This is a genomic window from Sphingomonas sp., assembly GCF_036731925.1.
Taxonomy (GTDB): domain Bacteria; phylum Pseudomonadota; class Alphaproteobacteria; order Sphingomonadales; family Sphingomonadaceae; genus Sphingomonas.
Genome location: NZ_DAINDJ010000002.1, coordinates 200315 through 257985, shown reverse-complemented (window position 1 = coordinate 257985; position 57671 = coordinate 200315). Strand labels below are relative to the sequence as shown.

Here is a 57671-nt window from a genome sequence, read left to right as displayed (position 1 = left end):
ATGCCATCAACATCTCGCTCGCGCTGGCTGACGATCCCGCGATTACCGCCGCGGTGCACGATGCCGCCGCCGCCGGGATCGTTGTCGTGCTTGCGGCCGGCAACAACGGCCTCTCGCGCCCCGGCAATCTCGCGATGGCGCGACAGGGATTCCCCAACGCGGTGCTGGTCGGCGCGCTGGATCCGGCCGGCAAGCCCTGGACCGGGACCAACCGTCCCGAGCCCGAGATGCAGGGCTATCTCTATGTGTGGCAGCGCGGCGTGGACGTGCCGACGAGCCTGGCGGATGGGCGTGCCGTGACCGGCACCGGCACCTCCTTCGCGGCACCGATCGAGACTGCGCGCCGGATCGCGCATCGTCGCCGTACCGCCTGAAATTTTCCGAAACATACCCGCCATTGCGGAACTTTGAGGAATGGGTATGGTTCCAGCCCAGGAGAGGCTGGAGCGTAAATATACGCCGTGTCTGTCCTCGTTGCGGTTAATCCGCGGCGGGAACATGAGACAATGGAAAAACAAGTATGTGGATGAGTTTGCTTGTCGCGATGCTGGTAGCAGCACCGCAAGCCGGAGAGGGTGCCGTAGGCCGTTGGAAGACCCAAACGCGCAATGCGATCGTCGAGATCCAGCGCTGCGGTCCTTCGATCTGCGGTCGGATCCTGACCTCGGACGCGCTGCGCACCAACCCGGATCTGCGCGATACCAAGAATTCGAACGCCCAGCTGCGCAATCGCCCGTTGAAAGGCCTCCAGATCCTGAACGGCTTCACCGCCGACGGCGCCAACTGGAGCGGCGGCAAGATCTACAATGCCGAGGACGGCAAGACCTATAGTGCCGACATCACCCTGGCCGGCCCCGACCAGCTGAAGCTGCGCGGCTGCGTGTTCAAGCCATTCTGCCGTACCCAGACCTGGACCCGGGTTCGCTGACCGTCGCCCGCGCGACAGCCTCGAACCCCAGTAGCGTGAGAACCAACATGAACAAGATGAAGCTCCTCCTCGCTGCCGGCACCACGCTGGCGGCCAGCGCCGGCTTTGCGGGTGCTGCCCATGCCCAGGCCTTCTACCTCCAGGAACAGTCCGCCCGCGGCGCCGGGCGCGCCTTTTCGGGGGAAGCGGCCGATACGGGCGCTGCCTCGCTGTGGTGGAACCCGGCGGCGATTGCGGATGCCGATCGGATCGAGGTGAACCTCAATGCCGCGGCGATCCTGCCCCGCGGCCAGGTGGTCGACACCGGCACGCTGATCCGCCGCCCCGGCGGACAGCCTGCAACCGCCATTGGCGGCGAGACTACCAGCCGCAATCCGATCAACAATGGCGTGCTGCCCTCGGGAGCGATCGCGGTGCCGCTCGGCCACCGGATCGCGCTCGGCCTTGCAGTGACCTCGCCCTACAGCTTCACCACCGATTACTCGTCGACCAGCTGGGCGCGCTACAGCGCCGATCGCACGCGGCTGCGCACCGTCGACATCCAGCCCTCGATCGCCGTGTCGGTGACCGACTGGCTGCGCGTCGGTGCTGCCGCGAACGTCGAATATACCGATGCCAGCCTCAGCAACGCGCTGCCCAACGTGCTCGCCAGCCTGCCGGACGGGCGGCAGGAACTGAAGGGCGACGGCTGGGATGTAGGCTGGAGCGCCGGCTTCCAGATGCACAGCGACCGGGTGACCGCCGGCTTCAGCTACAAGTCCGCCATTCACCACAAGCTGAAGGGCGAGCTGACGGTGAGCGGTCTGGTGGGCCCGCTGCAACCGAATAACATGGCCCTGTCGAACGTGCAGGCGGACTTCTACACGCCTGCGCAGCAGATCGCCGGCATCCGCTGGCGCGCCACCGACAAGCTGACGCTCAACGGCCAGGTGGTCCATTATAACTGGGACAAGTTCGACGCGATCCGGCTCGGCGCGCCGCTCAACACCGCGCTTCCGGAAAACTATCGCGAGAGCTGGAGCTACGCCGGCGGCGTCGATTACATGGTCTCCCAGGCGCTGACGCTGCGTGCGGGCGTGCAACGGGCGACCACGCCGACCCAAAACGGCCAGCGGGACGCGCGCGTGCCCGATTCCAACCGCTGGAATTTCGGCGCGGGCGGCTCCTATGCAGTGACGCAGAACATCGTGCTCGACGCGGCGGCCAACTATGTCGACTTCGCCAACGCGCCGATCGACCGGGCGACGATCGCGGCGGGATCGACGATCCTGACTCAGGGGCAGCTGCGCAACGCGCGGGCGTTCGTGTTTTCGGTAGGCGGTCGCGTCCAGTTCTGACGATTGGTGCCAAGGTAGTGATCGCGACGCCGTCGGCCCCATGGGTCGGCGGCGTTTCGCTTTCTGGCCCCTCTTTTTCAGGCGCACCTAATGCGGGGTTGGGGCGGGGCCGCGTCTCAGCGAAACCTACGCATGTTCTGGATCTCCTCCTTCAAGGAAGAGGCGCTTCAAAGTGGCAAAGCCGGGGCTATCGCGCATCACGCCGAGCACCTATCCCGAGCAACCCGCACCCTAGCCAAATCTTAAGGATGTTCCCTTTGACCGACCTCGAGTCTCCCGACCGTCTGATCGACGCACGCGCCGCCCTTGCGGAGGCGATGGCGCTGCACGAGCAGGGGGATCTGGAGGCGGCCGAAATTCGCTATCGTGCCGCGCTGGCGCAGAACTATCGCGCGGCCGACGTCCTGCCGCTGCTGGCTGGGCTGCTCGGCCGGCTGTCCCGCCCGCAGGATGCGCTGCTTGCCTGGGACCAGCTGCTTGCGATCGAGCCGGACCATGCCGTGGCGCTCCACGAAAAGGGACTGACGCTCCACTGGCTGAACCGCACCGAGGAGGCGATCGTGGTGCTGGAGCGCGCCTGCGCGCTTGACCCGGACAATGCCACGGCGCTCGGCAATCTGGGTGTGGTGCTTGCCGACGCGCACCGGAACCTGGAGGCGCTCCGTACCTTCCGGCGCGCGCTGGCGCTGCAGCCGGACAATCTGCACCTGCGCCACCAGGTGCGGCGGCTCGGCGCGGGTGCGGTACCCTTCTGGCACATTCCGATGATGAACGACGCGCCGCGCAACGATGCGTTCGAGGCGGCGATCAAGGCAGCGATCGGCGTCGCCGGTCCCGATGCACGCGTCCTCGATATCGGTGCGGGCAGCGGACTGTTGTCGCTGATGGCGGCGCGGGCGGGGGGCCGCAAGGTCGTCGCCTGCGAAATGGAGCCGATGATCGCCGAAATGGCGCAGCAGATCGTCGCGCAGAACGGCTATGCGGACCGCATCACCGTCCACGCCAGGCCATCCACCGAACTCGCGGTGGGAGCGGAACTGGATGCTCCCGCCGACATCCTGGTCTCCGAGATCCTGTCGAGCGACCTGCTGACCGAAAAGGTGCTCGACACATTCGAGGACGCGCATCGCCGCCTGCTGGCGCCCGGCGCAATGGTGATCCCACGCGCGGCGAGTGCCATGGGCTGCCTGGTCGCCAGCGAGAACCTGGCAGCCTATGCCTTTGTCGACGACGTGTCGGGCTTCGACCTTTCCGCCTTTGCTGCCTTTGCGCCGCAGCGACTGCCGATTCACGGCACGATGACCGGATGGCAGCGGCTGTCGGGCGATGTGGAGCTGGTGCGGCTCGACCTGACGCAGAAGAAGCATGACGCGACGCTGGCGCGGCTCTCCATTCCGGTAACCGCCAGCGGTCGCGCGATCGGCATCGTCCAGTGGATGCAGATCGATCTGTGGGACGGCGTGACGTTCGACAATCATCCCGATGGGTATCACGACGGCGGCTGGCTGCAGGTGCTGCACAGCTTCCCCGAACCGATCGATGTGGTGGCAGGGGAGGTGCTGGACATTGCGGCCGGCCATGATCGGATCACCCTGATCCTGTGGCCGTTGCCGCGCGCGGAAAGCTAGCGCTCGGCGCTTACGCGCCGGGCAGGCTCGCCGCGTCCGGAGCGCGGCGCAGTCGTGCGGACTGCGAAGGAACGCCTGTCGCCGCTGCCTTATGGGGAATGGAAAAGCGGGCAGCGGGCGACCCGAAGGTCACCCGCTTTATCCCAAATGCAAGTAATGGTCGGGGAGAGAGGATTCGAACCTCCGGCCCCTGCCTCCCGAAGACAGTGCTCTACCAGGCTGAGCTACTCCCCGACGGAGTCCGGTCTACAATGCTTTCGGGAGCAGACCGGCTTGAGCTTGGAGGCGCGCCTATAAGGGTGGGTTGGCCGAGCCGTCAAGCGGTTCGTTGCAGCAAAATGGCAGGCAGGTGAATTTTTTCCGCGCCGCACCGATTGCGGCTCTCGACCGCCCCCCGGGCTCCCGATAAGCCCTGCCCCGTGTCGCCGATCGAAGCCGTTGCCACCCTGCTGGGGCTCGCCAATGTAACGCTGGTCGTCCGGCGGAGCCTGTGGAACTATCCCTTCGCGCTGGCGATGGTCTCGCTCTACGCGGTGATCTTCCTGCGCGAGCGGCTGTACAGCGATGCGCTGCTCCAGGGCTTCTATTTCGTCGTCACGGCTATGGCTGGTGGAACTGGCGTCGCGCCAGGGCGGGTGCCGGCGAGGTGCCGGTCGTGGCGCTCGGCAGGCGTGCGCGGCTCGCCTGGGCGGGCGGGGCGGCGATCGCCGCGCTCGGCTGGGGTGCGCTGATGCACCGGATGACCGATGCGGCATTCCCTTGGTGGGATGGAACCATCGCCGTCCTCAGCATCGTCGCCCAGATCCTCCAGTCGCGTCGGGCGTGGGAGTGCTGGCCGCTCTGGATCACGGTGGACCTGCTCGCGATACCCCTGTTCCTCGTGAAGGGCCTGTGGCTGACCGCCGGCCTCTATTGCCTTTTCCTCGCGCTTTCGGTGTGGGGAGCGATCGACTGGACCAGGGCCCGCGCATGATTCCCCGCACCATCTGCCTCCACGGGCCCGAGAGCACGGGCAAGACCACGGTTGCTGCGCGTCTCGCAGCGGGGCTCGGCGGTGTGGTGCTCGATGAATATGGCCGCGAATATGCGGAGACGCGCGGCACCGACTTCACGATGCGCGACCTGGTGGAGATCGCCAGGACGCACAACGCCGGCACGCGGATGATGCTGGAAACCGCGCCGTCGCCGCTGATCCTCGATACCGATCCACTGATGACGGCGGTGTGGGCTGACATGCTGTTCGGCACGCGCGATCCGTGGTTCGATGCCTGGCAGGGTACGGCGGACTTCTATCTTCTGTTCGACATCGACCTGCCCTGGGTGGCCGATGGAACCCGGCTGTTTGGCACGGCCGAATCGCGCCGGCGGTTCTTCGACCTCTCGCGCGCCGAGCTGGAGCGGCGGGGCGTGCCTTTCGCGTTGGTGTGCGGGGAAGGGGAGGCGCGCGCCGCCGCCGCGCTTGCCGCCATCCGCGCCTTCGCCGCGCGCGGCTGAGTTGCACGAGGCAATGCGCCTAAGCGCCTGATTTGCGTCACAGGAAGTTCACAATCCGGGCCTAGCGCCGCCGCGACGGCAAAGGGGATACGAAAAAGCCACGTCGATGCGACAGCCGGTTCCAACCCGGCTGCCTGTTGGCGCGCCGTTCAAACAGAAGATCAAACATTCTTTCGGGGAAGACCAATGCTAAATCTCGCGCGCGACAAGCGCAGCTTGCTGATCGGCGCCGCCCTTGGCGCGCTGTTCACCGCCGACATCGCCTTCGCGCAGGACACGCAGGCCGAGGACGGCCTGAGCGAAATCGTCGTAACCGCCGAGCGCCGCCCGGAAAACCAGCAGGACGTGCCGATCTCGGTCGCCGTGCTCCCGGCCGCGCAGGCGCGCGACTATACCGCTGGCGGCGATGACACGCTGCTCGCGCTCTCGGGCAAGGTGCCGGGCCTGTACGTCGAGTCCTCGACCGGCCGCATATTCCCGCGCTTCTACATCCGCGGTCTCGGCAATGTGGACTTCTACCTTGGCGCCTCGCAGCCGGTGTCGATCATTCAGGATGACGTCGTCCTCGAGCACGTCGTGATGAAGTCGAACCCGGTGTTCGACGTGAATCAGATCGAAGTGCTGCGCGGGCCGCAGGGTTCGCTGTTCGGCCGCAACACCACCGCCGGCATCATCAAGTTCGACTCGATCCGCCCCTCGCAGCAGTTCGAGGGCCGCGGCACGGCGAGCTATGGCAGCTACAACAGCGTGAATGTCGATGCCGGCATCGGTGGTCCGATCATCCAGGACAAGCTCGCCTTCCGTATCTCGGGCCTCTACCAGCACCGCGACGACTATATCGACAACAGCTACACCGGCCCGACGGCCGACGGCACCCGCGTTGGCCGCAAGAATGCCGCTGGCGGCTTCAATGAGCGCGATGTGCGGGCGCAGCTGCTCGCGACGCCGAACGAGAGCCTGTCGATCCTCGCCTCCGGCCATGCCCGCTGGTACGACGGCACCGCCACTGTGTTTCGTCGCGGTGCGCTGAACCTGGGCTCCAACCAGATCAACGGCGTGCAATTCACCCGCGCGCGCTGGGACGAAGGCGCCGACAACCCGCAGAACTACAAGACCGCCGGCGGCTCGGTGCACATCAACTGGGATCTGGGCCCGGTCACCCTCACGTCGATTACCGGCTACGAGACGCTGTCCGGCTATAGCCGCGGCGACACGGACGGCGGTGCGGCTGCCGATTTCGGCAATGCCGGCCTCGGAGAATCAATGGGCCGTGTGAAGGGGCTGGACCAGTGGACCGAGGAGTTCCGCGTCGCCAGCAACGGTGAAGGGCCGCTCAAGTGGCAGGTCGGCGCGATGTATTTCGACGCGCGCGACATCACCGAATTCTACCAGCGCGCCTATTTCCTGAGCGGCACTGCCAACAATCCGAATAACTGGGTGCGCCTGCACAACATGAACACCAGCTGGGCGGTGTTCGGCCAGATGAGCTACGAGATTGCGCCGAAGCTGACGATCACGGCTGGCGGCCGCGTGACCGAGGATACCAAGACCACCGACCTGCTCAAGACCGCGGACTCCGTGGCCGGCGCGGTGTCGTACACCGGCCGGCGCCACGTCCGTCTGTCGGATACGCAGCCGAGCTGGGATCTGAGCGCACGCTACGAGATCAATCCGGACGTCAGCGTCTATGCCCGCGTTGCCAAGGGCTTCCGCGGCCCGACCATCCAAGGTCGCTCGGCGGTGTTCAACTCGGACTTCACCACTGCGAACTCGGAGAAGATCCTCTCTTGGGAGGCGGGCGTGAAGACCCAGCTGGGCCGCACGCTGCGCTTCAACCTGTCGGGCTTCTACTACACGGTCGACGACATCCAGCTGAACGGCAACGACCTGAACGGCAACGGCGTGCTGCTCAATGCCAACAAGGCCAAAGCCTATGGCATGGAAGCCGATGTCGACTGGCGCCCGGTGCGCAACCTGTCGATCCAGGCCGGCCTGAGCCTGCTGCACAGCAAGATCGAGGACAAGAATCTCGAGGCGCAGGTCTGCGCGTTCGGTGGGGCGGTGACCTGCACTGTGCTCGACCCGCTTCGCAAGCAGGGCTCGCTGTTCCTGGCGAAGATCGACGGCAACCCGCTGCCGAACGCGCCGGAATATAATGTGAGCCTGAATGCCCGCTACGACATCCCCATGGACATTGGCGGCAAGCTGTTCCTCGCAACCGACTGGAACCTGCAGGGTTACACCAACTTCGTGCTCTACGAGACCAGGGAGTTCACCGCGAACGGCAACTTCGAAGGCGGCCTGAAGATCGGCTACACCGCGGCGAACGATGCCTGGGAAGTCGCGGGCTTCATCCGGAACATCACCGGCGAGAAGAACCTGAAGGGCGTGATCGAGAATTATCGCGCCGCCGTGCTCAACGAGCCGCGCGTGTTCGGCGTCTCGCTGAGCGGCAAGTTCAAGTAAGGTGACGGTCGCACCTCCCCCGCTGTGGGGAGGTGTGGCGGTCCAACGAAAAGGGCCGCCGCGGGTTCTCCGCGGCGGCCCTTCTTCTTGATTAGCGACCGATCAGTTCGACGGCGCGAGCTTGGTGTTCAGCACCCAGCCGACATTGTCGTTCTCGTCGGTGACTTCCCACCACAGGCCGTCCTTCTTGCCCGTGGGGTAGAGGATCGCGCCGACCGGCACGGTGCGGATGACCTTGCCGGCTGCGGCGGGCGTCGCGCGCATTGCCACGGGCGCCTGGGCGGTGAAGGTCTTGGTGGGCGCCGCCTGCGCGGTGCCCTCGTCGCCCGGCCGCACCAGACCGAGTTCGGTGACCATCTTGGAATAGGCGTCGATAAACGCCAGCGTCACGATCCGGCCGATGTCGGTGTTGTCATAGCCGCCGCCGACAGCACCCAGGCCGCCGCCGATGAAGCCGACGCCGCCGCCCGCGCCCCAGGAGACGCTGTTCTTCGAGGCATAGCCTTCCTGCGTGGCGATCGTCTCGGTGGTGCGGACGTTGGTGAGCGACAGGACGGTGTTGGCTTCCATCTTGCGCGACTTGATGCCGCCCAGCAGGCCGCCGATCGGACCGCCGATGATGCCGCCAGCCGCACCGGCGACGCCGCTGCCGCTCGCGTTGCGGTTCGATGCCTGAACTTCAGCGACGAGCACATAGTCCGCCGCCTTGATCTGGCCCTGGCCGACGTTCGCGCCGCGCTGGTGGCCGAGATCGCCACCGATGTTGCGCTCCAGCTGCGCCGCCTGCAGGCCCGAGCCGCGATCGACGAGGTTGAAGCAGCCCGAACGCTGCACCAGCACCTTCAGCAGCTTCTGCGGCGGTGCCAGCGAGTATTGCGTCCAGCCGCGGGGATCGTCGCCGTCGACGATCGAGAGCGTGCCCAGCTTCCGTGCGCAGTGCGGCACGTCCTGCATCGCCTGTTCCTGCGTGCGCTGCGTCTTGGTCGGCTTGCTCTGGGCAAGCGCGGGGACGGCGCCCACGCACAATGCCATCGCCCCGGCGGCGCCGAGCAACTGCTTCATCATCGTACTAAAACCTCCCTGTACAATCAGGCGGCCAGAACTGGGAAAAAGACCGCCCCCCGCCCGTGTCCGTAACAGAATGGATCGCCGCGGCCTAGCGACCATGCGATGCCGTACAATCGGGTACTTTGGCTTTTCTCACCAAGCTGCTAACGCGCGCGGAATCATGGCAACCGACATCACCAAGATCCGCAATTTCTCGATCATCGCGCATATCGACCATGGCAAGTCCACGCTTGCCGACCGGTTGATCCAGCGCACCGGCGGCCTGGCCGACCGTGAGATGTCCGAGCAGGTCCTCGACAACATGGACATCGAGAAGGAGCGCGGCATCACCATCAAGGCGCAGACCGTGCGCCTGGAATGGAAGGGCCACGTCCTCAACCTGATGGACACGCCCGGCCATGTCGACTTCGCCTATGAGGTGAGTCGCAGCCTCGCCGCGTGCGAAGGCGCGCTTCTCGTGGTCGACGCGGCGCAGGGCGTGGAAGCGCAGACGCTCGCCAACGTCTACCAGTCGATCGAACACGACCACGAGATCATCCCGGTGATCAACAAGATCGACCTTCCCTCGGCCGAGCCGGAGAAGGTGCGCGCCGAGATCGAGGACGTGATCGGCCTCGACGCATCGAACGCCGTGCTCGCCAGCGCCAAGAGCGGCATCGGCATCGACGAGATTCTCGACGCCATCGTCGAGCGCATCCCGTCGCCCAAGGGCGATCCGAACGCGCCCCTGAAGGCGATGCTGGTCGACAGCTGGTACGATCCGTATCTCGGCGTCGTCATCCTCGTCCGCGTGATCGACGGCTCGATCCGCAAGGGGCAGCAGGTCAAGTTCATGCAGACCGGCACGACCCATCTGGTCGACCGCGTCGGCGCGTTCCGCCCCAAGATCGAGCAGCTGCCGGACCTTGGCCCCGGCGAGATCGGCTTCATCACCGCGCAGATCAAGGAAGTCGCCCAGGCTCGCGTCGGCGACACGCTGACCGACGCCAAGAAGCCCGCCGCCGAGGCGCTGCCGGGCTTCAAGGAAGTCCAGCCGGTGGTGTTCTGCGGCCTGTTCCCGGTCGACGCCGCGGACTTCGAGAAGCTGCGCGAGAGCATCTCCAAGCTGCGCCTCAACGATGCCTCGTTCAGCTTCGAGATGGAAACCTCCGCCGCACTCGGCTTCGGCTTCCGCTGCGGCTTCCTCGGCCTGTTGCACCTGGAAATCATCCAGGAGCGGCTGATGCGCGAGTATGACCTCGACCTCATCACCACCGCGCCCAGCGTGGTCTACAAGATGCAGCTCACCAAGTCGGCCGGCGAGGCCGAGGGCAAGGAAATCGAGCTCCACAACCCCGCCGACATGCCCGATCCCAACCGGATCGAGGAGATCCAGGAGCCGTGGATCCAGGCGGTGATCTACATGCCCGACGAATATCTCGGGCCGATCCTGAAGCTGTGCCAGGATCGCCGCGGCATCCAGAAGAACCTCACCTATGTCGGCGGCCGCGCCCAGCTGACCTATGAGCTCCCGCTCAACGAAGTGGTGTTCGACTTCTACGATCGCCTCAAGTCGATCAGCCGCGGCTATGCCAGCTTCGACTATGAGCAGATCGGCTACCGCGCCGGCGACCTCGTCAAGATGGGCATCCTCGTCAACAACGAGCCGGTCGACGCGCTGAGCATGATCGTCCACCGCTCCACCGCCGAGAGCCGCGGCCGCGGCATGTGCGAGCGCCTCAAGGACCTGATCCCGCGCCACCTGTTCAAGATCCCGATCCAGGCGGCGATCGGCGGCAAGGTGATCGCCCGCGAGACCATCGCGGCGATGCGCAAGGACGTGACCGCGAAATGCTATGGCGGCGACGCCAGCCGCAAGCGCAAGCTGCTGGACAAGCAGAAGGAAGGCAAGAAGCGGATGCGCGAATATGGCAGCGTGCAGATCCCGCAGGAGGCCTTTATCGCAGCACTTCGGATGGGCGAGGAATAAGCGGCAACGTTATTCCGGCGAAGTGGCGGTGCCGCTTCGCCGACTTGCCAGCACGATCGCAGCGGAGCCGAGCAGCGCCACCGACACGATTGCCGCCACGCCGAGCAGGCCCGTGGTGCTGATTCGTGCTTCCAGCGCCACGCTGCTGCCCAGACGGAGGCTGGCGGCCGCGCCTGCATGCGGGGCGGGGAGGGCGTCGCTCGTGCGCTGATCGGTCATGGCATCAACCTAGCGCACGAACGCAGCCCACGGCTACCGCCGCTTGCCGACGATCGCGCCCGCGCCCGTCAGCACCGTGCCCGCACCCGGCGTGATCAGCCCGAAGGTCGCGCCCAGTTCCTGGGCGGTCGGGCCGTAGAAGCTGCCGTTCAGGGCGCCTGAGCTACCCGGCGTGCCCGCGATATCGGCGTTGAAGGCCAGCGAGAAGGGCGCGATCGTGCCGTTGTTGAACGCGAAGCTGCCAAGTTGCGAGGTCACGCCGGTCCGGAGGTTGGTGGCAGCGGTTGTCATCGCGCCGGTGAAGCTCGACGCTGCAAAGTCGAAGTCCATCGTTGCGGTGCCATCCATCGAGAAGCGATCCGCGGTCGATCCCGCACCCAAAGCGCTGCCATAGACCCGGCCGTCGAAGATGCCATGGCCGGTCCTGGGCACGTTCCCGCCCGCGGTTTGGAGCCCGAAGACGGTGAAGCTGTCCCAGCGGCGATCTTCGGCCACCGCGGCATTGGTCATCGAGAAGAAGCTCGCATAGTTCAGCGCGAGCTCGGTGTTGGTTCCGCCCGCATTGTAGAGCTTGATCGTGCGCAGCACCATGCCGCCCAGGCGGTAGGTGGTGAAGCGCGCGTCCGATTCCGCCGCGACCCGATCCGCCGGCCCGAACTTGTAGATGCGCAGGTCGATGCTGCTGCTGCCCGGGTCCAGGGTCAGCGATGAAGAGGTGCGAGCGTCGAGGGCCGCGTCGCGGAAGGTCGTTCCGCCGGGATTGGCGTTGTACAGTAGCTGCCGCGTACTTTCCTGCACCTGCGCCGGGCCGAACAGCCGGGTGAGCGTTTCCAACTCGGGTGCCGTATCGCCGCGGCGGCCGATCAGGCTGCCGCTGAGGCCCAGATTACCATAGGTGCCCGAGAAGGTGGCTCCGACTTCCGCCAGGCCGGGGCCGTAGAAGAAACCCTGCAGTGCACTGGTATAGGTGCCGGACCCATCGAGCTTGATGCCGCCGGTGAAGGCATTTGCGGAAACGGCGACCAGGCCGTCCCCGCTGAAGGTGCCGGGGACGAGATAGGCCGGGCCGGTCGAGCCCAGCTGGTTGAGCAGCCGCGTGGTCGTCGCGCCCTGCAACGTGAAGCTGTGGGCGCCGAAGTCTACCTGGAAGGTGCCGGTGCCATAGATGTCGACCACGGCGTCCTTGGTGGCGCCCATCGCGAGCAGGCCGATGCCGAAGCTGGCGGTGCCGCTTGCCGGCACGTCGGTGGCGGCGCTGCGGACGCCGTAGGTGAAGGATCCGAAGCGGTTCTGCTCCACGCCGCCTGCCGTGTCGACGGTGCGCCAGAATCCGGCACCGACATATTCCTGGTTCAGCGCACCTTCCTTCCCGGGCTTGGTGAGCCGGAGCGTTTCGGTGGTGGTGCCGTCCTGGCGCCGATAGGCGGCGAGCACGGCATTGCTGGCGGCCGCATCGCTCTGCGCGGGGCCGAATGGGGTGGTAAGGCCGGGGCGCACGATCGTGTAGCTGCCGGTGGGCGCATCATATTGAATGGTGAGCGTGGCGGCGCCGGGCGAGGACGCGCTGGTGCCGTTGCCGGGATAGTTGGCTGCGGCCGCGGTCGCCTGGGTCGTGAAGCTTTCGCTGACGCGCAGATCGAGCAGCGAACTGTTCTGTGGCGCCGGCGGCGGTGTCGGCGTAGGGCTGGGCGTCGGCGTCGGCGTCGGCGTCGGGCTGGGCGCGGGGGTAGGGCTCGGCGTCGGCGCGGGCGCGGCGGGCGGGGGCGGCGTGCCCACGGCGATACCACCGCCGCCGCCTCCGCAGGCGCTGAGCAGCGCGATGGCGGAAGCGCCGGCAACGAGATGAATAGTCTTCATGATTGTCCCCTCCGGCGTTTCTTAAATGGAAATGAAGATGCCGGGCAATCGCAATCTCGCGGTGCAGCGGGCAGGATCGACGGGGGGCAATGTTCGGTTGTGGCACGGTCGATTGCGCGCGGGTCTGGTTTGCCTGCGGTCGTATCGAGGCGCCGTGGTCGGGGCAGGCAATTCTATCTGGCGCTGCGCGGTGAATGGGACGCATTGGGTGCCCGTTCCGAACGCATCCTTGCGGACCCGCCAAAGTCGGTGACGGGCTGTTCTTCCTGAACGATCACCGCTTCTACGTCGCGCTGGCGCGTGGCGATGCCGACGGCATGCGAGCCGCGATCCTGTCGCTGTTCAACGAAAAGGGCCTGCCGCGCCTGGGGCGCGAAGTCGCTTTCACCGAGCATCTGCTCAGCACCTACGCGCTCTAAGCCAAGCTGGCGTGGCGCCACGGTTACGAACGCACCTTAGGCGACAGTCCCTATCTCCCCGAAGCGTGGCTTTCGATCGGCCCGCTCGACGCCTATGTCGATCCCTATCCCATCATGGCGCGCTACGATTTTCCGGACATATCGCCACCCGCGGCGGGATGCTGATGCCGGTCGACACGGCATGTGGGCCGCGCGCCGGCGGTCGCCAGAACTCGGTTCTTGCCGAATGCCTCGAACAGCAGGTGTGGCGCGGCGACGACTGATAGCAGCTGGAAGGCGAGCGCGGGGTCGATCCCGCGCGCCAGATCGACGAAGCCCGGACTGAGTGCTGTCCATCCGGCACAGGCGATGGCGGCAAGCAGCGCGGCGAGGAGGGCGGGCCGGTCATATCCAACGGCTCCGGTGCCGAACTCGTCGAGGATCGCGACGATGTGGCGGCGGGAATGGAGCAGCGCAAAATAGAGTGGGAAGGCCAGGGTCGGCGGTGCCACAGCGAGCAGCAAAAGCGCGGCCGCCTGCGCGGCGGCCCAGCGCCGTGATCCGGTCTGCCAGGCCATGGCGATCGCCACCGCCGCCACCAGCAGCGCGACCGGCGCGATCAGGGTCACCATCGCCAGGGCGAGCCGGGCGGTTGCCGGATCGGTCATCGCGGCGAACAGGGTGGATACCGCGCGCGGCTGGCCCAGCACCGCCGCGGCAATCGGGGCGAGGCCCGCGGCGCTGCGCAGCAGGCGGTCGCGCGGCGCGTCCCAGTCTTCGGAGAAGTGCCAGGCGGTGAGGCCGAGAAAGGCGAGCAGTGCCAGCAACGGGGCAATCCACCAGGCCAGCGCCATCGCACCCGCGATCGCGACATAGAAGGCGATGAACAGCGCCAGTGCGTTGCCTTTCATCTGCCAGCGCTTGCGGGCGACGAGCAGGTCATGGCCGCCATGCGGAAGGCCGCCGGCCAGCATCAGCAGCATGCCCGCCTGCGTCGCCACCGGCCCGCCCAGATTCACCCCCGCGATCAGCGCGATGCCGAGCAAGAAGGCGACGAGCCAGAACAGACGAGGCACCGCTCGATCCTGCGCAAGCGCGCGGGGCCGGGCGGTGCCGTCGATGGCCGGGGGAAGAACCGATGCGCCGGCGGACATCACAGGTCAGGCAGCGTGCGCTGCGCCATGACCTTCCACTTCGGACTTGCGCTGGGCGATCGCGAAGATCAGCAGGCCGACGCCCGCCTTCGCAACGAGGTCAGCAATGGTATAGCCGATCTGGATCACCGTCTGGGCATCCGGACCGGTGATGTTGGCATAGGGCGCCATGTAGACGATCGGGTAGAAGCCCCAGGAGGCGAAGGTCAGCAGTCGCGCCTGCTTCACCAGGCCGCGCACCGACTCAGGCTGACGATCGATCGACTTGCCGAGGCCGCTGAACAGCTCCCAGACGATGTAGACGAAGGGGATCGCCGAGAGCGTTCCCCACAGCGCGCGGGTGGGAATGTCGGCGGCGATCTCGCCCGGATAGCCCAGCACGATCATCAGCGCGGCGGCGAGGCCAAGCCGCCATCCTTTCTGCACGGTCTCCTCGCGGGAGAGGCGCATCACCAGCACCAGCTCGATCAGCAGCAAGGGCACGGTGAGCAGCCAGTCGACATAGCGATAGGCGTCGTTGAACGCGATCCCCGTCGCCGATACCGACCCATTCACATAGTGATACGCCGATTCCCAGCTCTCGAAGATCCGGAAATAGTGATAGGCCGCGATCGCCGTGACCAGACCGGAGATGGTCACCGCGTTCTTGTAGGCGGAGGACACCTGGGATCGGCCGAACCACAGGTAAATGGTCGCTGCCGCCATCGTCGCGAAGGTGAACGAAAAGGCATTGTAGATCAGCGAGTACTGAAATGGCGATACGATTGCGGTCTCCATCAGGTGCTCTCCTTTGGACGCGTATTTTCCTGCACGATCATCTGTCGAGAAAGTCGCGCGGAGCGTTGTTGCTTGCGTCGAGACGACGCTGGCTGTTGTGCATATCGACAGTTAATGTACCAGAATACCACGCAAGAAAGCGTGGCACGGTGGCACATTTACGACGATATATGAGGCCATACTAAATCGTTTCTAACGTAGATCGATATGTACATAGGGGACGGTGGGTTTCATCTTGCGGTGCAGCATGGGCTGGGTCCTGCACACGCGCTGTCCGATCCTGGCACGATCCCCGCGGGCTATCCGTAGAACCGTTTTGCATGTCGAACGTTGTGGAGCCGAACCTAAGGGACCGGATCGTGATCGCAACAACCTCGCCCTTCCGTATTGTGCCCTGTCCGGCCGTATCGCCCCGCGGTGCGATTCTGTGGGCGGCGGCGGTGCTGGGGGGTGGCGCCGCGGCGGCGCCGGCGATCGCGCAGGGGTACGCAACCAGGCAGCTTGGCGACTGGACCATCGCGGCCAGCAAGGACGGATCGGGCTGTTTCATCAGCCGCGCGTTCGACCAGCCGGGCGGTACCACGCTCCTGCTCGGCATGGACCGCGACGGCAGCAACCATTTCTCGGTGCTCAACGAGAACTGGTCGATCCGCCCGCAGGACCGGCTGAAGCTCACCTTCCGCCTCACGCAGGGCGGCTACCCCAATCATCAGGCGATCGGCATCGTTGCGGACGGCAAGCAGGGCTTCGTCGCGGCCTTCGATCCCAAGTTCCCGGTGTCCTTCGCCGGATCGAAGGCGCTGCACATCGATCGCGGCAACACACCGGTCGCGCGGCTGCCGCTCGACGGCAGCGGTGCGGCGGTGGCGGAGCTCAAGCGCTGCGTCGCGGGGCAGCACGGCCCGGCGACGGCCGCGACCGAGGACGACGGAATTCCCCGCGACCCCTTCGCCGAGCGGCCCAAAGGTCGGCGCAAGCGCTGATGCAGGAACACTTTGCCCCGTCGTCGGCTCGGTCCGACGGACAAGAAGCACAGCCGGACCGAATCGGGATTGTTGCGGCCCCGGCGCTCCGGCTTGGTGGCCAAGCCTTAGTTTTAGTTAACGAGTGAAAGGTGTGTATATGCGTACTGGTATGAAGTTTGCTCCCCTCGCGATGCTCATGATCGGCGCGGTGGGCCTGAGCGGTTGCGCCACCAAGAAGTTCGTCCGCGAACAGATCGCCCCGGTGAGCCAGCGCGTCGATGCGCTGGAGACCCGCCTTCAGGAAACCGACGGCACGGCCAAGCAGGCGCTGTCACAGGCCCAGGCCGCTGCCGGCCAGGCTCAGCAGAACGGCCAGCGCCTCGACCAGCTGAACGGCCGCGTCGACACGCTGGATCAGCAGCAGCAGCAGCTTTCCCAGCAGGTGCAGCAGCAGAACGCCAAGCCGCGCAAGCGCGCCCGCAACTAAGCGGCGCCTGCCGTAGCGGCCTTTCGGTCGCGTGATCCGGGTGGCCGCGCTTCGGGGCGGCCACCCTTTTTCTTGAGCGAAGACATCGATGATCCAAGGCTTACTCGCGCTGGCCGGGCTGGCGCTGCTCGTTCCTCCTGCCGCCGTTGTTCCCCTCCAAGATGCCAAGCCCAAGGCCGCCGCGCCCAAAAAGGCCGTGCCCAAGAAGGGCAAGCACGCGCCGCCCAAGCCCAAGGCCGCCGTTGCCAAGCCCGACGCGCCCAGGCTCCAGCCTTCGGCAGCGACGCTGCGGGTGCACGACTGGGTGTCTTCGGCCGGCGACAATCACGGGCTGCCCTATCTGATTGTCGACAAGCCCAACGCTGCGCTGTTCCTGTTCGATGCGCACGGCAAGCAGCTCGCTGCCGTGCCGGTGCTGATCGGGATCGCGCCGGGCGACGATGCGACGCCAGGGATCGGCGCCAAGCAGCTCTCCGAAATCGGGCCCGCCGAGAAGACGACGCCGGCCGGCCGCTTCCTTGCCAAGTTCGGCCTCGCGGTCGGGAAGGAGCGGGTGCTGTGGGTCGATTACTATACCTCGGTCGCGCTGCATCCGGTGCCCGAAGGCGCTGCCGCCCGCAAGGAGAAGCGCCGCGAGCGGCTGGCGTCGCCCACGCCCGATGATAACCGCATCACCTTCGGCTGCATCAACGTGCCGTCTGCCTTCTATGCCAAGCTGCTCAGCCCGATGTACCGGAAGAAGGGCGGCTATGTGTACGTGCTGCCCGACAGCAAGCCGATCGAGGACGTGTTCCCTGCGCTCCACGTGCAGACCGCGGCCCGTTCCGCCAGCTGATCTGCCGCACGAGAAAAGCCCGGCCGCTGGTGGGCGACCGGGCAAGGTTCTTCGGGGGGAGCGAAGCGATCAGAAGTTGAAGCGCACCGAGGCTGCCAGCGTGCGGCCCTGCACCGATCGTGCCCAGCCGATTCCGGTGTTGGGCATGCTGGCCTGGTTGATGTCCAGGAAGCCCTTGGCATTAAACAGGTTGGTCCCTGTCAGCGCCACGTCGATCGCCTTGGTCGGGTGCAGGATTACGAAGCCGCCGACGGTGGTGAAGCCAGGCATCTTCAGCTGGTTGATGTCCTGCGAATAGCTGCTGGTGATCGTCACCACGCTCGCGCCGACGGTCGCGTACCTGGTGTCGACCTGCGGCGTCGCCTGCAGCGTCCAGGCTGGCTGGTGGCGCGGTTCCTTGCCGGTCAGCGTCGGGTCGAAATAGTCCTTGGTGATCTTCGCCTTGGTATAGGTAGCGCCCGCCGTCATGCTGAACGGACCGCGGCGGATGCCGCCTTCCAGCTCCAGGCCATAGGTGCGGTACTTGCGATACGTCTGCGTCGCGAGGCCGTTGAGCTGGTTGTGGTCGTCGGCATAAGCGAGGAAGGCGGTGGCGTTGAAGGTGATGCCGTTCTGGCGGAACTTCATACCGCCTTCGAGTTGCTTCACCACGTCATAGGCCTGGCGCGCCTCCACCAGCTTGCCGGTGGCATTGTCGATCGCGCTGGTGAACAGGATCTTGTCCGCATTGACCCGGCCGCCGCGGCTGTAGCGGGCGAAGAAGGCGAGCGGCTCGGCGGCGCGATAGTTCACGCCCACCGAATAGCTCACATAGCGGAAGTCGTAGTTCACCGGCGCCGGCTGGCCGAGCGGCAGGGCCGAGACGCGCGTTTCCGGCGCGCTGATCCTGCCGTCGCCGTTCATGTCGTAGCTGACCGTGCCGCTCCGCCCGCCGCCCAGATCGGCGCCGACCATGCTGCCGCGGGCATGGCCGGTATCGTAGCGCAGGCTGCCGCCGATCGCGAGCTTGCCGACATGGTAGTTCACCGAGGCATAAGGCGCGAGGAAGCTGTAATCCATGTCAAACGCGCGGCGCAGCTTGGGCCCGTTGCGGCTATAGGCATAGACGCCGTCCTGCGTCTGCGCCACGCCGGCGGCGTTGGTGAGGGTTACCAGCGAACTGGCGCCGTCGCCGGCAACATCGGTAACCATCGAGATCTGCAGCGCGTCGACCGCCACGCTCTGCGCGGCGACATACAGCCCGGCGGTGGTGGTCAGGTCGCCGCCACCAACCTTCCACACGCGCGTCGCGCGGAAGTCGTTTGCGAAGTGATCGCCCGTCTTCAGCCGGTAAACATTGGCGAAGTAGTTGGCGAGCAAGCCATTGCCGTTCGCATTCGCCGGCACCGCTTTCCCGGCGTTCGGGCCGTTGAAATAGGTCGCCGTCGCGCCCGCCCCGGCGAGGGAGGCGGCCAGCGTCGCCACCGGCGCCACCGTGCTGGGGAAGGCCCGAAGGAAGTCGCCTGAATTCTTCGAGAAGCGAGCCCGATCGGTGAAGGTCCACCCGGCCAGGTCGAACTGCGCCTCGAAGCCGATCGACTTGGACTCGACGTTCTGCCCGCGCTTGATCGCGAAGGCTGCCGGCTGGTTCTGGCCGTCCAGCGTCAGCAGGGTAGGCACGTTCGGCGAATACATCGAATCCTTGAGGATGTTGAACCCCGGGACATTGCCGATCACCGGCTTGTCGTTGGTGCCCGTGAGGCTCACCGGATAGGTCGCGTAGCTCGGCGCGCGGTCTTGCAGCAGGCTGCCGTAGAGCCGGATATAGCCGTTCGCGAATTCCTTGGTGACGTTCAGCTTGATCTGACCGCCGTTGAACGAGGTCATGCCGGTTGCGCGCGGGCCTTCCCCGACGCGGTAGAAGCCGCCGACATGGAAGCGGACGGTCTTGCTCAGATGCGCACCGTAATCGAGATCGACCCGCTTGGAATCATAGTCGAGGCCGGTCGAGACCTGGATGGCCCCGCCGTCCACGTCGCCGGTCTTCGAGATCAGGTTGATCAGGCCGCCCGGCGAGTTGGACGCGAAGGTGGAGGCGGAGCCGCCGCGGATCGTTTCGATCTGGGCGATGTTGAGATCGGCGCGAAAGAAGCTGTCGCCGGCAATGTTGAACAGGTCGTTGAACTCGACGACCGGCAGGCCGTCTTCTTCCAGCAGCACATATTTGGACCCCCCCGAGCCGATCGGCAGACCGCGCACGGTGTAGTTGTTGTTGCCTTCGCTCACGCCGTTTTCGACGCGGATGCCCGGCATAGTGCGCAGGATATCGGCCAGGCCCACAGGCCCCAGCTTCTGCGCCTCACTGCCTTTCAGGGAACTGGTGGACGTCGCGCTGTCCAGCCGATCACGACCCTTGGCCACGCCGGTCGAGAAGACTTCCTTCTCCGGCGTGGCCTGTGCCGTACGCTCCTTGGTGTCCCGCGGTGTCGCGGCGTCACTTTGCGCCAGCGCTTGCGTGGAAATCGACGTGGAGGCGATCAGAGAGAGTATGAGACCGGTCAGTTTCACAACTTCACCTTATGTTTCTGGAATGCGGATCCTCTTTTGCTGTTGTATAGGCGGTTGCAGATGCGTGATGTGTTCAAACGTATGAACTTTAGTGATACTATATTATTACTTAAGTGGAATTACGTAAGCGTTCTGGCGCGAGCCCCGGCATGCGATCGCTGGTCTGCCGGCACGTGTCCGCGGACCCGGAGGGGCATCGAATGCGGAGGCGGGTCTCCGCATTTTACCGTTTTCTAAGGCCGCTCTGCCATGGTCCGTCGCCTTCGCTCCTTGCCGCGAGGACCATTCGGAGAGACGACCATGCAGCGCCTGCCGCTGATCGCGCCGCAGCCGCCGCGGCTGAGCATGATGACCGACGCGCTTCGCGCCATCGAGGCGCGGGGCACCTATTCGAACGGCGGACCCGTGGTGCGCGGGTTTGAATCCGCGGCTACCGCGCGGCTCTTCGGCGGCGAGGGCGCCTGTCTCGCCGTCAACAACGCGACCCTGGGCCTGATGCTTGCGATCCGGCATGCGGCAGGCCCGCGTGCCGGCAGCGGCGCGCTGGCGCTGGTGCCGGCCTTCACCTTCGCGGCGACGGCCCAGGCGGTGCAATGGGCCGGCCTGACGCCAGTGTTGTGCGACATCGATCCGGAGGACTGGGCGATGCAGGCGGACGCCGAGGCCGCGGCATTCGATCGCTACGGCGACCGTATCGCAGTGGTGGTGCCGTATGCGACGTTCGGCGCTGCCATCGATCTGGCGCGGTACCGAGAATATCATGCGCGCGGCATCGGCGTGGTGGTAGACGCCGCGGCGTCGCTCGGCACGATCGATGCCGAGGGCCGGGCCTTCGGCGCGGGGGAACCCTTCGCTGTCGTCTATTCGATGCACGCCACCAAGGTTTTCGCCACGGCAGAAGGCGGCCTGATCCACAGCGGGGACACGGCGCTTGTCGAGACGTTGCGCCGGATGAGCAATTTCGGGTTCGACGGGGCGCGGTCCGCCGAGAGCCCCGGCCTCAACGCCAAGCTGCCCGAAGTGCTCGGCGCCCTGGCCATGGCCAGGCTCGAGCAGCTGGAAGGCGTCGCCGCGCACCGCGCTGCGCTCGATCGCGCCTATCGCGCGCGGCTGGGCGGCTTCGCCGAGGCGCACGGCTTTGAGTTCCAGGCGCTGCACGGCGCGCGTCCGGCGCTGCAATTCCAGTCGCTGCTGCTGCCGCGGCCCTTTGCCGGCCACCGCGCCGCGATCATCGCCATGCTCGACGCGCAGGGCATCGGCGCCGGGCAGTATTTCAGCCCGCATCTGGGCGAGCAGCCCTGGTTCCGCAGCAGCTGTGTGATCGATCGCGCGCTGCCGGTGGCGGACGACGTCAGCGGCCGCATCCTGTCGCTGCCGGTGACCGACGGCATGACCGAGGCGGACGTCGACACCGTCTGTACCGCGCTGATCGACGCCTGCCGAACGGCCGGGCTCGACGGGCTGCGCGTGGAGCGGCGCGGCCGCACCGTTCACTCGGCGTTGATCGTCGGCGGCGGGCCGGCCGGCACCGCGCTGCTGACGGCGGCGACCAAGGGCGACCAGCTGGTGACGCTGGCGGAGACCGGGCTCGCGATCGTGGAGCGCGATGCGGTCCTTGGCCGCGGCGAGATCGGCAGCTACGCCATCACCTCCGACAGCACCGCCGAGACCTTCCTCACCGCGGTGAAGGACAATGTCCATGGCGAGATCGCGGCGCTGACCGAGCATCATGCCGGCCGCGAAGTGGCGCTGTACGCCGGGCGGCTGGGGGTGCCGCTGGCGCGCTCCACCCCGCTGCTGGAGGCAACGGGCGCGCGGCTTGGCACGGTGGTGGCGCAGCATGGCGGCGTGGTCGCGACCCGATCCGAGGTGATCGACGCGCGCCGCACGCCGCAGGGCGACTGGGCGGCGCGGGTGCGCAACCTGCTGACCGGCGACGAGCGCGTGATGCGTGCCGCCAATCTGGTGATCGCAACCGGCGGCTATCAGGATCGCGCGCATGTCGCAGCCGAAACCGTTGCCGGTGCCCCGATTGGCGACCTTGCCGGCGACCGGCTGGTACCGGGCGACGACTTCCTGCGGCTGGGTGGGCTCGACCGGCTCCGCACGCGGCTGGCGACGGTGCGCGCGCCGCGCATCGCGATCGTCGGTGGCTCCACCAGCGCCATGGCGGCGGCAGTGCTGTTGCTCAAGGCCAGCCCGGCGCTGCCGCTGGGGGCAGGGGCCGTGCGGCTCTATCATCGCCGGCCGCTGCGGCCTTTCTACCGCTCGGCCGAGGAGGCGCGCGCCGACGGCTTCACCGATTTCGGCCCCGAGGACATCTGTCCGCTGAGCGGTTTCGTCTACCGGCTGGCGGGCTTCCGGCTGGAGGCGCGGGAGCTGGTGCTGCGCATGCTCGGCGTCGGCGGCCGTGCACCCGATCCCCGCATGCTGCTGTGCCCGCTCACGCCCGCGAACGAGGCGGCGATGCTGGCCGAGCTGGCAGAAGCGGACGTCGTGATCGGCGCGCTCGGCTATCGGCCGCGGGCGCTGCCGCTCTACGATGTGGAGGGCGCGCGAATTCCGCTGATGGCGGATCATCCGGGCCGCCCCCGGCTGGTCGACCAGCAATGCCGGGTGCTGGATGCCGGCGGTCGGCCGGTGCCCGGCGTCTATGGGCTGGGCCTTGCCTCCGGCCATGTGCCGGACGGCCCGCTGGGCGGTGAGGCGAGCTTCAGCGGCAAGGCCAACGGGCTTTGGCTGTGGCAGAACGACATCGGGCGAATGATCGTCGATCAGATCCTGGCGGATCGCGCGCGCGTGGCGGCATGAGCACCGCGCCCACCGTATCGGTGATCATGGCGACGTATAACGGCGCCGCGCTGCTGCCGGAGACGCTGGCCAGCCTGCAGGCGCAGAGCTTCGCCGATTGGGAGCTGGTGGCAGTAGACGACGGCTCGCATGACGAGACCGTGGCGGTGCTGCGGGCCTTGCGCGATCCCCGTATCCGCGTGATCGAAAGTGCGGTGAACGGCGGGCCGGTGGTGGCGCGCAACCGTGCCTTTGCCGCTGCGCGCGGCCGCTATGTCGCGGGGCTCGACCAGGACGATCTCTGCCTGCCGGAGCGCTTCGCCCGTCAGGTCGCCTGGCTCGACGCGCATCCCGACACCGTGCTGGTGAGCACCGCGACCGAGTGCCTGCTGGACGGCAAGGTGGTGCCGGGCCAGTGGCCGCGACCGCTGTCGCCCGGGCTGATCGACTGGCTGATGCTGGTGCAGAATCCGCTGGTCTGGTCCTCGGTCATGTTCCGCGCCGATGCCGCGCGGCAGCTCGACCCGTTCGAGCGGCCGGAGTGCCGCTATGTCGAGGATTTCGACCTCTATCACCGCCTGCGTGCGTTCGGGCGGATCGACCAGATCGATCGGGTGCTCACCTGCTATCGCCAGCATGCCGGCGGCGCATCGCAGGTGTTCAGCGGCACGATGACGGCCCATGCCGAGACGCTGCTGCGCGCTCGTCACCATGCCCTGATGGGGGCGCAGGCGCCGGACATCGCCGGGCTGCTGGTGCGCTATGTCATGGGCAGGGCACCGATCGGTGACCGCGCGCTGCTGCGCCGACTCTTCGACGGCATCGCACAGCTGCGCGTGCATTTCGCGGCAGGAGAGCGCGATGCGGAGACGCTGGCTGCCGTTGACCGCGCCGTCTCGCAGCTATGGTGGCGGCTGTGCCGCGCCGGGGTACGCTCGGGCCGCCTGAAGCTGCGCCATGCCATCGGAGCACGCCCGGCAGCAGCGGCGCTGGGCGATGCGAGGCCGGCAGATCTGCTGGCCAGCGGGATGATCGGGGCCGTCCGCGCGCTGCGGCGCTAGGCCTGCTTCTCTTGCCGGCCGGGTGGTGTTCGCCGCCCGCTCGCTTGACAGGCTGGTGCCGAGCCGCGAACCGGATCGCATTGCTTCGCCGGAGGTTCTGCGCCCATGCCCGTCTCGCCGATCTCGACTCGCCGGTGGCTGCTTGCTGGGGTTCTCGCCGCTCTGGCCGTTCCCGGCCATGCCGCCGCGCGGACGCCGCTGGTGCTCGCCGCCGCAAGCCTGCAGGAATCGATGAACGCTGCCGCCGATGCCTGGGCGCGCCTGGGGCATGAACGGCCGGTGCTGTCCTTTGCCGCCTCTTCGGCACTGGCCCGGCAGATCCAGTCGGGCGCACCCGCCGACCTGTTCGTCTCGGCAGACGAGCCCTGGATGGATGCCGTCGAGAAGGCGGGCGCACTCGCACCCGGCACCCGCGCGGCATTTCTCGGCAACCGTCTGGTGCTTGCGGCCGCGGCGGGGGACCGGCGCAACGTGCCGCTTGATCGCGCGGGGCCGTTGCTCGCTGCCATCGGGTCGGGGCGGCTGGCGATGGCCGATCCGGATGCAGTGCCCGCCGGCCTCTACGGCAAGGCGGCGCTGCAGAAGATCCGCGCCTGGGACCGGCTTGCGCCCAGGGTCGTGCGCGCCGAGAACGTCCGCGCGGCGCTGGCGCTGGTCGAGCGAGGCGCGGCGCCGTTCGGCATTGTCTATGCAACCGACGCGCGCGCCTCGGTCCGGGTGCGGATCGCCGGGACATTCCCCGCGGCGAGTCATCCGCCGATCCGCTACCCGGTGGCGCGGCTGAAGAGCGCCGCCAGCCCGGACGCAGAGCCGTTCCGCCGCTTCCTGGTCAGCGCGCGCGGCAAGGCGATCTTCGCGCGCTACGGTTTCACGCCCCTGTGAGCATGGCCGGATGCTGAGCACCGAGGAGTGGGGCATCGTTCTCCTCTCGCTGAAAGTGGGCGGGGTGGCGGTGCTGGCCGTGCTGCCGGTGGCGTTCGCGCTCGCCTGGCTGCTCGCCCGGGTGCGCTTCCCGGGCAAGCTCCTGCTCGACGCGCTGGTACATCTGCCGCTGGTGGTGCCGCCGGTGGTGACCGGCTGGATGCTGCTGCTTGCCTTCGCACCCTCCGGGCCGATCGGCAGCCTGCTCGAGCGGTGTTGCGGCGCGTCGGTGCTGTTCCGCTGGACGGGGGCCGCGATCGCCGCCGGAGTGATGGCGCTGCCGCTGATGGTCCGCGCGATCCGGCTTTCGCTCGAGGCGGTCGACCAGAGACTGGAGCAGGCGGCGCGCAGCCTCGGGGCCGGGCCGGTGCGCACCTTCGCCACCGTCACCCTGCCGCTGGCGCTGCCCGGCGTGCTGGCGGGGCTGGTCCTGGGCTTCGCCCGCGCGCTGGGCGAGTTCGGCGCCACCATCTCCTTCGTGTCCAACGTGCCGGGCGAAACGCAGACCCTGCCCCTTGCCATCTATTCGGCGCTGCAGGTGCCGGGCGGCGAGGGGCAGGTGCTGCGGCTGGCGGCGGTGTCGATCGGGCTCGCCTTTCTCGCGCTGCTGGCATCGGAGCTGGTCGCCCGGCGGACGGGGCGGGGCACCCATGTCCTTTGACATCGACGTGCGACGCCGGTTGGGCGAGACCGAGATCGCCTGCCGCATTGCGCCCGGCGCCGGCGTGACCGTGCTGTTCGGCCCCTCGGGCGCGGGCAAGAGCAGCGTGCTCAACATGGTGGCGGGGCTGCTGCGGCCGGATGCGGGGCATATCCGCGTGGGCGGGCGCACCTTGTTCGATGCCGATGCCGGGCTCGACCTCAGGCCGGAGGCGCGCCGGGCGGGCTATGTCTTCCAGGAACCGCGGCTGTTCCCCCATCTGCGGGCGCGCGCGAACCTGCTCTATGGCTGGCGGCGGGAGGCGGCGGTGGACGTGGACGGGGTGATTGCGCTGCTCGGCATCGCCCACCTCCTCGATCGCTGGCCGCGCACGCTTTCAGGCGGGGAGGCCAAGCGCGTGGCGATCGGCCGGGCGCTGCTGACCGGGCCGGACTTCCTGCTGCTCGACGAGCCGCTGGCGTCGCTGGACCGCCCGCGCCGCGAGGAGATTCTCGCACTGCTCGAGCGGCTGCGCGACGGCATCGGCCTGCCGATCCTGCTCGTCACCCATGATCGCGACGAGGCGGAGCGGCTGGGCGACCGGATCGTCGCCTTCGGCGACTAGACCCATTCCCCTTCGTCCACAGTCGCAGCGGCGGCCATCGGCAGCGCGTAGGACTTTCGCGGTGTCGGCGGTGCGGAAGCGGCGGCGCCCTGGTCGATGCGGAAGCGGCCGGCCTGTTCCACCAGCTGGCTGATCTCTGCCATCAGATTGCGCGCCGCGGCCGACGTCTCCTCCACCATCGCGGCATTCTGCTGCGTGGAGTTGTCCATCACCCGGATCGTCTCGCTGAGGCGGGAGATCGAGTCCGACTGCACCCGATTGTCGGCCGCGACCTGGCCGAGCAGCCTGTGCACCGACTGGGCGTTTTCGGAGATGGAGGTGAACGCGCCGTCGACATCCTCCACGGCAGCCACGGCGGTGCCGATTTCCACCTGGGTGACGGTCAGCTGGTCGCGGGCACGCCCTGCTTCCTCCTCCGCGCGCATCGCCAGTGCGGAAACGAGATCGGCGACCACGGCGAAGCCGCGCCCCGCTTCTCCCGCCCGGCCGGCCTCGACGGCGGCGTTCATGGCAAGAACCCGCGTCTGGAACGCGATCTTGTCCAGCCCTTCGATCACCGCGTCGATGCCCTTGGCACTGTCCGACACGCGGCTCATTGCAGTGACTGCATTGCTGACACGCGAGCGGCCGGAGCTGACCGCCTCGATGGTTTGGTCCGCGCGGCCCACGGTTTCGGTCGCCGCGCGAACGGACGTCTTGAGCCGCTCGTCGATCTGGCTCACCTCGGCGGTGGTCGTCTCGAGGCTGGCGGCGTTGGATTCGGTGCGGCGGGCGAGGTCCTCGGCCGCCGCCGTGATTTCGGTCGACGCCCGCCGCAGCGAACCGGCGCCGCTGTGGACCGTCCCGATCAGGCCGCGCAGGCTTTCGGCAGCGGTGTTGAAGTCGTGCTTCAGCCGCGAGAACGGCCCGGTCAGGGCCGCGTCGATATGCGCGGTGAGGTCGCCGTTCGCCAGATTCTGCAGGCCGGACCCGACCGTGTCGACGATCAGTTCGGTCATCGCCTGCTTTTCGGCATTGGCGGCTTCGACCTGCCCGCTGAAGGCCGCGATGGCGCGCGCAAGGGTGCCCAGTTCGTCTTGCCGATCGGTTTCGGGCAAGGCGGTGCCGGGCTCGGTCGTCAGCCGCTCCACCGTCGCGGACAGGGTGATGAGCGGGTGGACAAGCCGGCGATATGCCATGCGCGCCGCATAGAGTGCCCCGCCAATGGCGGCCGCGAGCGCCGCGACGAGCAGCGCCGTGGTGATCCAGCCCAGCACGGTGCCGGCGCGGGCGGTGGAATCGGAATAATCCTCGATCGCGTCGGACGCGGCGGCCATCGACTGTTCGAGCGCCGAGAATTGCTGGAAGAACGCCGGCAGCTGCTGCTTGGCCGCAGCGGGGTTGGCCGCCGCCGCATCGGCGATCTTCTGCGCTGCATCCGCATAGGAGCCCATCGGGCCGCGCACCTTCGCCGCGGACGCTTCGATCGCGGTGTCGCCCTTGAATGCAACGTCCTCGGCAATGCGCTTGCGCAGCGTTGCGAGATGCTCGTCCAGATCCTTGCGCGCGTCCTCCAGCTTGATGCCAATGCCCGGCTCCCGCGACGCGAGAGCGGCGAGCACGTCGCTGCGGACCGCGTCGTGCATCATGTCCGCTTCCATGTGGTTGCGCAGGAGCGCGGATGCGATCGCCTGCCGGTCGAGCGCCGCGCTCAGCAGCCAGGACGAGACGATGCCCGTTCCGCCGCACAGCAAGAAAAGCAGGATAATTGCGGTCGTTAGCTTCCGAGTTGAATACGCGATTGACTGCACGAGGTGGCTCCATGCTCGTGACGTATCCGCAATGCGATGCGCCCTCTCCAGCAAAATTATAGACTATATTTCACGAAGTAGAGTCGTTCATCCTAAAACACAGGTCGAGGGGTGGTGGGATGCTTGGCAATGAAGCGGTTTCTGTTCGCCCTTGTACTTGGTTGTGCATCGCCAACCTACGTATTTGCCCAGAGGGATGTCGACGTCAACTTGGTTGAAACGATTGACGTTACCAGCATTCTGCGCGGTGGCGACCGCGACCGCGTCTATGTGCTCGACTTTACCGATCTGACCGCCGATGCCGATCTGGCCCGGCTGGTCGGCTGGCAAGGCGCTACTGCCCATGTCGATGTAATGAGCACGATGGGGGGGCGCCCCAACGATGCGGCGGGCACGCTCCAGGGCGTCGACAACATCGAAGTCGCGAGCCACCATCTCCGGCTGTTCGAGGCCTGGGTGGAGCAGCGCATCAGCCTGCACACTACGGTGCGCGCCGGCCTCTACGACCTCAACAGCGAATTCTATGTCAACGGATCGGCGGGGTTGCTGATCTCGCCGTCGTTCGGCGCGGGCTCCGAACTGGCGGCCTCGGGCCCCAACGGTCCCTCGATCTATCCGTCCACCGCTCTCACGGTGCGCGTGGAGCATCGCTTCGATCATCTCGGCTATATCCGCGCGGCAGTATTGAACGGATCAGCCGGATGCCTGGGCGATCCGCACGGCGTCGACTTCAGCTTCCGCGACGGCGTGCTGCTGATCGGAGAGGCCGGCGTGGAGCGTCCCGGGTTCAAGCTGGCCGGCGGCTATTGGCGCTACAGCAAGCGACACAACGACTATACCGAAGTCGATGGCAGCGGCGCACCCATTCGCCGGGTCGACCATGGCGGCTATGTGATCGCCGAGCTGGAGCTGGCCGGCGGGGAGGGCAGGCGATCGCTGACGGCGTTTGGCCGGGCCGGCATGTCCGGCGGGTCGACCACCCCGTTCCAGGGCGGCTGGCAGGCCGGATTCCTGGTTGCGCGGCTTTTCGCCGAGCGCCCGGATTCGCAGCTCTCCTTCGGCATGAGCCGCGGCGTGACGACGCCCGGCTATCGGGCAATGCTGCTCGATGAGGGCGCGCGACCATCGCGTGCCGAGACCAGTTTCGAGCTGACCTATTCGGATCGGCTCGCCAAATGGCTGACCATCCAGCCAGACCTCCAGTTCGTCACCGACCGCGCCGGCTTGGAAAAGGCGCGCGGGGTGGTGGTGGGGACACTGCGGACGACGGTCGCCTTCTGATCCGTCGCCGCGGGCCTGTCACGCCGCCTCGGGCGGGAATGGTGGCAGGGAGGCCTCAGGCGTGGGCGTGCACTGCCGTGCCGCGACGCCGCAGGTTTCCCCGTTACTGTAACGCTGTTTGGCGACTGCGCGCCGAGGTGCACGGGCAGGCGGTTGATCGACTGCGAACCTTTCCCGCCGCGCGGGCAGGGCATTGAAAAAGCCGCCGCCCGGCATCCCGGACGGCGGCTTTGTTCATGTCACGCTCGGTCAGGCGGCAAGCCCCCGAACGGGACGGATCACTCCGCCTCGTTCAGATACTCGCCTGCATCCGCATCGGTGCCGTGGCCCGAGGGGGCCACCGACGCCAGGGGATCATCCCCGGTGCCGGCCGCATCGCGCGGGCTGCGGGCCTGTTCGGCCGCACGCTCTTCCGCCGCGCTCGCCGGAGCGATGAGCGAGGCTTCCTGCATCTTGCGCTGGGCGACGCGCAGCGCCGCATCGCGCGAGGTGGCCGCGACGCGCAGGCGACCCATGCCCGCACCGGTACCGGCGGGGATCAGGCGGCCGACGATCACATTCTCCTTCAGGCCAAGCAGCGTGTCCTTCTTGCCCTGCACCGCGGCTTCGGTGAGCACGCGGGTGGTCTCCTGGAACGACGCGGCCGAGATGAAGCTGCGGGTCTGCAGCGACGCCTTGGTGATGCCGAGCAGGATCGGCTTGCCCATCGCGGGCTGCTGGCCCGGCTGGAGCTTCTCGTTATGCTCGTCCATCTCGTCGCGATCGACCTGTTCGCCCGCCAGCAGCGTGGTGTCGCCGCCGTCGGTGATCTCGACCTTCTGCAGCATCTGGCGAACGATCACCTCGATGTGCTTGTCGTTGATCTTCACGCCCTGCAGTCGATACACTTCCTGGATTTCGCTGACCAGATATTCGGCCAGCGGTTCGATGCCGAGCACTTCCAGAATGTCGTGCGGATCCGGCGAACCGCCGATCAGGTTGTCGCCACGCTTGACGTAGTCGCCTTCCTGAACGTCGATCACCTTCGACTTCGGGACCAGATACTCCACGACCTCGCCGCCGTCCTCCGGCTGGATGCCGATCTTGCGCTTGGCCTTGTAGTCCTTGCCGAACACCACGCGGCCCGAGACCTTCGCGATGATGGCATTTTCCTTGGGCTTGCGCGCTTCGAACAGCTCGGCGACGCGCGGCAGACCACCGGTGATGTCGCGGGTCTTGGCGGACTCACGCGCCACACGGGCCAGAACGTCACCGCCCTGCACCGTGGCACCATCCTCGACCGAGATCACCGCGCCCGGCGCCAGCATGTAGCGGGCGGCTTCGGCGGCATTCTCGCCGGTGAGGGTCATGCGAGGACGCAGGTCCTCCTTCTTGCCCGCACCGCGGAACTCGGTGACGACGCGCTGGGCGATGCCCGTCGCTTCGTCGACCTGCTCCGTCATGGTCTTGCCTTCGATGATGTCCTGATACTTCACGACACCACCGGTTTCGGTGATCACCGGCATAGTGAACGGATCCCACTCGGCCATGCGATCGCCGGCGCTGACCAGATGGCCGTCGTCGAACATCACATAGGCGCCGTACGGGATCTTGTGCACGGCCAGCTCGCGGCCATCCATGTCCATGATCGCGATTTCGCCCGAGCGGCTGAGAACCACGCGACGGCCGCGCTGATCCTCGATCAGGCGCAGGTCGCGGAACTCGGCCTTGCCGTCCACGGGGGCTTCGAGGTTCGACTGCTCGTTGAGCTGCGCCGCACCGCCGATGTGGAAGGTACGCATGGTCAGCTGCGTGCCCGGCTCGCCGATCGACTGCGCCGCGATGACGCCGACCGCTTCGCCGATGTTCACCGGGGTACCGCGGGCGAGGTCACGCCCGTAGCACTTGGCGCACACGCCGAGCTTGGCTTCGCAGACCAGCGGCGAACGGATCTTCACCGCCGGGGTGCTGAGCGCCTCGATCTGCGCGATCATCGGCTCGTCGAGCAGGGTGCCGATCGGGATCACCACCGCGTTGGTCTTCGGATCGACGATGTCCTCGGCCGTGGTGCGGCCCAGGATGCGCTCGCCGAGCGAGGCGATCACCGAACCGCCCTGCACGATCGCCTTCATCTCCAGCGCGCGCTCGGTACCGCAATCGTCCTCGAGAACGACGCAATCCTGCGACACGTCGACCAGACGGCGGGTGAGGTAACCCGAGTTCGCCGTCTTCAACGCGGTGTCCGCGAGGCCCTTACGAGCGCCGTGGGTCGAGTTGAAGTACTCAAGGACGGTCAGACCTTCCTTGAAGTTCGAGATGATCGGCGTTTCGATGATCTCGCCCGACGGCTTGGCCATCAGGCCGCGCATGCCGGCCAGCTGCTTGATCTGCGCCGCCGAACCACGGGCACCGGAGTGCGCCATGATGTAGATGGCGTTGTCGGGCATCTGACGGCCGGTCTCGGGGTCCTTCTTGACCGCCTTGATCTCGTCCATCATCGCCGCGGCCACCTGGTCACCGCAACGGCTCCAGGCGTCGATCACCTTGTTGTACTTCTCCTGCTGCGTGATCAGGCCGTCCTGATACTGCTGCTCGAAGTCCTTCACCAGCGCCTTGGTCTCGTCGACCAGACCGACCTTGGCGTCCGGAATGATCATGTCGTCCTTGCCGAACGAGATGCCGGCCTTGAACGCGTGGCGGAAGCCCAGCGACATGATCGCGTCGGCGAACAGCACGGTCTCCTTCTGGCCGGTGTGACGATAGACCTCGTCGATCACGTCGCCCACGTCCTTCTTGGTGAGCAGGCGATTGACGACGTCGAACGGCACCTTGTGGCTGTGCGGCAGGCACTCGCCCAGCAGCATGCGGCCCGGCGTGGTCTGGTAGCGCTTGAGGTAGGTCTGGCCGTTCTCGTCGGTTTGCGGCACGCGGCTGGTGATCTTCGAGTGCAGCGTCACCGCGCCGGCGTTGAGAGCCTGGTGGACCTCCGCCATGTCGGCGAGCAGCATGCCTTCGCCCGGCTCGCCTTCCTTCTCCATGGTGATGTAATAGAGACCCAGCACCATGTCCTGCGACGGCACGATGATCGGCTTGCCGTTGGCGGGGGACAGGATGTTGTTGGTCGACATCATCAGGACGCGCGCTTCCAGCTGCGCCTCGAGGCTCAGCGGAACGTGGACGGCCATCTGGTCACCGTCGAAGTCGGCGTTGAACGCCGAGCAGACCAGCGGGTGGAGCTGGATCGCCTTGCCTTCGATCAGCACCGGCTCGAACGCCTGGATGCCCAGACGGTGGAGCGTCGGCGCGCGGTTCAGCAGCACCGGGTGCTCGCGGATCACTTCGTCCAGGATGTCCCAGACTTCCTTGCGCTCCTTCTCCACCCACTTCTTCGCCTGCTTCAGGGTCATGGACAGACCCTTGGCGTCAAGACGGGCGTAGATGAACGGCTTGAACAGCTCGAGCGCCATCTTCTTCGGCAGGCCGCACTGGTGCAGCTTGAGTTCCGGACCGGTCACGATGACCGAACGGCCCGAATAGTCGACGCGCTTGCCGAGCAGGTTCTGACGGAAGCGGCCCTGCTTGCCCTTGAGCATGTCGGACAGCGACTTGAGCGGACGCTTGTTCGCACCAGTGATGGTGCGGCCGCGGCGGCCGTTGTCGAACAGCGCGTCGACGGCTTCCTGCAGCATGCGCTTTTCGTTGCGGACGATGATGTCCGGCGCGCGCAGCTCCATGAGGCGCTTGAGGCGGTTGTTACGGTTGATCACGCGGCGGTACAGATCGTTCAGATCCGAGGTCGCGAAGCGGCCGCCGTCCAGCGGCACCAGCGGGCGCAGCTCGGGCGGGATGACCGGCACGACGTCCAGGATCATCCATTCCGGGCGGTTGCCGGAGTCGATGAAGCTCTCGACGACCTTGAGACGCTTGATGATCTTCTTGGGCTTCAGCTCCGACTTGGTCGTCGCCAGCTCTTCCAAAAGCTCCTTGCGCTCGCCCTCGAGGTCGAGATCCATGAGCATGATCTTGACCGCTTCCGCGCCGATGCCGGCGGAGAAGGCGTCCTCGCCGTACTCATCCTGCGCGTCGAGCAGTTCATCCTCGGTGAGGAGCTGGAACTTCTCGAGCGGGGTGAGGCCCGGCTCGGTGACGATGTAGCTCTCGAAGTACAGCACGCGCTCGAGCTGCTTGAGCTGCATGTCGAGCAGCAGGCCGATGCGGCTCGGCAGCGACTTCAGGAACCAGATGTGGGCAACCGGCGCGGCCAGTTCGATATGGCCCATGCGCTCGCGGCGGACCTTCGACACGGTCACTTCCACGCCGCACTTTTCGCAGACGATGCCCTTGTACTTCATGCGCTTGTACTTGCCGCACAGGCACTCGTAATCCTTGATCGGACCAAAGATGCGCGCGCAGAACAGGCCGTCACGCTCGGGCTTGAACGTGCGGTAGTTGATCGTCTCGGGCTTCTTGATCTCGCCGAACGACCAGCTGCGGATACGGTCCGGCGACGCGATCCCGATCTGGATCTGGTCGAAGGTTTCCGGCTTGGCGAGCGGGTTCGCGAAGTTCGTCAGTTCGTTCATTTCTTCACTCCATCGCCCTCCCGCGGACGGGAGGGGCTAGGGGAGGGGATATCTTGTCGTCGGCAGGCGGCTGGCGGCCCCCTCCCCCGAAGGCGAGAGGGGCGCCGGTTCCTTACTCCGCTGCGATCTGCACGCCGTCGTCGTCGAAGCCGAGTTCGGCATTCTTCAACTCGACGTTGAGGCCCAGCGAGCGCATTTCCTTGACGAGCACGTTGAAGCTCTCCGGGATGCCGGCCTCGAAGGTGTCGTCGCCCTTGACGATCGCTTCGTAGACCTTGGTGCGGCCGACCACGTCGTCCGACTTCACCGTCAGCATTTCCTGGAGCGTGTACGCCGCACCATAAGCCTGCAGCGCCCACACTTCCATTTCACCGAAGCGCTGGCCACCGAACTGCGCCTTACCGCCCAGCGGCTGCTGGGTGACGAGGCTGTACGGCCCGATCGAACGCGCGTGGATCTTGTCGTCGACCAGGTGGTGCAGCTTGAGCACATACTTGTACCCCACCGTCACCTTGCGGTCGAACGCCTCGCCCGTGCGGCCGTCGAACAGCGTCACCTGACCGGACTCGTCGAGGCCCGCCATGCGGAGCATCGCCGAGACGTCGGCTTCCACCGCGCCGTCGAACACCGGGGTGGCCATCGGCACGCCCGAACGGACGTTCTGCGCCAGGTCCACCAGCTGTTCGGTCGAGCGGCGGTCCAGCTCGGCCTTGTAGTTGTCGCCGTAGACGGTGCCGAGCAGCTCCTTCACCGCTTCCGGCGCTTCGCCGGCCTGCGGGTTCGGGTTGGCTGCACGCCAGGCATCGAGCGCATCGCCGATCTTCCGGCCCAGGCCGCGTGCGGCCCAGCCCAGATGGGTCTCGAAGATCTGCCCGACGTTCATGCGCGACGGCACGCCCAGCGGGTTGAGCACGAAGTCGACCGGGGTGCCGTCCTCGAGGAACGGCATGTCTTCCTGCGGCAGAATGCGGGAGATGATGCCCTTGTTGCCGTGGCGGCCGGCCATCTTGTCGCCCGGCTGCAGCTTGCGCTTCACCGCGACGAACACCTTGACCATCTTCAGCACGCCCGGCGGCAGCTCGTCGCCGCGCTCCAGCTTCTCGCGGCGGTCCTCGAACTTGTCCTTGATGCGCTTCACGGCCTCGTCATACTGGCCCTTCACCGCTTCCAGGTTGCCCTGCATGGCATCGTCCTGCACCGCGAACTTCCACCACTCGTGGCGGTCGACGCTGTCGAGCAGGTCCTCGTCGATCGTGACGCCCTTCTTCAGGCCCTTCGGCGCGGCGGTTGCCACCTGACCCAGCAGCATCTCGCGCAGACGCGACCAGGTCGCGCGGTTGAGAATGTTGCGTTCGTCGTCGGCGTCCTTGCGCAGGCGCTCGATTTCCTCGCGCTCGATCGCCAGGGCACGCTCGTCCTTGTCGATGCCGTGACGGTTGAACACGCGGACGTCGACGATCGTGCCGGCCACGCCCGGGGGCAGACGCAGCGAGGTGTCGCGCACGTCGCTGGCCTTTTCGCCGAAGATGGCGCGGAGGAGCTTTTCTTCCGGCGTCATCGGGCTTTCGCCCTTCGGGGTGATCTTGCCGACCAGGATGTCGCCCGGCTCCACTTCCGCGCCGACATACACGATGCCCGCTTCGTCGAGGTTGCGCAGGGCTTCCTCGCCGACGTTCGGGATGTCGCGGGTGATGTCTTCCGGCCCGAGCTTGGTGTCGCGCGCCATCACTTCGAACTCATCGATATGGATCGACGTGAACACGTCGTCCTTCACGATGCGCTCGTTGATCAGGATCGAGTCCTCGTAGTTGTAGCCGTTCCACGGCATGAACGCGACGAGCACGTTGCGGCCCAGCGCCAGCTCGCCGAACTCGGTCGACGGGCCGTCGGCGATCACGTCGCCGGCCTGCACGATGTCGCCCACCTTCACCAGCGGACGCTGGTTGATGCAGGTCGACTGGTTCGAGCGCTGGAACTTCATCAGCGTGTAGATGTCGACGCCGCTCTCGCTGGCATCGACGTCACCCGTCGCACGGACCACGATACGGGTCGCATCGACCTGGTCGACCACGCCCGAGCGCTTGGCGGCGATCGCGGCGCCGGAATCCCGGGCAACGGTCGCTTCCATGCCGGTGCCGACGAAGGGCGCTTCCGCCTTCACCAGCGGCACCGCCTGGCGCTGCATGTTCGAGCCCATCAGCGCGCGGTTCGCGTCGTCCTTCTCGAGGAACGGGATCAGCGAAGCGGCGACCGAGACGAGCTGCTTCGGCGACACGTCCATCAGCGTCACCTGATCGCGGAGCGCCATCAGGAATTCGCCGGCCTGGCGGGCCGAGACGAGATCGTCGACAAAGCCGCCGGTCTCGTCGAGCTCGGCGGATGCCTGCGCGATCGTGTGCTTCTGCTCTTCCATCGCCGACAGGTAGACGACCTCGTTGGTCACCTTGCCGTCGATGATCTTGCGATACGGCGTCTCGATGAAGCCGTACTTGTTGACGCGGCTGAAGGTCGCGAGGCTGTTGATCAGACCGATGTTCGGGCCTTCCGGCGTTTCGATCGGGCAGATACGGCCATAGTGGGTCGGGTGAACGTCGCGGACTTCGAAGCCTGCGCGCTCACGGGTGAGACCGCCCGGCCCGAGCGCCGAGACGCGACGCTTGTGCGTCACTTCGGAGAGCGGGTTGGTCTGGTCCATGAATTGCGACAGCTGCGACGAACCGAAGAACTCACGCACCGCGGCGACCGCGGGCTTGGCGTTGATCAGGTCGTTCGGCATCACCGTCGACACGTCGACCGACGACATGCGCTCCTTCACGGCGCGCTCCATGCGGAGCAGACCGACGCGGTACTGGTTCTCAAGCAGCTCGCCCACCGAGCGGACGCGGCGGTTGCCGAGATTGTCGATGTCGTCGACTTCGCCCTTGCCGTCCTTGAGGTTCACGAGGGTCTTGACGACCTCGAGAATGTCCTCGGTGCGCAGCGTCGTGACGGTGTCCGGGGTGTCGAGGCCCAGGCGCATGTTGAGCTTCACGCGGCCGACGGCCGAGAGATCGTAGCGCTCCGGATCGAAGAACAGGCCCGCGAACAGGGATTCCGCAGTCTCGAGCGTCGGCGGCTCGCCGGGGCGCATGACGCGGTAGATGTCGGACAGGGCCTGCTGGCGCTCTTCGGCCTTGTCGACCTTGAGCGTGTTGCGGATCCACGGACCCGTGGCGATGTGATCGATGTCGAGCAGCTCGATCCGGTCGATACCGGCCTTGTCGAGCTTCTCCAGGTTCTCGGCCGAGACTTCGTCGCCGGCTTCGATGTAGATTTCGCCGGTCGCCTCGTTGATCAGGTCATAGGCGCTGTAGCGGCCGAAGATTTCCTCGGTCGGGATCAGCAGCGTCTCAAGACCGTCCTTCGCTGCCTTGTTGGCAGCGCGCGGGCTGATCTTCTGGCCGGCCGGGAACACGATCTCGCCAGACTTGGCGTCGACGATGTCGAACATCGGCTTCGAACCGCGCCAGTTTTCCACCTGGAAGGGGATCTGCCAGCCGTTCGGACCGCGCAGGAAGGTGACGCGGTTGTAGAAATAGTTGAGGATCTCTTCCGAGGTCAGCCCCAGCGCATACAGCAGGCTGGTGACCGGCAGCTTGCGCTTGCGGTCGATACGGACGTTGACGATGTCCTTGGCGTCGAACTCGAAGTCCAGCCACGAACCGCGATACGGGATCACGCGCGCGGCGAAGAGATACTTGCCCGAAGCGTGAGTCTTGCCGCGATCGTGATCGAACAGCACGCCCGGCGAACGGTGCATCTGGCTGACGATGACGCGCTCGGTGCCGTTGATGAAGAACGTGCCGTTCTCGGTCATGAGCGGCATGTCGCCCATGTACACGTCCTGCTCCTTGATATCGAGCACCGACCGTGCTTCCGTATCGGGATCGACCTCGAACACGATGAGGCGGAGGGTAACGCGCATCGGCGCCGCATAGGTGATGCCGCGCTGGCGGCACTCGTCGACGTCGAACTTCGGATCCTCGAGCTCGTAGGTCACGAAGTCGAGCTCGGCGGTGCCGGCGAAGTCGCGGATCGGGAACACGCTGCGGAGCGTCTTCTCGAGGCCGGACACATAGCCGATCGAGGGGTCCGACCGCAGGAACTGTTCGTAGGATTCGCGCTGAACCTCGATCAGGTTCGGCATCTGCACCACTTCGTGGATGTCGCCGAACACCTTGCGGATGCGGCGCTTCAGCGTGCCGCCCTCGATTGCCTTGGTAGCCATAGGTGTGTGTTGCCTCGTCAGCCGTAAACTCGGTGCCCCTGTCCGGGAGCCAGGACGTGCAAATCGACGCCGAAAGGCCGCGCGAGCCCCGATGTTCGGGATTCGGCAGCTCTAGGGGCGTCTGACAAGCCGTTCCGATCCATTCGTACGACACACTGCGCGACGGCGTGCCATGTCCCGATCGGACGACCAGAGCGGGGATATAGGGGCTGGGGCGGGGGATGTCAAAGGTTGTGCGCGGGAGGACGGTGCATCGCGAGCAGTGCTGTCCCTAGGTGAGTCAAGAGCATCCTTTGCGAAGTCGGGTCCTCCATCCAAATAAAAAATCGGTAACATATGTTGCCTAGTGAACGATCTGGTGTTTACGCTTGCAAGAACCGAATCGTCGGCGCGATCGCCGTAAGAGACGGAAGCTGCCAAGTCCCGAGCGGGCGGGACTTGTCGGCCGTGAATCATGAGGGTTGCGAGCGACTTCTGTGAAGTGGCTGATTTGGCGTACAGAATCGTGATCAGCGGCTCACGTGCGCGGCATGATGTGGGGCTAGCCTGCAGTTGTTGAGGCGTTCTTGCTGCGAGGGCACGCGCAAGGGCTGGAGGCTTGCAAATAGCTCGTTGTTTCTGGGGGGAAGCATGTTCTCGTTTGTCACCGATGATCTGTTGCGGGCAGATCGCAACTCGCTGACGCTGGTGCGAATATTGCTCGCTGCGTCGGTTATCTACTCGCACTCGCTGGAGGCGACGCATGCAACGGACGAAACGATCGCGCTGTTCGGGCGACCGATCTCCTGGATGGCGGTGAACGGCTTCTTCGCGCTTTCGGGTTTCCTGATGTACCGCAGCCTTGAACGGAAGCCCTCGATCAGCAGCTTCGCGCTGGCGCGGTTCTTGCGCATTTGGCCCGGGATCGCCGTGATGACCCTCGTCGTCACGATCCTGTTCATCCCGTTCTCTACGGTGCCGCTTCCGCAATATCTTGTGGGTACAGAGACCCTGCGGTTCATCTTTTCCAACCTTGTGCTCATCAACAACTATACGTTGACTGGCGTATATTGCGGCGGTGCGGTACTCTGTACGGTGAACGGTTCGCTCTGGACGATCCCGTGGGAAATCCGCTGCTATTTTGGGATTGCGCTCTTGTCCAAGCTGGGACTGCTGCGCAGCCGGGCCTTCTACAGGTTTGTGATCCCGTTGACGATAGTCTACGCTCTGCTCTTCGCATATCCGCCGGTACATGCTCGGCTGGACGCGCTCCTTCACGGCCACCTCTATTATCCGGAGCAGGTCGGGCGGCTGTGGACCTCGTTCATGCTGGGCGCCTTGGCCTACGCGATGCGCCATCGCATTCCGCTCTCCTGGGCAGGGGCTCTGGCGTTGTTCGGCCTGGTGTTCGTCACGCGGAACGCCATGGTTGGCGATCTGGTCCGCAGCATCGCTATTCTGTACTGGATTCTTTGCCTGGGCTTTCATTCCCGCGTGCTGGTCAAGCCGTCAGCGAAGATCTCGGACCTTTCCTTTGGCACCTACATTTACAGCTTTCCCGTGATGGACGTGATTCTGATTAGCTTCCCCCGCGTAGAGGGGCATGTGCTAGGACTGGCTACCTTCCTCTTCGTGCTGCCGGTCGCAGCGCTTTCGTGGGAGCTGGTGGAAAAGCCGGCGCAGGCACTCCGCAACAACCTGCGGCTTCCGCAGTTCCGCCGCTTTAGGCTCGGGTGAGTCGGCGATTTCTCGACGGCAATCGAACTGTCTCGGCGGTGCAGCGATAGTTTAACAATTCCCAGCCACCGCCGCCCTTCCAAATAAGGGAGGGAAACCATGAACAAGAAATCGGGTCTCGTTGTTGCTTTGCTCGCCACAGTTTCGGCGACGGCGGCGCATGCGCAGGAAGCGGCGCAGGAAGCCGCACCGGGCGACATCATCGTCACGGCGCAGAAGTTCGAGCAGAAGCTGCGCGACGTGCCGATCACCATCACCGCGGTGACGCAGGAGCAGATGAAGCGGATCGGCGTCGACGACCTCGACGAGCTTTCCAACTACGTGCCCGGCCTCAACATCCAGGAGCAGAGCGCCAACAATCCGGGCATCGTGATCCGCGGCATCACCTCGGACAGCGGCTCTGCCCAGCAGGCAGCGCGCGTCACGCTCTACTATAACGGCGTCGATATCTCGCGCTCGCGCGGTGCCTATCAGGCGATCTACGACGTCGACCGGATCGAAGTGGTGAAGGGGCCGCAGGCGACGCTGTTCGGCACCGCCTCTACGATCGGCGCAGTCAGCATCATTTCGGCGCGGCCCCAGCCGGGCGTTTCGGGCGAGCTCACCGCCGGCTATGGCAACTACAACGCCTATCTGCTGGGCGGGCACCTGAACGTCGGCAACGACGTGATCGCCGCGCGCGTCGCCGGCGAGTTCAAGAAGCGCGACGGCTACGTCCAGAACCTGTCGCCGACGCAGGACGATCTCTATGCGCAGAACCAGCTGGGGCTGCGCGCCTCCGTGCGCTACACGCCCACCGCGGCGCTGACCGTGGACCTGATCGGCACCTATGACCGCCAGCGCAACAGCGGCACGCCGTTCATCTCGAAGCGGTTCGCTACCTCGCAGGGCCCGGGCAACCCGTTCGGCGCCGCCAATCTTTCCGGCTCGCCCTTTTCCAAGCAGGTGCTCGGCAAGGACAAGCTGGGCCTGACCCGCGACGTCTATGACGTCAACCTCACGGCGCGGTACGATCTCGGCGATGGTTGGAGCTTCACCACGGTGAACGGCTACCGCTCGTTCGATTCGCTCGAGGTGTTCGATGCGGACGGCTCGGCGGCCTGGTGGCTGGAATTTGCGGAAGGTGCCTATGGCTCGCAACTCAGCCATGAGTCGCGCTTCGCTTATGTCGGTGATCACGTCCGCACCAGCTTCGGCTGGAACGTGTTTCACGAGAACAACCGGCAGGAAGTGCCGTTCTCGACCGAAGAGGGCATCTATCTTCAGTGCGCTGCTGGCGCGGTTCCTGGGCTGGCCTGCATCTCGCCCGCCGGCGTTGTTACGGCGGCGCAGGCTACGTCGATGCTCACAAAGGGGGCGGCTACGCAGATTCCCTACAGCTCGATCTTCACCAACAAGGGCATCAACGACCAGTATTCGATGTTCGGTGAAGTTACTTGGACTCCCAGCCATCAGCTGGAATTGACTGCGGGGGTCCGCGCTCTGATCGAGCAGCGCAAGTCGGGCTATGTCTCGGTTGCGCCGAAGTCGGTGCTCAGCGGCGCACCGCTGATCCCGGGCCAGACCACCACCAAGGGCACGCTGTGGAGCGAGGACAGCTTCCAGGCCTTCCTGCCGCGCTTCAATGTGCTGTATCGCCTGAACAACGCGATCAACCTCTATGCAACGGTCTCGAAGGGGCGCCGCTCGCCGACCGTGAACCAGGGGGCCACCTCCACCTCTGTCATTCCGGAAGAGACCGTGTGGAACTATGAAGGCGGCGTGAAGCTCGCTCAGGGCATGTTCTCGGGCTCGCTGGGTGTCTATTACCAGAAGTACGACAACTTTCAGATCAGCCGCACCGTTACCGACGCCAACGATCCGTCGGGCCGCCCTGTTGGTTCGAGCGTCACCGAGAGCGCTGGCAGCGCCAGCAATCTCGGCTTCGAGGCGGAAGGGCAACTGCGTCCCACCAGCTGGCTGACGGTGTTCGGCAACGCCGGTTTCATCGATGGCGGTATCGACAATACCAAGTCGAACGGCATTTATGCCAACAACCGCTTCCGCCTGCAGCCGCGGCTCCAGTGGGCGGCGGGCTTCACCGTCGATGCTCCGGTGGGCAATGGCATGCGCGTCTTCGCGACGCCGAGCGTGACCTATCGCAGCAAGATCTTCTTCGAGATCCCGAACAAGGAAGCGATCTCGCAGGACAAGGTCACGCTGGTCAACGTGAAGGCCGGCCTGAGCTTCGCGGAAGGCCGCTACGAGATTGCGGGCTATGTGCGCAACGCGACGAACGAGCGCTATCTGCTCGATGCCGGCAACACCGGCGGCGGGTTCAACGATCCCACCTACATTCCGGCCGAGCCGCGCTTCTATGGGGTGCAGCTGACCGGCCGCTTCTGATCAGTATCTCGCGCTGATGAGAACAGGGGAGGGCTTGCCGCACAGGAGGTGGCGAGCCCTTTCTTTTCAACGGGTTGCTGGGTGTATTTCGCGCAGCGCCCGGCAAGAACCGTGCCTGAATGACGGGTGAATGCATCGCGTCACCCGGAGCGCAGCACGGTTCGCCGCAGGTAGTGGGGGCGTTTCGAGAGTTCCATCCGTTGAACCCTCGTCATGAAACAGTGTCAGACCCCGCTTCGCCCCCGCGCCGCACTGTTGATCAGTGCCGCGTTCCTTGCCACCCCTGCCTTCGCTCAGGAGGCGGTGCCGCAGCAAAGCGTCACGCCGCCTCCAGCCGTTCAGGCGCAGCCACCGCAGGCCGCCGCGCCTGCGCCGCAAGTCCGCATGGCACCGGCCGCGCCGGTCGTGCAGGCCGTTCCGTCGCTTGAGCAACAAATGGCCGGCAGCGCCAATCAGGCGCCGTCGACCGCCGATGCCGAGCCTCAGCGCGCGGCGCGCGCAGGGCGCAATGCGCCGCGCCCCGAGGCTCGGGCTGCCGCCCAGCCACGCCAGGCCGCGGCTGTCCCGCCCCCGGCGGCGCCCGCACAGGAAAGGGCAGCATCACCCGCGCCCGTAGCGCCGCCCCAGGCCGCCGAACCCGCCCAACAGCCCGCGGCGCCCGCTGATCAGGTCACGCAGACAACGCAGACCACGACTGAAGAAACGCGGTCTACCCCGCTGCTTCCCTGGATCCTCGGGGGTCTTGCCGTGATCCTGGCGGCGGTCGCTGCAACGGTTCTGCTCCGCCGTAGCCGCCCGAAGGACGACGTGCTGGTGCGCGAGACCGCGACCACGGCCGAGCCTGTTGCCCACCGGCCGGCCCCGCAGCCGGTGCCGCCGCGCAGTGACATTGGTCTTGCGGCTGTCGCTGCCGCGCCGGTGATGGCGCCGGCCGCTGCGCCCCAGGCGATTACCGAGCCGGTTGCAGAAGCGCATGTCGAGGCCAAGCTTGCCGAGCCAGACGACGCGGTGCTCGAGCATGTCGTGGATGCGGCTGCGCCCGTCGCCAACCGTCCGTGGCTGGAGCTGGGGCTGCGCCCCGTGCGCGCCGGTACCAGCGAGGAAGAAGCGCTGGTGGATATCGAGCTGACGGTCGGCAATTCCGGCGACACGGCCGCCCGCGACGTCCGCATCTCTACCTTCCTGCTCGCCGATGCTGCGCCGAGCGAGATGGAGCAGCTGCTCACCCGCCATGGTCCGGCCGCCGACGTTCCCCCCGTGACGATCGACGCCGGTGACGGTGCCCGTGTCGATGCCCACTTGGCCGTGCCGAAGGGCGAGCTGGGCCGCACGTTCAACCCGGTTGTCGTGGCCGAAGCGCGCTACCGCCTGCCGGACGGTCGCGAAGGCCGCACCAGTGCCGCTTTCCGCATCGGCCGTGCTGCACCGGCCGCCGACGGACTGGGTCCGATCGGTGCCACGCGGCCGCATCTTGTCGAGGACCTCGAGGCGGAACTGCTCGGTACGCCCGCGCACGCCTGACCGGCTTCCTCTTCAACGGCCCGCGTTCCCAGGGGACGCGGGCCTTTTCACGCCTCCTGCTTCCCATGGGGGAAATGTAATACTATCACCCCAGGCTTCGGTTCTCTGGGGAGACAATATGCAGCTTCGTACCTTCGTCCTCGCCGCGCTGGCGACGACCGCGCTGATCCCGGCCGCTACTGCGCAGCAGGCCCAGCCTTTCAACGACATCCCGGCCAAGTTCGTTCTGCCGGAAGGATCGAAGGATTACATTCGCCGCGAGGTGATGGTGCCGATGCGGGACGGCACCAAGCTGTTCACCACGATCGTAATCCCCAAGGGCGCCCGGAACGCACCGATCCTGCTCACCCGCACGCCCTATGACGCCTACAACCGCGTCCGCCGTACGGACAGCAACAAGATGCTTTCGGTGCTGGCGCAGGGCGACGAGGTGTTCACCCAGGCCGGCTATATTCGCGTGTTCCAGGACATCCGAGGCAAGTACCGTTCGGAGGGCGATTTCGTCGTCACCCGGCCACCGGTGGGCCCGCTCAACCCCACCAAGATCGACGACACCACCGATGCGTACGACACGATCGACTGGCTGGTGAAGAACTTGCCGGAATCGAACGGCAAGGTCGGCATGCTCGGCTCGTCCTATGAAGGATGGACCGTGGTGATGGCGCTGCTGCATCCGCACCCGGCGCTGAAGGTCGCCGCGCCCGAAAGCCCCATGATCGACGGCTGGATGGGTGACGACTGGTTCCACCACGGCGCCTTCCGCCTGCCGAACATCGGCTGGATTTCCGGCATCACCGGCTACAAGGCTGGTGGCCCGACGCCGCCCAATGGCGGCTGGGACGATTATGAAACGTTCCGCAAGGTCGGCTCGGCCGGCGACTGGGCCAAGCAATATGGGTATGACCAGCTGCCCTTCTGGCAGAAGCTGAGCCAGCACGTTTCCTACGACGCCTTCTGGCAGGGCCAGGCGTTGGACAAGATCCTCGCCGCAAATCCGTCCAACGTTCCTACGCTGTGGGAGCAGGGGCTGTGGGACCATGAGGACATGTACGGCGCGATCCACGCCTGGGAGGAGCTGCAGAAGACCCCGCAGGCCACCAACAACTTCCTGTTGATGGGCCCATGGCGGCACTCGGGCTTCAACTATAACGGATCGAAGCTCGGCGAGCTGAACTTCGAGGGCGACACCGCCCTCCAGGCCCGCCGCGACATCCTGCTGCCCTTCTTCAACGCGCATCTGAAGGATGGCTCTCCTGCTTATACCCCGCCGGTCGCGAGCATCTACAACACCGGGGAGAACCACTGGGACTTCCTGAACAAGTGGCCGCTCACCGGAGAGTTGACGCCGCTCTATCTCGGCGCGGGCGAGGGTGCAGGCTTCGACAAGCCGGGGGCAGGGGAGGACAGCTATGTCTCCGATCCCGCCAAGCCGGTTCCCTATCTGCCGCGGCCGATCAATTTCAACGACGGCCGCTGGGGCACCTATCTCGTCACCGACCAGCGCTTCGTCGACGGGCGGCAGGACGTGCTGACCTATGCGACGCCGGTGCTGACCGCGCCAATGCGCCTTTCGGGCACGCCGCTGGCGGACATCTTCGCCAAGACGACCGGCACCGATGGCGACTTCGTCGTCAAGGTGATCGACGTCTATCCGGACGAGATTGCCACCAGCAAGGAGATGGGCGGCTTCCAGCTCCCGATCTCGATGGACATCTTTCGCGGGCGCTATCGCAACTCGTTCGAGCATCCCACGCCGATTCCGGCGGGCAAGGTGCAGGAATACAAGTTCCGTCTGCCGGTGGTGAACCACACCTTCCTGCCCGGACACCGCATCATGGTGCAGATCCAGTCGACCCTGTTCCCGGTCTACGATCGCAACCCGCAGAAATATGTGGAGAACATCTTCTTCGCCAAGCCCGGGGATTATCAGAAGGCGACGGTGACGATCCTCTACGGCGGCGAACAGTCGAGTTCGGTGCTGCTGCCGGTGGTGCCGGTGGACCAGAGCCAGGCGCGGGGGCGCTGAAGGTGACGCCCGCCTTCCCCATGGGGAGGGCGGGCGTTGCCTCCGGGGATCGATGCCGATCAGGAAAGGGGCGCTCTTCCCATCGAGCCCGGCATATATGGCGGACGTCAGTCGGGAGCGGACCGCCGCCTGCTCCTATGATGCAAAGGCATGGCAAAAGGAAAAGGAAGCGGGGCCCACTGGTCTTCCGCCGATTGCGCAGCTCGTTTCACCCCCGGTTAGGATTCGTTAACGCGGTTGCTTCATGATGCAGTGCCAAAGGGCGGCCCTGCGGGGCACGTGTCAGGGCCCGCCGCTGGGGGTTGCGTTCATGAAGTCCGAAACCGTTCGTCACTATTTGATGACTGCGCTGGAATTCGGCGCCTATTGCGTACTGATGACGCTTCTCAGCTACCTGATGGTGCTGCTGGTGATGCGCGCACCGCAGCCGCATAGCGGGATTTACATCGGGCTCGCGGTCATGGCGGCGCTGCTGACCGGCCTGCACGCAGGGAAGATGTTCCGGATGTACCGCCGGGCCTGGCTGCGGCTGCAGCAGCGCAAGAACATTCCGGCACCGGTGCGTCACTGGTCCGATCGTATCGCTGCCGAGGAAGCAGTGGGGCGCCAGAACAAGCTGCGCAAGCAGGCGGGTGTCGACGACGTTTCGCCTGAGTTGCAAGCTATCCGCCTGCGCATCGCCGAGCGCATGGCGCGGGAAGACCGTGAGCGCGAAGAGCTCGACCGCGAAGAGCGCGAGCGGATCGAGCGTGAGCGGATCGAGCGTGTGGAGCGGGCTCGCTCGCAGCGCATCCGCGCCGAAGCAGCACGCAGCGGCGGCAAGAACTGAGCGGCTGACCGTCGACGCCGAACGGATCGCCGCACGCGGACTGGCGGCAGCCGCCGATGCAGCTTCCGTTCACCTATGGCCGCTCAATTTCGGGGCGTGAGACCGGGCAGGCATGGAACAGCGTTGGCGGGGATCGTTCTTGGAGCGATCTTCTCGCCTGTGCACGCACAAGAGCGGCCGTCGGCCGATGCAACGCCGCAAGCCATCCCGGGCGTCCTGCCCGAGCGCTTCCGACTTCCCGCAACGCCTACCGCAACGCCCACCACCGCGCCCGTTGCCACGCCTGATGCCGGCGCAATCGTGCAGCCGGTGATCGTCCCGGTTGCTGCGCCTCGACCCAGACCCCGCCCGACGCTCTCTCCGGCACCTCGCCCTTTGCCGACAGACGCGCCGACTGTGGGTCGCGCCATAACCCCTTCGGCGGAGCAATCGCCTGCGCTGGCGCCGGTGATTGCCACTTCGCCGCCGGCGCCCCGGCCGCCGCGTCGAGCGCCAGTGCCGCCCTCAGCGCCTCTCGGGTCTTGGGCGTGGCTCGTCCTCGCTACATTGGGCGCTGCTGCTCTCTTCACTGTCAGCTGGCGGCGGCGGGCGCGGGTGCCAGCGCTGGCCGAAGCGGCAAATTCTGAAGGCGAGAACGTTCCTGCCCCCGTAACACCAGTCCCTGCCGTGTTGCCGCCTGGTGCCGCGGCGGCGCCGTTCCAGGTTCACGTCGCCACCGCTGCCCTTGCCATGTACGAAGATATCGTGGCGTTCGATCTGGAAGTCGAAGTGGTCAACGTTCAGCCAGGGCCGGCGGAGGGTCTCCGCGTTGCGCTTGCGCTCATCAGTGCGAGCCCGGACCAGGACCTTCAGCGCGCGGCGTTCCACGCGGGTCCCCCGCCGCAGCTTTCGGCAGATCCGATAGCGCTGATGCCCGCCGGGCGGGCGCGTATTCCGGTGCGCCTCACCCTGCGGCGCGACCAACTACACGTGATTGCGCTGGGCGGGCGGCCGATGTTCGTCGGGATGCTGCTCTGCGACCTGCGCTGGCGCGGCGGCTTGAGCGTCCATCGGTACGGCGCGGATTTTCTGCTGGGAGCTGCGGGGCAGGGCGCCAGGCCTGGACCGATTTGGCTCGACCGGCCGACACCGAGGGCGCTCTCCGCCATCGCCTACACGCCTCAGGTCACATAGGTCCCCAGCGTGAATGAAAAGAGGCGACCCGTCGCCGGGCCGCCTCCTTTCTGTATCCAAGCCTTGAAACGGGCTGGAAAGTGCTTACTTGACCTCGACGGTCGCGCCAGCTTCTTCCAGCTGCTTCTTGATCTTCTCGGCCTCGTCCTTGGACACGCCTTCCTTGACCGGCTTCGGAGCGCCTTCGACCAGCGCCTTTGCTTCGGTGAGGCCCAGGCTGGTGATGGCGCGGACTTCCTTGATGACGTTGATCTTCTTGCCACCGTCGCCGGTGAGGATCACGTCGAACTCGGTCTGCTCTTCAGCAGCCGGGGCAGCGGCGCCACCAGCGGCCGGGCCGGCAACGGCGACGGCAGCGGCGGCCGAAACGCCCCACTTCTCTTCGAGCAGCTTCGAGAGCTCGGCGGCCTCGAGAACGGTCAGGGCGGAAAGCTGGTCGACGATTGCGTTAAGGTCAGCCATGATAAACTCCAGTCAGTTCAAAGTTTCGGGATAGTAATAAAGGTCGCTCGAAGCCGAAGCTCAGGCAGCCTGCTTTTCGCTGTACGCCGCAAGCACGCGGGCGATCTGCGCCGCCGGTGCCTGGGTGATGGTTGCGAGCTTGGTCGCGGGTGCTGCGATGAGCCCCACGAGCTTGCCGCGCAGCTCGTCCAGCGACGGCAGCGAGGCGAGTGCCTGCACGCCAGCCGGATCCAGCAGCACATTGCCCATGGCCCCGCCGACGATTTCGAGCTTGTCGTTCGTCTTGGCGAAGTCCGCGACGACCTTGGCCGCAGCCACGGGATCGACGGAGGTGGACAGTGCCGTCGGACCCGTCAGCAGGTCCGCGAGCACCGCATAGTCGGTGCCCTGGGTGGCAATCTTGGCGAGCTTGTTCTTCGAGACCTTATAGGTCGCGCCGGCTGCACGCATCTTGTTGCGCAGGTCCGTCGACTGCTTGACGGTCATGCCGAGATTGCGGGTGACAACCACCACGCCAACCTCGTTGAAGGTGCGATTCAGCTCGGCAACGGCGTCGGCCTTCTGGGAACGATCCATGCCGGTCTCCTCATACATGAGGCTGCCCCGCGCGCGAGCGACAAGGCGGCCCCGGTTCACGGCCCGTGCGAACACGGGCCAGGCTCAAATTGTCCGAGGGGAAGGATCGTCACGAGGCCGGGGCGCTAGTCCCTGGGGCGTGACCCGGAACGCTTCACCAGCCGCGCATGTCGCGCCGCGCTGGCAAGCCGCCGGTAAATTCTGTCCCCGTCTAGGCGAGCTATTCAAGACCGGCAGATCCCGGTCCCTCGCTGTCTCGGACGGATTCCTCCCGAAAGAGGAGCGCGCCCAATAGCGGATTCGAGCGGGGAGTCAAGCGGGGCCGTGGCAAGCCGCGCCGCGCCGCTGCCGCCTGTGGCCCCTTGTGGAACAAATACGGAACAACCATTTCCCCGGCGGGCAAGGGGCAAGAGGCGGGGGGAGGGGGACACCATGCGCGGCACCAAGGGCGATCGGACCCGTGAGAACCAGCGTTTCCTGCAGGCGCTGCGCCGCACCGCCAACGTGACGCTCGCCGCAGAGGCGGCGGGGCAGACCCGCAAGACCTTCCAGAAGCGCCGCGCCCGCAACCCCGATTTCGCCAGCCAGTGGGATGCGGCCCTTGCCTATGCCCAGGCGCAACTCGCCGCCGGCCGCGGCGTCGTCGCGCCGGACGGCGCCGGAGCGGTCACCGGCGGCGGCGAGTATAGCGTGCGCGCCTCGCGCGGGCGGGCGCTGCAGGTGCGCCGTGCGCCGAAGGGGTTGCTGACCACCGAGGGCGAGCGCCGCTTCCTCGCCCATCTTGCCGCTACCGCCAATGTGCGGCTGTCCGCAGAGGCAACCGGCATCGGCTGGAGTGCCATCTATGCCCGGCGTGCCCGCTCGGCCGAGTTCGCCCGCGCGATGGCGGCGGCGCTGGCAGAAGGCTATGAACGGCTGGAACTGGCGCTGCTCGACAATGCCCTGCGATCGATGCGCCCCGACGGGGAGGTGCTGGAAGACTGGGAGCAGCGGCTGGACGACACCGATCCGCTCACCCGCATGACTCCGCGCGAGGCGCTGCTGCTGCTCGGCTATCGCCGCCCGGAAATCGTCGAGGGGCGGGCCCACGGCGGCTTTCCCGTTCCGCGCGCCGATCGTGAGCAGGCGCTGGCGCGGCTGACGCGGGAGCTGGACCGGGTGGAGCGGCGGTTGAAGCGGGACGGGTGAGCGGAGCCGCAGCCAGGCGCCTTATCCGCCGTCCAGCCACGCCGCCGTGATCTCGCCCCGATGCCCCTCCGGCGCCAGGGCGGCGCGGAGCGCTTCCAGCAGCGGCGGCAGCGCCTGGGTGAAGGCATAGGGCGGATTGACGATGAAAAGGCCCGCGCCGTTATAGATGCCGGGCTGATCGGCATCGTACAGCCAATGCTCCACCGAAAGGAATTTGGGGATGCCGAGCCCGCGCAGCTTGTTCTTCCACTGCTGGTGCGTTGCGCGCTCTTTCAGCGGATACCAGATCACCGTCACGCCATGCGCCCATTTGCGGTGCGCCGCGGCAAGGGTGGCGGTGATGCGGGCGCGTTCGTCCGTCTGCTCGTACGGCGGATCGACCACCACCACGCCGCGGGGCGTTCGGGTCGGCAGCATCGCCAGCCAGAGCTCGTACGCATCACGCTCATGCACGGCGGCAGGCGTGCCGCGCATCGCGCGGCGCAGCGCGGCGGCGTCCTCGGGATGCTTTTCATTGAGGATCAGCAGGTCCTGCGGGCGCAGCAGCTGCGCCAGGAAGTGCGGCGAGCCAGGATAGAGCTGCGGCTCTGCCCCGGGATTCACCGCCCGAACGGCGGCGCGATACGCGTCCAGCAAGGGGTGCGAGTCGGCAAAGGCCCGCAACACGCCGTGGGCCGCTTCGCCGGTGCGCCCGGCCTGCTCGCCGCCAAGGTCGTAGAGCCCGCACCCGGCATGGGTGTCGATCAGGGTCAGCGCGCTCTCTTTCTGCTGCAAGGCCCGCACAAGGGCGATCAGCAGGCTGTGCTTCACGACATCGGCGCTGTTGCCGGCATGGAAGGCGTGACGATAATTCATTGAAATCCAAAAACCTGCCGATGTGCCCATATAGGCGGTACTGCGCGAGGAAGCCGATCCCAGGGGGTGGCAGCAACCCGTCCGCAGCGCGAACGCGCCGGGTGGACGGCGTCCAAGCCCCTTTGCGAAGCCTCAAATCAGCTTTTGCGGTCGGCGGCAACCGGCAGCAGGGTCAGCCGTGATCCGCAATTCCGCCGGCCGGCTCCCAAGCACCCGCCAAACTGCGGCATGGGTCCCGCGTGCCGCTGGCATTTTTCGGCCGTAGACCCATAATGGGGGACGGCAGGAAACGCCCAATAGCAGACGTCGTTGGCGCAAAAGCCTCCGCGGCGGCTCTCCGAGAGATACAGCGAGAAATCATCGTCCATTCGCAGGCTTCAACCTGGACCAATATTCACCGTTTCCGTAGGCAGCTTCGCCACATCTCCCGAGCTTAATGCGTCCTCCACTGCAACTAGAAACGCTTCTGGTTCCACCGGGAGCGCGTCCAGCGAGGATAGATCAAGATCCCACCAGCGCAGGCGTAGAAACCTCTCTATGACTTCTTCGCCAAAACGATAGCGGACGATTTTGGCTGGAGCCCCCACGACGACCGCGTAGTCCGGTACGTCGCGAGTGACGACGGTGCCGGCCCCGATGATCGCGCCGTTGCCGACCGTGACATTGTCGTTGACCAAGGCGCCGCGCCCGATCCAAACATCGTGTCCGATGGTTGTCCGCGGGACGCCGGGCCCCGCGTCGACTGGTTCAGTCAAACTGTTGCGAATTACTCCGAAGTGTTGGTGCCAGGCAAACTGGCTACCACCCTTTACGGCAAGGGGGTGCGTGCTGAAGAGATCGGTCCGGTGATTGCCAAGCCCGATACACACATCCGGCGCGATGGAGCAAAATCGACCAACATCAGCATAGTGAAGAAAGAGGTTCGATGCGTAGGTGTACGCTCCAATACTACACGGGCCGATAGCAACGAGGCTATCGAGTTGAATCGGGCTTTCCGTGGAAAAGTGCGGGATGTGTCCACCCGATATGACGATGCCCACCCCTCGCAGAGTCGCCCTAAGCTCTTCTAGATTCATCAGAAACCCCTGGTCGTCATTATCGCGCCAACCCGCTTAACATCCTCCCGAGAAAATACCCCGCGAAACTCAACGGCAGCTCTCAGCAAGCGGGCTATTAGACTAAGCTGGCGCCATTCCTGGTCGATTGAGGAAATGGCAGCTAACCACCATTTTCTGCCATGGCAGATCGCGTCTGATTTAGGCCCCGGCGGGGAGCCTCGCGAAAAAGCTGCCCGCTTGCTCAGAAGAGGGGTGCCGCTCCCCTTCGATCAGGATCTCTCCCAATCGATTTAAGGCCCGTATGCGCGCGGGAGGGAGCGGCACAACTCAGATAGGTGTGGAACTCGCGACTGTCCACGGTAGTTGTGTCCTGTTCCCCAAAAAAGATCGTAATGAAAACGCTGCCTCTGCCTCGGAACTCAAATAACTAACTTAAGTTAGTAAGGTAAATTGCCTGTACTAAATCGTCGATTATTACCGGTGCGAACCGATTTCGCAGTTGCAACATTTTCCATTGACAACTGCATGGGTTCTGGAGACTGCTCCTCTGCCGGAGTTAATCGGCTTTTAACGAAGTAGGGGATCATATGCGCACTAATGTACTTGCGTTGCTTGCTGCTGCGACCGCAGCGGTTGTAGCTCCGGCCGCCGCGTCGGCCGCCACCACCATCAACGGCAGCTTCGCTGGCGCGCTCTTCGGCGTCACCAGCAGCACGGCGACGATCGGCGCCGGCAGCACGTTTTCGTCGGTCATCGGCGCCGTCTCCAACACGAGCGGCGACCTGTCGCCCGTCGCATTCTTCACGACTTTCAACCTCGACCCCGTGACGGCGACTGCGGGCTCGAACCTGTCGTTCTCGAGCGCCTTCGGTTCGTACGTCGGCAAGGTAGTCTCGGTCGCGACGGACCCCAACGTCGTGAACCTCTATGCCCTGGGGACCTTCACCCCGACCGGCTCGCTCAGCGGCTATACCGCTGGTGCGTCGTCGCTTACCTTCGCCTTCACCCAGACCGGCGGCGCAAACGCCGCCGTCTCGGGCGGCTTCACCTTCGCCTCGCCCCCGTCGGGCGTGCCCGAGCCGGCAACTTGGGGCATGATGATCGCGGGCGCCGGGATGGCCGGCGCCGCTGTGCGTCGTCGTCGCAGCTCGACTGTTGCTGCTGCCTGAACCAGCGCAACCGTTGTAGGGAAGGGCGGCCCTTTATTGGGGCCGCCCTTTTTCTGTGTGATCCGCCCGCAGCGCTGTGTTTGCATGTGATTGCATTTAGCTGCACCTTCGGTGCCGTCAGGCGCGAGCGATCGACTGCGGTGAAGGTGACGGAACGATCGGGCATGTCACCATGCCCTGGCGGCATGGCGGCTCCTGCCAGCGTGGCGTCTTGTAAGGGTCAGCTGAAATCTGCGAGGGGCTGCAAGCGGGTCGGAAGCCGCTTGTCCGCTAACGCCCACTTGCGGACGTTCCCCGGTGGGCGCAATCTCGTCGGCATGAGTAGTCTTTATCCCGCTAAGCGCATTCCCCAGGGGATGATCGCTATAGGGTGCGCGTTCACTGCGCTTGCCCTGGCGGTAGCTGTTGGACACTTCGGCTTCGGGATGCCAGTTTACGACAAGAATACGGGCCAGCCCTCGTCAGACTTGGTCACCGCTATTCTCGTGACCGTCTTTGGAACCGTGGGCGTCCTTCTCGTTCTGGCGGGGCGTGCCGTTCTCCGAGCGATGACTCGATACCAGAGCAAGCGAAATTCGTAGCGCGAACGGCAGCTAACAACCAATCCCGGACATTCAGGTGTATCGCCCATAACGAGCGTTCATGAGTTCACGACCGGTATCGGTCCGAAACCTCCTGGAACTGGCCCGGCGCGATCCCGGCGACAGACCAGTCGCCGATCGACCAGCGGACCAGCCGCAGCGTGGGCAGCCCGACCGCCGCCGTCATCCGGCGCACCTGGCGGTTGCGCCCTTCGCGGATGGTGATCTTCAGCCAGTTGTCCGGGATGGCCTTGCGCTGGCGGATCGGCGGATCGCGCAGCCACAGGTCCGGCGCGTCGATGCGGGCAACCTCGGCGGGCAGGGTCATGCCGTCGTTGAGCAGGACGCCTTGTCGCAACCGCGCCAGTTCCGGTTCCTGCGGATCGCCTTCGACCTGGACGAGATAGGTCTTGGGCATCTTGAAGCGCGGATCGGCGATGCGCGCCTGCAGGCGGCCGTCATCGCATAGCAGCAGCAGGCCCTCGCTGTCCCGATCGAGCCGGCCGGCGGGATAGACGCCCTTCACGGCGATGAAATCCGACAAGGTCGCCCGAACGGTCGGCGATCCGCGGTCCGTGAATTGCGACAGGACACCGAAGGGTTTGTTGAACAGGAGCAGCCGGGGCATGCCGCGCTCATAGCGTTCGGCTGCGGCCGTGTCTTCCGGCGCGTGCCGCCTTCACGCCCCCTGTGCCGGCCGCGTCCAGGCAGGCGCAACGCACCGCTCCCTTGCCTTCGCCCCGCAAGCCTGTAACACCGCGCGCGTCATCCCCGGGGAGCCCCACGTCATTCGCCAGATCGCCGCCTTGCCCTATCGTACGCTCGGTTCGGGCGCCGATGCGTCCACGCAGGTGCTGCTGGTCACCTCGCGCGGGACCGGGCGCTGGGTGATTCCCAAGGGGAATCCCGGCACCGGGCTGAGCGCCCACGCCGCGGCGGTGCTGGAGGCGGAGGAAGAGGCGGGCGTGCAGGGCGTGATCTGCCCGACGCCGCTCGGCTCCTATCGCTATCGCAAGAAGCGCGGCAACGGCGCCTCGCTGATGGCGGACGTCGAGGTGTTTCCCTTCTCGGTCACGCGCGAGCTCGATAGCTGGAAGGAACAGGGGGAGCGCCAGCGCCGCTGGTTCGACCTGGCGGAGGCGGCCGATGCCGTCGACGAGCCGGACCTGCGCGACCTGATCCGCTCGTTCGGGCTCGAAGAGTTTCGCGCCGCCACGCGGCGCATGGGGGTGCTCGGCACCGTTGTCCATAAATCAAAGGTCAATCGCATGTTTGCGTGGTTCCAACGCCTGTTGCCCAAGTCCGGCAACTTCTTCGAGATGTTCGAGGCGCATGCCGCCACGGTGGCCGCCGGCGCCGATGCGCTGGCGCGGGTGCTGCAGGATGGCGGCCCCGATCATATCCGCGAAGTGATCGAGCGCGAGCATGACGCCGACGAGATCACCCGCCAGGTGCTGCAGACGGTGCGCGTCACCTTCCTCACGCCGTTCGATCGCGGTGCGATCACCGCGTTGATCGGGTCGATGGACGATGCGATCGACGAGATGCAGGCCACCGTGCGCGCGATCGACCTGTACGAGATCCGCCATTTCGAGCGCGAGATGAAGGACATGGCGGGCATCGTCGTCGATGCGGCGCGGCTCACCGTGGAGGCGATGCCGCTGCTGCGCGACGTCGCCAGGAACGGCGCCCGGCTGCACGAGCTGACCGAGCGGCTGGTCCGCATGGAAAGCCATGCCGACGACATCCACGCGGCGGGCCTCAAGCGCGCCTACAAGGAGATGGGCCCGCAGGACCCGCTGCAGTTCGCCGTGCAGCGCGAGCTGTACAAGCATCTCGAGCGGATCGTCGACGCGTTCGAGGATGTCGCGAACGAGATCGACGGCCTCGTCATCGATCACGCCTGATCCATCATGCATGAACTTGCCCTGCCGCTGCTCATCGGGCTGATTATCGTCGCGCTGGCGTTCGATTTCCTCAACGGCCTGCACGATGCGGCGAACGCGATCGCCACGGTGGTCGCGACGCGGCTGCTCAAGCCGGTCCATGCGGTCGCCTTCGCGGCGTTCTTCAACTTCGCCGCCTATTTCGTGACGATCGCCTTTCCGAGCCTGCACAAGGTGGCCGAGACGATCGGCAAGGGGCTGATCGACCAGAATCTGGTGACGCCCGGCGTGGTGTTCGGCGCGCTGGTCGGCGCGATGTTCTGGAACGTCGTCACCTGGCTGAAGGGCATCCCTTCCTCGTCCAGCCATGCGCTGGTCGGCGGCATGGTGGGCGCGGGCGTGGCGCATGCCGGGTTCGAGGGCATCCAGTGGACCGGGCTCAACAAGACGCTGCTCGCCATCGTGCTCTCGCCGACGCTGGGCATGATCCTGGCGATGGCGATCATGCTGCTGACCAGCTGGCTGTTCCGCCGGGCGAGTGCGAGCCGGGCGGAGCGCAGCTTCCGGGTGCTGCACCTGATCTCGTCGGGCGCCTATTCGCTGAGCCACGGCCTGAACGACGCGCAGAAGACGATGGGCATCATCACCGTGCTGCTCTATTCGACCGGGCGGCTGCACGGGACCTTCGAGGTGCCGCACTGGGTGGCGATCAGCTGCTATGTCGCGATCGCGCTGGGCACGCTAAGCGGCGGCTGGAAGATCATCGAGACGATGGGCTCGCGGATCACCAAGCTGTCGCAGCACCAGGGGTTCAGCGCGTCGATGGGTGGCTCGGTCATCCTGTTCGGCGCGTCGTGGCTGGGCATTCCGGTCTCGACCACCCATACCATCACGGGCGCAATCATCGGCGCAGGCACCGCCAAGCGCGCCTCGGCGGTGCGCTGGGGGGTGGCGAGCAACGTCGTCATCGCCTGGATCATCACGCTGCCCGCCTCGGCGGCAGTGGGCGCGCTGTTCTACGCGCTGACCCGACTGTTCTGAGGGGGCGGGGGTGGAGCTGGTCTTCGCCCTCGACCTCTTCCTTGCCGCCGCATTGTTCTGGGCCCTGGCGCTGCGGCGCTGGGAGGCCGCGGGCGGTGCGCTGCTGGCGCTCGCGGGATCGCTCCCGCTGTTCCTCCTCCTGCTGCGCGGCGAGTTCCGCGCCAGTGCCGCGCTGCTCTGCCTGACCACCCTGGCAGGCGGCGGGCTGATCCTCGTGCGCGGCTTCGCGGGCGACGGCCGGGCCTAACCCGCTGTCCGGGACAGCGTGTCTCCCAAGCAACACTATTTCAACCATCGTGTCCCCTGCGCAATCACCGCTTGCCAACAGCGCGGTCATGCGTCTGATTTGTTACAACGATAACGAGAGGATGTCGCACGGACGGCTTGGATCGAGGGGACACACATGCACGCATCGTACCGACGTACCACCTGCAGTCTCGCCGCACTTGCGCTCGCCATGGGGATGGCAGCGTCTCCCGCCTTCGCCCAGGAGGGCACCGCGCCGGGCGCCTCGGCCGGCAGCCCCGACGACATCGTCGTCACCGGCTCGCGCATCCGGCGCAGCCCGCTTGATCAGGACAAGCCCGTCGTCACGGTTGGCAAGGAGGAGATCGCCCGCACCGGCCTCACTGCGATCGCCGATGTGCTCCAGCGATTGCCCAGCGCCGCGGGCGGGCTCAACACCAAGGTCAACAATGCCGGCAATATCGGCGGCCCGCCGGACGGCACCGGCGTCAGCTCGGGCTCGGCCGAAGTCGACCTGCGCTATCTCGCCGCCAAGCGCACGCTGGTGCTGGTGGATGGCCTGCGCTTCGTCAACGGCTCGGCGGCGGGCGGCATTCCCGCCTCGGTCGACCTCAACACGCTGCCGATCAACCTGATCGAGCGGGTGGAAGTGCTGCAGTCCGGCGCGTCGCCGCTCTACGGCTCCGATGCGGTCGCCGGCGTGATCAACATCATCACCAAGCAGGCGCAGGAGGGCCTGCGCGCCTCCGCCCAGTACGGCGCCTATCGCCAGGGCGACGGCGACACCCAGCAATATGAGGCGAGCTACGGCATCCAGTCGCGCGCGACCGGCACCTCGCTGGTGTTCGGCGCGAGCTATGTGAAGCAGGGCGCGGTTTCCACGCGCGACCGCG

At 66.2% G+C, this 57671-nt stretch carries 43 protein-coding genes, 1 tRNA gene and 1 pseudogene (2 of these 45 running past the window's edge); 30 read left to right on the top strand and 15 right to left on the bottom strand.

Going from position 1 to position 57671, the window contains the following annotated elements:
• From V7E00_RS10700 to V7E00_RS10685, 4 genes are all read left to right on the top strand, one after another.
• Window positions 1-374: the 3' portion of a S8 family peptidase gene (locus tag V7E00_RS10700; protein ID WP_333572644.1), read on the top strand. The gene continues 349 nt to the left of window position 1, outside the view; 374 of the gene's 723 nt are visible here — the last part of the coding sequence; the start codon falls outside the window, past its left edge; the stop codon is at window positions 372-374.
• Window positions 375-526: 152 nt separating this feature from the next.
• Window positions 527-928 carry a DUF2147 domain-containing protein gene (locus V7E00_RS10695; RefSeq protein ID WP_333572643.1) on the top strand — a complete coding sequence of 134 codons (402 nt, stop codon included), beginning with the start codon at window positions 527-529 and terminating at the stop codon, window positions 926-928.
• A 56-nt stretch (window positions 929-984) separates the two neighbouring features.
• Complete coding sequence (locus V7E00_RS10690) at window positions 985-2265, top strand: OmpP1/FadL family transporter (RefSeq protein WP_443019185.1); 1281 nt, start codon at window positions 985-987, stop codon at window positions 2263-2265.
• A gap of 248 nt (window positions 2266-2513) precedes the next feature.
• Complete coding sequence (locus tag V7E00_RS10685) at window positions 2514-3893, top strand: tetratricopeptide repeat protein (RefSeq protein ID WP_443019184.1); 1380 nt, start codon at window positions 2514-2516, stop codon at window positions 3891-3893.
• A 157-nt stretch (window positions 3894-4050) separates the two neighbouring features.
• On the opposite strand, the gene V7E00_RS10680 is transcribed toward V7E00_RS10685, so the two are convergent.
• Window positions 4051-4127, bottom strand: a tRNA-Pro gene (locus V7E00_RS10680).
• Between the two features lie 185 nt (window positions 4128-4312).
• Here V7E00_RS10680 and pnuC point away from each other — a divergent pair.
• From pnuC to V7E00_RS10665, 3 genes and pseudogenes are all read left to right on the top strand, one after another.
• A pseudogene (pnuC, locus tag V7E00_RS10675) lies at window positions 4313-4866 on the top strand (nicotinamide riboside transporter PnuC).
• Window positions 4863-5387 (top strand): ATP-binding protein, encoded by a 525-nt coding sequence (locus V7E00_RS10670; RefSeq protein WP_333572640.1) that lies wholly within the window; start codon window positions 4863-4865, stop codon window positions 5385-5387. Before pnuC ends, V7E00_RS10670 begins: the two are co-directional and overlap by 4 nt.
• A 186-nt stretch (window positions 5388-5573) precedes the next feature.
• Window positions 5574-7853, top strand: a complete 2280-nt coding sequence (locus V7E00_RS10665) for a TonB-dependent receptor (RefSeq protein ID WP_333572639.1) — start codon at window positions 5574-5576, stop codon at window positions 7851-7853.
• Between the two features lie 102 nt (window positions 7854-7955).
• Here V7E00_RS10665 and V7E00_RS10660 read toward each other — a convergent pair whose 3' ends face one another.
• A complete protein-coding gene (locus V7E00_RS10660) occupies window positions 7956-8918 on the bottom strand; it encodes a CsgG/HfaB family protein (RefSeq protein ID WP_333572638.1) in 963 nt (320 codons plus the stop codon).
• Between the two features lie 163 nt (window positions 8919-9081).
• On the opposite strand from V7E00_RS10660, the gene lepA reads away from it, so the two are divergent.
• On the top strand, window positions 9082-10890 hold the full coding sequence (gene lepA / locus V7E00_RS10655; RefSeq protein WP_333572637.1) for a translation elongation factor 4: 1809 nt from the start codon (window positions 9082-9084) through the stop codon (window positions 10888-10890).
• A 9-nt stretch (window positions 10891-10899) separates the two neighbouring features.
• Here lepA and V7E00_RS10650 read toward each other — a convergent pair whose 3' ends face one another.
• Window positions 10900-11109 (bottom strand): hypothetical protein, encoded by a 210-nt coding sequence (locus tag V7E00_RS10650; protein WP_333572636.1) that lies wholly within the window; start codon window positions 11107-11109, stop codon window positions 10900-10902.
• Window positions 11110-11142: 33 nt separating this feature from the next.
• Window positions 11143-12966, bottom strand: a complete 1824-nt coding sequence (locus V7E00_RS10645; RefSeq protein ID WP_333572635.1) for a hypothetical protein — start codon at window positions 12964-12966, stop codon at window positions 11143-11145.
• Between the two features lie 194 nt (window positions 12967-13160).
• On the opposite strand from V7E00_RS10645, the gene V7E00_RS10640 reads away from it, so the two are divergent.
• Complete coding sequence (locus V7E00_RS10640; protein ID WP_333572634.1) at window positions 13161-13385, top strand: hypothetical protein; 225 nt, start codon at window positions 13161-13163, stop codon at window positions 13383-13385.
• Window positions 13386-13507: 122 nt separating this feature from the next.
• On the opposite strand, the gene V7E00_RS10635 is transcribed toward V7E00_RS10640, so the two are convergent.
• On the bottom strand, window positions 13508-14440 hold the full coding sequence (locus tag V7E00_RS10635; RefSeq protein WP_333572633.1) for a beta-carotene 15,15'-dioxygenase, Brp/Blh family: 933 nt from the start codon (window positions 14438-14440) through the stop codon (window positions 13508-13510).
• An 84-nt stretch (window positions 14441-14524) separates the two neighbouring features.
• Window positions 14525-15295, bottom strand: a complete 771-nt coding sequence (locus V7E00_RS10630) for a bacteriorhodopsin-like (RefSeq protein ID WP_333572632.1) — start codon at window positions 15293-15295, stop codon at window positions 14525-14527.
• A 320-nt stretch (window positions 15296-15615) separates the two neighbouring features.
• On the opposite strand from V7E00_RS10630, the gene V7E00_RS10625 reads away from it, so the two are divergent.
• From V7E00_RS10625 to V7E00_RS10615, 3 genes are all read left to right on the top strand, one after another.
• Complete coding sequence (locus tag V7E00_RS10625; RefSeq protein WP_333572631.1) at window positions 15616-16278, top strand: hypothetical protein; 663 nt, start codon at window positions 15616-15618, stop codon at window positions 16276-16278.
• Window positions 16279-16429: 151 nt separating this feature from the next.
• Window positions 16430-16747: a hypothetical protein gene (locus V7E00_RS10620; RefSeq protein WP_333572630.1), complete on the top strand. Its 318-nt coding sequence runs from the start codon at window positions 16430-16432 to the stop codon at window positions 16745-16747.
• Window positions 16748-16835: 88 nt separating this feature from the next.
• Window positions 16836-17582 carry a hypothetical protein gene (locus tag V7E00_RS10615; RefSeq protein ID WP_333572629.1) on the top strand — a complete coding sequence of 249 codons (747 nt, stop codon included), beginning with the start codon at window positions 16836-16838 and terminating at the stop codon, window positions 17580-17582.
• A gap of 69 nt (window positions 17583-17651) precedes the next feature.
• On the opposite strand, the gene V7E00_RS10610 is transcribed toward V7E00_RS10615, so the two are convergent.
• Entirely contained in the window at window positions 17652-20129 is a 2478-nt protein-coding gene (locus V7E00_RS10610) for a TonB-dependent receptor (protein ID WP_333572628.1), read from the bottom strand.
• 300 nt (window positions 20130-20429) lie between these two features.
• Here V7E00_RS10610 and V7E00_RS10605 point away from each other — a divergent pair, with 300 nt between their 5' ends.
• From V7E00_RS10605 to V7E00_RS10585, 5 genes are all read left to right on the top strand, one after another.
• Window positions 20430-22940 carry a DegT/DnrJ/EryC1/StrS family aminotransferase gene (locus tag V7E00_RS10605; RefSeq protein WP_333572627.1) on the top strand — a complete coding sequence of 837 codons (2511 nt, stop codon included), beginning with the start codon at window positions 20430-20432 and terminating at the stop codon, window positions 22938-22940.
• Window positions 22937-23980 carry a glycosyltransferase gene (locus V7E00_RS10600; RefSeq protein ID WP_333572626.1) on the top strand — a complete coding sequence of 348 codons (1044 nt, stop codon included), beginning with the start codon at window positions 22937-22939 and terminating at the stop codon, window positions 23978-23980. Before V7E00_RS10605 ends, V7E00_RS10600 begins: the two co-directional genes overlap by 4 nt.
• A 105-nt stretch (window positions 23981-24085) precedes the next feature.
• Window positions 24086-24862, top strand: coding sequence for a molybdate ABC transporter substrate-binding protein (gene modA, locus V7E00_RS10595; protein WP_333572625.1), 777 nt, complete (start codon window positions 24086-24088; stop codon window positions 24860-24862).
• Window positions 24863-24872: 10 nt separating this feature from the next.
• Window positions 24873-25562 (top strand): molybdate ABC transporter permease subunit, encoded by a 690-nt coding sequence (gene modB / locus V7E00_RS10590; RefSeq protein WP_333572624.1) that lies wholly within the window; start codon window positions 24873-24875, stop codon window positions 25560-25562.
• Window positions 25552-26166, top strand: a complete 615-nt coding sequence (locus tag V7E00_RS10585; protein WP_333572623.1) for an ATP-binding cassette domain-containing protein — start codon at window positions 25552-25554, stop codon at window positions 26164-26166. Before modB ends, V7E00_RS10585 begins: the two co-directional genes overlap by 11 nt.
• On the opposite strand, the gene V7E00_RS10580 is transcribed toward V7E00_RS10585, so the two are convergent.
• A complete protein-coding gene (locus tag V7E00_RS10580) occupies window positions 26163-27806 on the bottom strand; it encodes a methyl-accepting chemotaxis protein (RefSeq protein WP_443019209.1) in 1644 nt (547 codons plus the stop codon). The two genes, V7E00_RS10585 and V7E00_RS10580, sit on opposite strands and share 4 nt — an antisense overlap.
• A 360-nt stretch (window positions 27807-28166) precedes the next feature.
• Between V7E00_RS10580 and V7E00_RS10575 the strand changes: the two genes are divergently transcribed.
• The gene (locus V7E00_RS10575; RefSeq protein WP_333572621.1) at window positions 28167-29237 is read left to right on the top strand and encodes a carbohydrate porin; all 1071 of its coding nucleotides are present in this window, start codon (window positions 28167-28169) and stop codon (window positions 29235-29237) included.
• A gap of 278 nt (window positions 29238-29515) precedes the next feature.
• Here V7E00_RS10575 and rpoC read toward each other — a convergent pair whose 3' ends face one another.
• Together rpoC and rpoB are read right to left on the bottom strand one after the other, a co-directional pair.
• Window positions 29516-33799 (bottom strand): DNA-directed RNA polymerase subunit beta', encoded by a 4284-nt coding sequence (rpoC, locus tag V7E00_RS10570; RefSeq protein WP_333572620.1) that lies wholly within the window; start codon window positions 33797-33799, stop codon window positions 29516-29518.
• Between the two features lie 112 nt (window positions 33800-33911).
• The gene (gene rpoB, locus V7E00_RS10565; RefSeq protein WP_333572619.1) at window positions 33912-38066 is read right to left on the bottom strand and encodes a DNA-directed RNA polymerase subunit beta; all 4155 of its coding nucleotides are present in this window, start codon (window positions 38064-38066) and stop codon (window positions 33912-33914) included.
• Window positions 38067-38696: 630 nt separating this feature from the next.
• Here rpoB and V7E00_RS10560 point away from each other — a divergent pair.
• The 6 genes from V7E00_RS10560 to V7E00_RS10535 all read left to right on the top strand — a co-directional run bounded on the left by V7E00_RS10560 (window position 38697) and on the right by V7E00_RS10535 (window position 47716).
• Complete coding sequence (locus tag V7E00_RS10560; RefSeq protein WP_333572618.1) at window positions 38697-39782, top strand: acyltransferase family protein; 1086 nt, start codon at window positions 38697-38699, stop codon at window positions 39780-39782.
• Window positions 39783-39881: 99 nt separating this feature from the next.
• A complete protein-coding gene (locus V7E00_RS10555) occupies window positions 39882-42167 on the top strand; it encodes a TonB-dependent receptor (protein WP_333572617.1) in 2286 nt (761 codons plus the stop codon).
• 213 nt (window positions 42168-42380) lie between these two features.
• Window positions 42381-43688, top strand: a complete 1308-nt coding sequence (locus V7E00_RS10550) for a hypothetical protein (protein WP_333572616.1) — start codon at window positions 42381-42383, stop codon at window positions 43686-43688.
• 118 nt (window positions 43689-43806) lie between these two features.
• Window positions 43807-45714 (top strand): CocE/NonD family hydrolase, encoded by a 1908-nt coding sequence (locus tag V7E00_RS10545; protein ID WP_333572615.1) that lies wholly within the window; start codon window positions 43807-43809, stop codon window positions 45712-45714.
• 310 nt (window positions 45715-46024) lie between these two features.
• Window positions 46025-46543 (top strand): hypothetical protein, encoded by a 519-nt coding sequence (locus tag V7E00_RS10540; RefSeq protein WP_333572614.1) that lies wholly within the window; start codon window positions 46025-46027, stop codon window positions 46541-46543.
• Window positions 46544-47209: 666 nt separating this feature from the next.
• Window positions 47210-47716 carry a hypothetical protein gene (locus V7E00_RS10535; protein WP_333572613.1) on the top strand — a complete coding sequence of 169 codons (507 nt, stop codon included), beginning with the start codon at window positions 47210-47212 and terminating at the stop codon, window positions 47714-47716.
• 84 nt (window positions 47717-47800) lie between these two features.
• Here V7E00_RS10535 and rplL read toward each other — a convergent pair whose 3' ends face one another.
• Both rplL and rplJ read right to left on the bottom strand, forming a co-directional pair.
• Complete coding sequence (gene rplL, locus V7E00_RS10530) at window positions 47801-48178, bottom strand: 50S ribosomal protein L7/L12 (protein ID WP_066720675.1); 378 nt, start codon at window positions 48176-48178, stop codon at window positions 47801-47803.
• Window positions 48179-48238: 60 nt separating this feature from the next.
• Entirely contained in the window at window positions 48239-48754 is a 516-nt protein-coding gene (gene rplJ / locus V7E00_RS10525; protein ID WP_333572612.1) for a 50S ribosomal protein L10, read from the bottom strand.
• Window positions 48755-49186: 432 nt separating this feature from the next.
• Between rplJ and V7E00_RS10520 the strand changes: the two genes are divergently transcribed.
• Window positions 49187-49942 carry a hypothetical protein gene (locus V7E00_RS10520; RefSeq protein WP_333572611.1) on the top strand — a complete coding sequence of 252 codons (756 nt, stop codon included), beginning with the start codon at window positions 49187-49189 and terminating at the stop codon, window positions 49940-49942.
• 21 nt (window positions 49943-49963) lie between these two features.
• Here the strand turns inward: V7E00_RS10520 and V7E00_RS10515 are convergent, their stop codons facing one another.
• Window positions 49964-50797 (bottom strand): 23S rRNA (adenine(2030)-N(6))-methyltransferase RlmJ, encoded by an 834-nt coding sequence (locus tag V7E00_RS10515; RefSeq protein ID WP_333572610.1) that lies wholly within the window; start codon window positions 50795-50797, stop codon window positions 49964-49966.
• Between the two features lie 377 nt (window positions 50798-51174).
• Window positions 51175-51873 (bottom strand): CatB-related O-acetyltransferase, encoded by a 699-nt coding sequence (locus tag V7E00_RS10510; RefSeq protein ID WP_333572609.1) that lies wholly within the window; start codon window positions 51871-51873, stop codon window positions 51175-51177.
• Between the two features lie 569 nt (window positions 51874-52442).
• Between V7E00_RS10510 and V7E00_RS10505 the strand changes: the two genes are divergently transcribed.
• On the top strand, window positions 52443-53024 hold the full coding sequence (locus V7E00_RS10505; RefSeq protein WP_333572608.1) for a PEPxxWA-CTERM sorting domain-containing protein: 582 nt from the start codon (window positions 52443-52445) through the stop codon (window positions 53022-53024).
• 648 nt (window positions 53025-53672) lie between these two features.
• Here V7E00_RS10505 and V7E00_RS10500 read toward each other — a convergent pair.
• A complete protein-coding gene (locus V7E00_RS10500) occupies window positions 53673-54233 on the bottom strand; it encodes a pseudouridine synthase (RefSeq protein ID WP_333572607.1) in 561 nt (186 codons plus the stop codon).
• A gap of 178 nt (window positions 54234-54411) precedes the next feature.
• Here V7E00_RS10500 and V7E00_RS10495 point away from each other — a divergent pair, with 178 nt between their 5' ends.
• The 4 genes from V7E00_RS10495 to V7E00_RS10480 all read left to right on the top strand — a co-directional run.
• Window positions 54412-55512 carry a DUF47 family protein gene (locus V7E00_RS10495; protein ID WP_333572606.1) on the top strand — a complete coding sequence of 367 codons (1101 nt, stop codon included), beginning with the start codon at window positions 54412-54414 and terminating at the stop codon, window positions 55510-55512.
• Between the two features lie 6 nt (window positions 55513-55518).
• Window positions 55519-56532, top strand: a complete 1014-nt coding sequence (locus tag V7E00_RS10490) for an inorganic phosphate transporter (RefSeq protein WP_333572605.1) — start codon at window positions 55519-55521, stop codon at window positions 56530-56532.
• 10 nt (window positions 56533-56542) lie between these two features.
• Window positions 56543-56779, top strand: coding sequence for a hypothetical protein (locus tag V7E00_RS10485; RefSeq protein ID WP_333572604.1), 237 nt, complete (start codon window positions 56543-56545; stop codon window positions 56777-56779).
• A 210-nt stretch (window positions 56780-56989) separates the two neighbouring features.
• Window positions 56990-57671: the beginning of a TonB-dependent receptor domain-containing protein gene (locus V7E00_RS10480; RefSeq protein WP_443019208.1), read on the top strand. 2117 nt of this gene lie beyond the right edge of the window; only the first 682 of its 2799 coding nucleotides appear in the window; its start codon is at window positions 56990-56992; the stop codon falls past the right edge of the window.

Bases quoted from the DNA above. Each gene is read 5' to 3' on its own strand.
- V7E00_RS10695 (WP_333572643.1), top strand. From the start codon at position 527: ATGAGTTTGCTTGTCGCGATGCTGGTAGCAGCACCGCAAGCCGGAGAG.
- V7E00_RS10690 (WP_443019185.1), top strand. From the start codon at position 985: ATGAAGCTCCTCCTCGCTGCCGGCACCACGCTGGCGGCCAGCGCCGGC.
- V7E00_RS10685 (WP_443019184.1), top strand. From the start codon at position 2,514: ATGTTCCCTTTGACCGACCTCGAGTCTCCCGACCGTCTGATCGACGCA.
- V7E00_RS10670 (WP_333572640.1), top strand. From the start codon at position 4,863: ATGATTCCCCGCACCATCTGCCTCCACGGGCCCGAGAGCACGGGCAAG.
- V7E00_RS10665 (WP_333572639.1), top strand. From the start codon at position 5,574: ATGCTAAATCTCGCGCGCGACAAGCGCAGCTTGCTGATCGGCGCCGCC.
- V7E00_RS10660 (WP_333572638.1), bottom strand. From the start codon at position 8,918: ATGATGAAGCAGTTGCTCGGCGCCGCCGGGGCGATGGCATTGTGCGTG.
- lepA (WP_333572637.1), top strand. From the start codon at position 9,082: ATGGCAACCGACATCACCAAGATCCGCAATTTCTCGATCATCGCGCAT.
- V7E00_RS10650 (WP_333572636.1), bottom strand. From the start codon at position 11,109: ATGACCGATCAGCGCACGAGCGACGCCCTCCCCGCCCCGCATGCAGGC.
- V7E00_RS10645 (WP_333572635.1), bottom strand. From the start codon at position 12,966: ATGAAGACTATTCATCTCGTTGCCGGCGCTTCCGCCATCGCGCTGCTC.
- V7E00_RS10640 (WP_333572634.1), top strand. From the start codon at position 13,161: ATGGGACGCATTGGGTGCCCGTTCCGAACGCATCCTTGCGGACCCGCC.
- V7E00_RS10630 (WP_333572632.1), bottom strand. From the start codon at position 15,295: ATGGAGACCGCAATCGTATCGCCATTTCAGTACTCGCTGATCTACAAT.
- V7E00_RS10625 (WP_333572631.1), top strand. From the start codon at position 15,616: ATGTCGAACGTTGTGGAGCCGAACCTAAGGGACCGGATCGTGATCGCA.
- V7E00_RS10620 (WP_333572630.1), top strand. From the start codon at position 16,430: ATGAAGTTTGCTCCCCTCGCGATGCTCATGATCGGCGCGGTGGGCCTG.
- V7E00_RS10615 (WP_333572629.1), top strand. From the start codon at position 16,836: ATGATCCAAGGCTTACTCGCGCTGGCCGGGCTGGCGCTGCTCGTTCCT.
- V7E00_RS10605 (WP_333572627.1), top strand. From the start codon at position 20,430: ATGCAGCGCCTGCCGCTGATCGCGCCGCAGCCGCCGCGGCTGAGCATG.
- V7E00_RS10600 (WP_333572626.1), top strand. From the start codon at position 22,937: ATGAGCACCGCGCCCACCGTATCGGTGATCATGGCGACGTATAACGGC.
- modA (WP_333572625.1), top strand. From the start codon at position 24,086: ATGCCCGTCTCGCCGATCTCGACTCGCCGGTGGCTGCTTGCTGGGGTT.
- modB (WP_333572624.1), top strand. From the start codon at position 24,873: ATGCTGAGCACCGAGGAGTGGGGCATCGTTCTCCTCTCGCTGAAAGTG.
- V7E00_RS10585 (WP_333572623.1), top strand. From the start codon at position 25,552: ATGTCCTTTGACATCGACGTGCGACGCCGGTTGGGCGAGACCGAGATC.
- V7E00_RS10580 (WP_443019209.1), bottom strand. From the start codon at position 27,806: ATGGAAGCGGACATGATGCACGACGCGGTCCGCAGCGACGTGCTCGCC.
- rpoC (WP_333572620.1), bottom strand. From the start codon at position 33,799: ATGAACGAACTGACGAACTTCGCGAACCCGCTCGCCAAGCCGGAAACC.
- rpoB (WP_333572619.1), bottom strand. From the start codon at position 38,066: ATGGCTACCAAGGCAATCGAGGGCGGCACGCTGAAGCGCCGCATCCGC.
- V7E00_RS10560 (WP_333572618.1), top strand. From the start codon at position 38,697: ATGTTCTCGTTTGTCACCGATGATCTGTTGCGGGCAGATCGCAACTCG.
- V7E00_RS10555 (WP_333572617.1), top strand. From the start codon at position 39,882: ATGAACAAGAAATCGGGTCTCGTTGTTGCTTTGCTCGCCACAGTTTCG.
- V7E00_RS10550 (WP_333572616.1), top strand. From the start codon at position 42,381: ATGAAACAGTGTCAGACCCCGCTTCGCCCCCGCGCCGCACTGTTGATC.
- V7E00_RS10545 (WP_333572615.1), top strand. From the start codon at position 43,807: ATGCAGCTTCGTACCTTCGTCCTCGCCGCGCTGGCGACGACCGCGCTG.
- V7E00_RS10540 (WP_333572614.1), top strand. From the start codon at position 46,025: ATGAAGTCCGAAACCGTTCGTCACTATTTGATGACTGCGCTGGAATTC.
- rplL (WP_066720675.1), bottom strand. From the start codon at position 48,178: ATGGCTGACCTTAACGCAATCGTCGACCAGCTTTCCGCCCTGACCGTT.
- rplJ (WP_333572612.1), bottom strand. From the start codon at position 48,754: ATGGATCGTTCCCAGAAGGCCGACGCCGTTGCCGAGCTGAATCGCACC.
- V7E00_RS10520 (WP_333572611.1), top strand. From the start codon at position 49,187: ATGCGCGGCACCAAGGGCGATCGGACCCGTGAGAACCAGCGTTTCCTG.
- V7E00_RS10515 (WP_333572610.1), bottom strand. From the start codon at position 50,797: ATGAATTATCGTCACGCCTTCCATGCCGGCAACAGCGCCGATGTCGTG.
- V7E00_RS10510 (WP_333572609.1), bottom strand. From the start codon at position 51,873: ATGAATCTAGAAGAGCTTAGGGCGACTCTGCGAGGGGTGGGCATCGTC.
- V7E00_RS10505 (WP_333572608.1), top strand. From the start codon at position 52,443: ATGCGCACTAATGTACTTGCGTTGCTTGCTGCTGCGACCGCAGCGGTT.
- V7E00_RS10500 (WP_333572607.1), bottom strand. From the start codon at position 54,233: ATGCCCCGGCTGCTCCTGTTCAACAAACCCTTCGGTGTCCTGTCGCAA.
- V7E00_RS10490 (WP_333572605.1), top strand. From the start codon at position 55,519: ATGCATGAACTTGCCCTGCCGCTGCTCATCGGGCTGATTATCGTCGCG.